Source organism: Kitasatospora sp. NPDC101176 (genome assembly GCF_044768035.1).
GTDB lineage: Bacteria > Actinomycetota > Actinomycetes > Streptomycetales > Streptomycetaceae > Kitasatospora.
Map to the genome: position 1 here is coordinate 279,066 of NZ_JBIWPA010000003.1, position 55,082 is coordinate 334,147.

Sequence of the window (55,082 nt, forward strand, 5' to 3'; positions counted from 1 at the left end):
CCGCACTCCTCGTCGAGTTCGGCCGCCAGCGCGACCGCGCTGCGGCCCGCCCGGCCGGGCCAGGGCGGCGGCGGCGCGTCGTGCAGCCGCCGGATGGCGGCGCCCGCCGCGGCCCACGCCGCCGGCGACCCGGTCGACGGCCCGCCGAGGCGCCCGAGCGTCGTCCCCGGGACCGCGGCGATCGCGAGGACGTGCGGCGCGCGCCACAGGACCCGCGGGGTCGGAACCGGCGCGAGGGACAACACCTCGACCTCGGTGTCGATGCGCGCCTGATCGGCGTCCACCTTCAGGAACACGTCGCCGACGCGCAGGGTCGCGCGCTCGGAATGGGCGACGACGACCTCGACCTCATCCATCCCCCGATCTTCGCAGGGAATCCCGGCCTTTAGGCCGGGCGGGAATGCGATCCTTGGCCCGGAGCCGCGAAGCGGCGGAGTTGGCTGCGGCTCCGGGGTGACGGTCAGACGGGCCGCTTCTGGCCTTCGATGTACTCCTTGACGATGCCCCAAGGATGGGGACGGCTGCCGGTGGGATTCCACCCCGCACGACCCGGTGACCCGCGTCCGCTTCCAGGGTGTGGGTCACGTCAAGGTCAACCAGCACCGGCCAGTGGCCGGCAAGGTCAAGACCGTCAGCGTCAAGCGCGAGGGCAAGCACTGGTATGTGGTGCTGACCGCCGAGCAGGCCCAGCCCGAACCGCTTCCCCTGACCCGTAGCGTGGTCGGCATCGACATGGGCATAGCGTCGTTCCTCACCACATCCAACGGTGACCACATCGAGAATCCACGCCACGGCCGGAAGGCCGCTGCGAAGCTCGAAGCCGCACAGCGTGCACTGTCGAAGTTCCCCCGCGTCCGTCGTGACCGGCGCACCGGGAACCACCAGAAGGCCGTTCACAGGGTCGCGGACCTTCACCGCAAGGTGCGCCGCCAACGCCTCGACCACGCCCACAAGACTGCACTCGGCCTCGTGCGTCAGCATGACTTCATCGCGCACGAAGACCTCAAGATCCGTACCATGCTGCGGTCCCCCGCACCGAAGCCCGACCCCGAGACGCCGGACACCTTCCTGCCCAACGGCACGGCGGCCAAGGCCGGCCTCAACCACTCGATCTCGGATGCCGGATGGGGGGTGTTCCTGACGATCCTGCACGCCAAGGCTGAAAGCGCCGGACGGGAAGTGATCGCCGTGGACCCTCGCAACACCTCCCGCACCTGCCCTCCCTGCGGGCACACCGCGAAGGAGAACCGGCCCACCCAGGAGACCTTCCACTGCGTCAGCTGCGGCCACCAGGCGCACGCCGACACAGTGGGAGCCATCAACGTTCTACGGGCCGGGCTGGTCCGTCGCGAAGCCGTATCGGCTTAACGAGAAGCCCCGGCGCTTACGCCGGGGAGGAGTCACGGGCGACCAGTATCCCGGCGACGGCCGCCGGCGTCGCCGTGTTTGTCACCTGTGATGACGCGCCCGACCGCCTCCCGCCGACCGGCGGCCTCTTCACGACGGCGGACCGGCCCCCGGGGGGCTCGGCCCCGAAAGCCCGCACGGCCGGGATCGACGGACTCCGCGGACCGGCCGGCCACGGGCGGAGAGCGCGCCACGACGCGCACCCGCAGCGCTGGTGCCGCATCAGGCGCCGTCCGCCCTGCGTGTACGGTTGGGCCATGAGCGCCGTTCCCCAGCCGGACCTCGACGAGATCGAAGACCGTTTCGTCGGACTCGTCGAGGGCCGCCGCACCCGGGACGAAGTCGACCGCTGGGCCGCGGAGTGGGTGAAGCGGGACGAGCTGGGGTGGGACGACCTTTCCTGGTGGGCGCTGAGCCTGCTGCACGGAATCGACCTTCCCGCGGGTGCGGGCCACGGCTGCTACCTCCACGACGACGCGCAGGTGCGGCTCTGGCTCGCCGAGTTGAGGGGACGGCGTCGGACGGCGCAGTGAGACCGGCCCGGAGGAGTCAGGCCGGGACGGAGGTCACGCCGACGGCTCGAACGCCGTCACCTCGAACGCCGGCGACTCGAACGCCGGCGACTCGTAGGACCCGTCCCCGGCACCGACGTTGACCACGGTGCGGGCCGTACCCAGGGGCCGCGGTGAGGGCCTGCTCGATCCGCGCGTCCGGGCGCCGGAGGTAGTCGGCGTAGCCGCCGCCGATCGTGCCGTGGTCCGCGTCCCCTGCACTGCCGTCAGCCTTGCGTCCGCTCAGGATCCGGACCCAGCCGCGCCGTCGACACCCGAACAGGTCGGGCAGCCGGCGGTGCACCGTGCCGCGGCGGCGACGGCCGACGGGCCGCCGCCGTGCAGGAGTTCACCGGTGTCGGAGTCGACCACCTCCCAGCCGAGGAGGTCGGCGACCCCCGCGGCCCGGGCGAGTGCGGCGTCGTGGCCGGGGCGGCCGTCGGCCGAGGAGCAGATCAGCTCGACCAGGTTGATCCGGTCGGCCACCCGGCCTTCGTGGACGGCGTGGTTCCCGGCGTCGTCGCAGGCGGCGAGGACCACGCTGAGCCAGTGGTGGCCGTCGGCGGCCAGGTAACAGGCCGCGTCGCTCCTGCGCAGGCCGGGCGCCGCGTCCAGGTGCTCCACCAGCACGCAGGCCGGCACGCCCGCGCGGTGGCGGGCGTCCGAGCGGACGCTCAGGTACCGGTACACCCCCGTATCCTCGCACCCGCCCGGCCCCCGCCCCGGCCCTGGGGGCGGGGCGGGGGCCGGGGCGGAAGGCTCAACTGCCGTCCGGGGACTTGCTGTAGCCCAGGCACTCGACGATCAGCCCGTCCCGGACCAGCGTGAGGTGGACGCGGCGCACCGTGTCGCCGGGGCCGTCGCCGTAGTGGTGGCGCCAGCGGACCGTCGCCCGTTCACCGGTGATCACCACCGCCTCCGGCTCGAACCGCCACGTGCGGTCCTCGGCGAGCGCCCGCCACAGCGCCAGGCACGCGGCGCGCCCCTCGTAGCGGGTCCCGTCGGGGGCGGGCCAGGTGGCCTCGGCCACGCAGTCCTCGGCGACCAGGTCGGCGAGCAGCGAGGCGTCGTGCTCGATGAAGGCCCGGTTGAAGCGGTGGACGACCTCGGACGTGGTGCGGAACGACATGCTGCGGCCCCCCTGGTCAGGCCCCGGTGCGGTCCGCCACCGGTCCGTCCGTCGCGGGCCCGTCCGCCACCGGTCCGTCCGCCGGTGCACGGTCCGCCGGTGCGGCGGTCCCCGGTGCGGCGGTCCCCGGTGCGGCGGTCGCCCGCTCCGCGGCGCGGCTGACCGGCTCCCACGCCGCCCAGGTCTCCATCCGGGTGCGGGCGATGTCGAACGCGAGGTCGTAGACCATGCTGCCGAGGAGCAGGCGCAGCGGCGGCCGGTCGCTGTCGACGAGTGCGAGCAGGGCGGTGGCGGCGAGCTCGGGGTCGCTGTCGACGGAGCCCTCGGCGAACTGCTTGGCGAGTTCCTCGCGCAGCGGGGCGTAGGCGTCGAGGGGGGTGGTGCTGTGCATGGCGGTGTAGAGGTCGGTCCAGTAGCCGCCGGGCTGGATGATGCTGACCTTGGCGCCGAAGGCGGCCGCCTCCGTGGCGAGGGCCTCGCTGAGGCCCTCGAGGGCGAACTTGCTGGCGCTGTAGAGGCCGGTGCTGGGGAAGCCGCCGAGGGCGGCGATGCTGGAGACCTGGACGAGGTGGCCGGCGCCCTGGCGGCGCAGGACGGGCATGACGGCCTGGCTGATCCACAGTGCGCCGAAGAAGTTGATGTCGAGTTGGGCCCGGGCCTCGGCCTCGGTGAACTCCTCGACCATGCCCATGGAGAGCATTCCGGCGTTGTTGACGGCGATGTCGAGCCGTCCGTAGTGGTCGGCGGCGGCGGTGACGGCGGCGAACGCCGCGGCGCGGTCGGTCAGGTCGGCCTGCAGGGGCAGGACGCGGCCGGGGTGGGCGGCGGCGAGCTCCTCGAGCGGGGCGAGGGTGCGGGCGACGAGGGCGACGCGGTCGCCGGCGGCGAGCGCGGCGCGGGCGAAGGCGTGGCCGAGGCCGCGGCTGGCGCCGGTGATGAGCCAGATGCGGCCGGTGGTGCCGGCGGGGGCCTCGGCGGCGGTGTCGGCGGTGTGCACGGGTGGTGCGCTCCTGTCCTGGGTCGGGCGGGCATGGGCGGGCGTGGGGCGGTGAAGTCCCGGCCCCGCGGCCGGGCTTGGTCCGCGGTCGCCGGGTGTCGGCCCTGCCGTCGATCTTCCGGCCACCCGCAGTGATCATCAAGGCCGAAGATCCGTAGGATCCCATCACTCAGGCTTATGACGGGAGGCCGCTGGCCCATGGAGATACGCGACATCGAGGTCTTTCTGACCCTGGCCGAGGAGCTGCACTTCGGCCGGGCCGCCGCCAGACTGCACCTCACCCAGGCGCGTGTCAGCCAGGTGATCGGCCGTCAGGAGAGACAGCTCGGCGGCCTGCTGTTCGACCGCTCCAACCGCCGCCAGGTCCGGTTGACGCCGCTGGGCCACCAGCTGCGCGCCGATCTGCAGCCGGTCTACGCGGATCTGCGTGCGAGCCTGGAGCGGGCCCGGCTGGCCGTGCGCGGCAAGACGGAGCGGCTGCGCGTGGGCATGCTGCCCTTCAACGTGCCCGACCTGCACGGCTACTGGCGGGCCTTCCGCTCCCGGCATCCGCAGTGGGAGCTGCAGCTGCGCCGGGCGCCGTTCATCGACCCGTTCGCCCGGCTGCGCGAGGGCGACATGGACGTGCTGGTCTCGTGGCTGCCGGTGGAGGAGTCCGATCTCACGGTCGGTCCGGTCCTGCTGCGCGACCGCCGCGTCCTGGCCGTCGCCGCCGACCACGAACTCGCCGGCCGCGACTGCGTCCCCTTCGAGGCGCTGGCCGACTTCGCCCACGCCACCGCCCCCGACATGCCCGACTACTGGGAGGACGGCTACCTGTCCTTCCACACGCCGCGGGGCCGGACGATCGAGCGCATCGAGCCGGTCACCGGCCCGGACGAGCTGATCCACCTGGTCGGCACCGGGGAGATCGTCCACCCTTTCCCGGCGCACGTCACCCGCCACTGGTCGATGTCCGACGTGCTCTGGCTGCCGCTGCCCGACATGGGGACGCTCTCGTACGCGCTGGTGTGGCGCAGCGACGCCGAGAACGACCTGGTCCGGGCGCTCGCCGGGACGGTGCGCGAGATCGGCGCGCTGGAGCTGTGACGGCGGTGTGCCCGGGTCGTCGTCTGCCGGGTTGACGCCGGGCGCCGGGCGGGCCGGCCCGCCCGGCGTCCGGACCGGTCAGTAGAACCAGACCGAGAGGCGGGCCGTGGTGGGGGCGACGTCGCAGAAGTAGCCGACGGCCTCCCCGCGGGTCACGTAGGCGCGGCCGGCGGCCTCGCAGGCGGCGCCGCTCGGGTACATGCCGATGTAGGTGTATCCGGTGGTCCTCGTGGTGGACGCCTGGGCGGCGGGGGCGGCCGTCAGGCCGCCGGCGACGGTGAGCAGGCCGGCCAGGGCCATGGTGGAAACCGCTTTGCGCAGTGCCATGTCGGTGTCTTCCTCCCTCTGACGGGAACGCCGGGGTCCGCTCCCGGCGTTGCGGCTGCGAGCCTTCCGGAATCCCGGATTCGAGGCAATGGTCGAGACCAATTTGGCAGGAAACAGTCGATCACCGGAGCCGGAGGCGGTCGGACGCTTCGCCACATCCACCGTCCACCAGGGGAGTTGAGAGCACCGACCCGGGCGCCCCTGGTGGTCTGGACCACCCGATTCGATGGCGTCAAGCGGCGTGGCCCACCCGCTTCGACGGACCGGGCGTTCACCTCCGCACCGGCCGCCGCCCGGCCGCGCCGGCCCGCCGGGCCGGGCCGGAATCGGCCGGACGATCACTTGCCAGCGCAGCCCGCGGGATGCAACCACCCGCCGGTCACCTCCGGACCGTCACCCGCCGTCCGCCGTCCCCCCGGCTCCCGGCCCGGTCGCGTACGCCAGCGGCGGCGCGATCGCCTGCGCGTCCGCCCCCTCGCCGACCCACAGCGCGATGAACAGCGCGGCCGTCGCCTCCAGGAGCGCCGCCCGTTCGAGGCCGCCGCCGGAGACGGGTTCGCAGCCCGCGTCCACGACCAGCCCGCGCACGCACGCCAGGGCCGCCCCGTCGTCCCCGCACAGCGGCACGGCCAGCCGCCGGCCGTCGAACACCGGCGGCCGCATCCGCCAGACGTCCTCGTGGCAGAGGTTGAAGGCCTTGACGACGCGGGCGTGCGGCGCCGCCGCGGCCAGGCGCTGCGCGGCCGAGGGGCCGCCCTGCGTCAGCAGGCGAAAGCCCGGCCCGACCGGGTTGGCGCAGTCGATCAGCACCCGGCCCGCCAGCTCCGGGCTCAGCTCCCGCACCACCTCGGCACCCGCCCCGAAGGGCAGTGCGGCCAGCACCGCCTCGCCGCAGGCCGCCGCCTCGCGCAGACCGGCCGCCCGCGCGCCGTGGCCGATGCGGGCGGCGAGCCTTTCGGCCCGCTGCGCGTCCCGCCCGCCGATGGTCACCCGGTGCCCGGCGCGCGCCCAGTGGGTGGCGAGCGCGTCGGCCATGCTGCCGGTGCCCAGTACGCCGATCTCCATCGCGTGTGTCCTCTTCTCCCGTGCCGGCCGGGGCCGTTGGCCCGGTCCGGCGCCGACCGTCCGTTCCACGCTAGGAGGCCGGTCGGGCACCATCTGGTACGTGACCGATGCCTTCCTCGCCGACTGCCGCGCCCGCCTCGCCTTCGACCTGCTCTCCAACACCTGGAACGCCGTACTGCTGTGGGCGCTGCGCGACGGCCCGGCCCGCCCGGTCGAGCTGCGGGCGCGGATCGGGGGGATCAGTTCCAAGGTCCTCACCGAGACCCTGCGGCGGCTGGAGTTCAACGGGCTGGTCGAGCGGCGCCCGCACCCGGGCGGGCCGCCCCGGGTCGAGTACGGGCTCACCGGGCTGGGGCGCACGCTGCTGGCCCCGATCGACGCGTTCGGCGCCTGGGCCTTCGAGCACGGCGACGAGGTGATGGCCGCCCAGGAGGCCGCCCGCAGCCCGCGGTCCGCTCCCCCGGCCCCGGCCCCGGCCGGCTGACCCGCGCCCGGTCGCGGCGCCATGGGGGCCGCCCCCGGCCACCTGCCCCGGTGCGGGTGATACCGGGCCTCCTGAGGGGCGCGCTGTGCCATCATCAACCCATGCGTGAGACGGTGGAGTTGAAGCTCGCTGACGGTACCGGCGTGGTGGTGGAGCTCTCCCCCGCCCCGGCCGCGTACGGCGTGGAGCTCCCGCCGGGCGCGGCCGACCTGCCGCCCGGCAGCGGACCGGTCGTCCCGGTCGGGCGGGCCCGGCGGGCGGCGGAGACCGCCGGACGCACCCTCGCCGACGTGCTGAGCCCGCTGGGCGGGGTGCTGGACTCGGTGCACTCCGCCGTCCGTGCAGCGGTGCGCCCGCCCGACGAGGTCGAGGTGGAGCTCGGGGTGAAGCTCACCCACGACCTCAAGCTGGGCATCGCCGGGGCCGGCGGCGAGGCCACCGTCACCGTGCGGGCCACCTGGAAACCCCGGGGCGCCACGACTCCTGCCGCCCCCGCCGCCCAGGAGGGCGCCCGGCCGGCGTCCCCGGCCGCCGTGCCCGGGCCCGCCGACCCGCCGCGCGGGTAGGCGGGATGGGCCCGGACGACCCCGACCGCCCCGTCAAGCTCGCGCACGCCGCCCTGCACCGTGCGGGCGAACCGCTCGCCTTCGGCGGCGGCGTGCTGCTCGCCCCGGGTACCGTCCTGACCTGTGCACATGTGGTCAACCAGGTGCTGGACCGGCCGGACTTCGCCCAGGAGCGCCCCGAGACGCTGGACCTCCTCGCGGTCTCCTTCCCCGCGACGGGCCGCCGCCGCCTCCGGGCCGCCCTCGCGGCCTGGCTGCCCGCCCGCCGCGCCGACGGGTCTCCCGCCGCACAGGGCGACGTCGAGTGGTCCGGGGACCTGGCGCTGCTGCGCCTGCTGGACGCCCCCGATCCCCCCGCACTGCCGGTGGCGACCGGGCGCTGCCACCCCGGCCGCCCCGCGTACGCCTGGTTCGGCAGCGGGGCGCCGAGCAGCATCGCGGCCGTCCTGGTGCAGGGCGTCACCGAACGCTGGATCGTGCTCGACTCCACCGCCTCCGCCCAACCCGTCGTCAACGGCTACAGCGGCTCGCCCCTGTGGGACCGGGCGCAGCGGCGCGTGGTGGGTCTGGTGGTGAGCCGCAGCGGGCTGCGGGCGTTCGCGGTGCCCGCGGCGGGCCTGTACGGGCTGTTCCGGGAGGCGGGCGAGGAGGTGCCCGGCCCGCCGGGCAGCGGCGGGGACGGCGTGGACGGCGCGGCGGACGACCCGGTGGCCCTGGTGGCCCGTCAGCTGCTGGGGCCGCTGCGGGTCGTGCTCGCCACCCCGGAGGCGCTGGCCGCCGTGGCCGGGCGGTTCCTGGCGGAGCTGGAACCGGAGTGGGGTGCGGAGGCGGGTGCGGACCCGGGGGCCGCCCACGACCCCTTCGCCCCAGACCCCTTGGCTCCCGATCCCTTGGCTCCCGAGGACGGCACCGCCGACGACGCCCGCGACGGCGGCACGGACGGCGGCGGCCGCGTGAGCGCGGAGCGGCTGGCCCGGTTGGCCGCCGCGCTGCCGCACGGCGCGCCGACGCTGCTGGCGCTGCTGGCGGGGTCCGCGCGCACGCAGGAGCAACGCAGTTGGGTCGCCACCACCGCCCTGCGGGCCTGCCCGGAGCAGTTCCTCACCGCCGCCGAGCACCGCGAGCTGCTCGCGCTGCTCGCGGACGGCTCCGTGCCCGATCCGCGCGGCTGCGCGGCCGAGGCCCTGCCGCTGGGGCCGGACCTGGAGCCCGCAGACTGGCCGGGGGCGGTGGCGGAGCTGGAGCGCTACCGGCCGCGCTACGGGCGCTTCCCCCAGCTGCTGCGCACGGTGGAGTTCGCGGCGGCGGCGGCCGGCGCGGGCGCCGCGCGAGGTCTGGGCGCGTGGAGCGAGGCGGTGGCGCAGCGGCTCGATCTGGCCGAAATCCTGCTCGAACACCGGGCGCAGGCACGGGAGTCGGCGGAGCGTGCACGGGAGCGGGGGCCGCGGCGCGGCGCCTCGGCTCCGGTGGTGCAGGTGCAGCTGTGGCGGGCGACCGGCACGGAGTGCTTCACCTACGCCCTGCACGCCGCGGACGCCCGGGGGCGGGTGCTGCACCGTTCGGTGCGGGACACCCCGGTGCCGCGCGCGCGGCTGCTGGCCGAACTCGCGGTGCTGCTGGAGGACGTGACCAGTGGGGCGGAACCGGGTTCGGTGCCGGTGGTGGAGTGGTTCGTCGCCGGGGAGGAGCTCGATCTGGCGGTCGACCAGTGGGTGTACCGGCCGGACGAGCTGTTCCCGGGCGTGCTGGGGCAGGACTTCCTGTGCGTGATGCGCAGCCCGGAGCTGCGCAGGGCGGCGTTCCGGCCCGAACACCGGTACCGGTGGCAGGCCTTGCGTTCGGGGCGCCTGGCGCTGGTGGAGCGGCACGACCCGGTGGTGCAGCAGCGCGGTGCGCCGGTGCCGGTGTGCGGTGTGGCACTGTGCTGCCCGGCCGAGGAGGTGCCGCGGCTGCGGGCGATCGCGCTGGCCGTGGGGGTGCCGGGGGTGCTGTGGCTGCGCCCGGGCGAGCACGGCACGCCGCCGGGGCGGGTGCGGGAGCTGGTGCGGGGAGCTGCGCCGCACCAACTGCCGCGGCTGGTGTACGAGACGCGCCTGACGGAGTCCCCGGACGGCCTGCACCGCAATCTGGCGCTGGTCTGGGATTCTCCTGACGGGCATCCGCAGGCCCTCGGGCTGGGCGACCCGCGGGATTGACCCGGCGGCGAGGACGAGACACGGACCGGCACGGCCGGGGCACGGGCCGGACGAGGACGAGACGCGCCGGGGTACGGGCCGGGCGTGACCCGGCGGCGCGGACGAGGAGAGGGAGCGGCGATGAGCGAGGCAGCGGGAGCGGAGCGGGCCACCGCGGCGCGGGACGAGGGCCAGGACCCCGGCGGCCAGGACGGCTGGCGGATCTACCGGGGCGACGACACGGTGGTGCGCGACCTGCCGCTGCCCGCCGCCCCGCCGTGGCGCCGCTTCGGTGCCCTGCCCGGCCCCCGGCCCGCCCCGGCGTACCGGATCGGCCCGCAGGAGGCGGACGTGGTCAACGCCGCGCTGCACCTGCGCCGCCCGCTGCTGGTGACCGGGCGTCCTGGGACCGGGAAGTCCTCGCTGGCGGCCTCGGTGGCCCGCGAGCTCGGGCTCGGCCCGGTGCTGCGCTGGCCGGTGAACAGCCGCACCACCCTGCAGGACGGCCTCTACCGCTACGACGCCGTGGGGCGGCTGCGCGACAGCGGCCGCTCGCGCGAACTGGGCGCCCCGGAGCCGGACATGGGCAGCTACCTGCGGCTCGGCCCGCTGGGCACCGCGCTGGCCACCGGGCGTGCCGGCCGGCCGCGGGTGCTGCTGGTCGACGAGCTGGACAAGGGCGACCTGGACCTGCCCAACGACCTGCTGGTGGTCTTCGAGGAGGGTGAGTTCGAGATCCCCGAGCTGAGCCGGCTGCCCGACGACCACCCGGACGTGCGGGTGATGCTGACCGGCACCCGGGAGCGCCACCTGGTGCACCGCGGCGTGATCGGCTGCCAGGAGTTCCCCGTCACCGTCCTGACCAGCAACGGCGAGCGGGACTTCCCGCCGGCGTTCCTGCGCCGGTGCGTCCGACTGGACCTGCCCGAGCCGGACGAGGCACGGCTGCGCGAGATCGTGCGGGCCCACCTGGGCGAGGAGGGGCTGCGGGCCGGGGAGGACCTGATCGAGGCCTTCCTGCACCGGCGCGACCACGACCGCGGCGCGTTGGCCACCGACCAGCTGCTCAACGCCGTCCACCTGCGGCTGGGCGGTGCGGAGCTGGGCCGTGAGGGGCTGCTCGGCACGGTGCTGCGCCCGCTGGAGGAGCCGGAGCCCGGGCTCGGATGATCGAGCGACTGCGGGCGGCGCTGGGGCCCGCCGCCACCGACCTCACCCCGACCGAGCTGGCGGAGATCCTCTGGCTGGCCCGGCGCATCCCGCCCGGTGGCCTGGCCGGGGCGCCCGGCGCCCCGACCGCCGCGCAGCGCGCCGGGCAGGGCCCGCCGCGCTCCGGCGGCGGGGCCGGCGGGACACTGCCGGACGCGCCCGGACCCACCGCCCCCGCCGGGCTGTACGCCCACGCCGGGGCCGCCTCCCCCGGCACCGCGGCCCGGCCGGTCCTGGTGCCCTCCGGGCGGGCGCTGCCGGGCGCGCTGCCGATCGGCCGGGCCCTGCGCCCGCTGCGGCGCGCCACCGCGTCCGTGCACCGGCAGCGGCTGGACGAGGCGGCCACCGCCGACCTGATCGCCGAGACCGGGGTACTGGACGTGGTGCTGCGCCCGGGCCGGGAGCGCTGGCTGAGCGCCGCGCTGGTGGTCGACGACGGCCTGTCGATGGAGCTGTGGCAGGAGACGGCCGCCGCCGTCCGGGAGGTGCTGGAGGGCGTCGGCCACTTCCGCACCGTGCGCTGCTACGGGCTGGACAGCCGTACCGAGGGGCCACCGGTACTGCGGGCCCGACCGTTCAGCCGCAGTGCGCCGGTGGTCGCGGCGGGGTCGCTGTGCCCGGCCGACGGGCGCGGCGCCGTGCTGGTGCTCTCCGACGCGATCGGCTCGGGCTGGCACCAGGGGCGGGTCGCGCCGCTGCTCGCGCACTGGGCCCGGCGCTGCCCGACCGCCATCGTCCAGCCGTTGCCGCAGCGGCTGTGGGCGGGCAGTGCGCTGGCGGTGGAGCGGCTGCTGCTGCGCGGCCACCGGCCCGGGGCGGCCAACGCCGAGCTGGCCGTCACCGATCCGGTGCTGCCCGAACTCCCCGTCCGGGGCACGCCGGTGCCGGTGCTGGACCTGCAGCCGGGGGCGTTCGCCGGCTGGGCCGCGCTGGTGGCCGCGGGCCGCCCGGTGGTGCTGCCCGCGGTGGCCCTGGCCGCGCCGGGGGCCGCCGACACCCTCCTGTCGGACGGCCCAGGGCGCGACGGCGCGCCCGCCCACCTGACCGGCCGCCTGGCGCACTTCCGCCGGGCCGCCTCCCCGGAGGCGTACCGGCTGGCCGGCCACCTGGCCGCGGTGCGGCCGCTGACCGTGGCACTGATGCGCCTGGTGCAGCGCGCGGTGCACGGCCGGGTCGACCCGGCCCCGCTCGCCGAGGTCCTGCTCGGCGGGCTGCTGCGGCGCCAGCCCGGCCCGGGCAGCCGGGGCTCGGCGGTGTACGACTTCCGCCCCGGGCTGCGCGACCTGCTGCTGGAGACCGTGCCGGTCGGCGACCTGCTCGCCACCACCGACCTGGTCGGCGCGGTGCTGCGCTCCCCCGGCCCGGGCTCAGGCCGCGCGCCCGCCCTGCGGGCCGACCTCACCGGACGCAGCGCGCTGGCCCCGGGGGCGAGCGCCTTCGCCGTCTCCTCCGAGCCGCTGCTGCGCCACTTCACCGACCCGGCCCCACGGACCGTTCCCGGCCCGGGCACCCCGGACGGCTTCGACCCGCTGGCCGGGCAGGACCGACGGCTGGCCGCACTGGTCGAGGCCGGGCACTGGCGGGAGGCGGTGGAGCGCGGCGAGGAGGTGCTGGAACGGCTGGTCCGGCAGCACGGCCCGGACAGCCTGCGGGTGCTGGCCGGGCGCCGGGACCTCGCCGAGTGGATCGGGCAGGCCGGCGCCCCGCAGACCGCGCACCGGCTGGCCCACGAGCTGCACCTTGAGCTGGTGCGGCTGCTAGGTGCCGGGGACGAACGCACCCTGGCCGCCGCGGCCACCGCCGCCGAGTGGGCCGGGCGCTCGGGCCACCCGGCCGAGGCGGTCGAGCGCCTGCGCTCGGTGCTGGAGCACCGGGAGGACCGGCTCGGCCCTGAGCACCCCGACACGGTGGCCGCCTTCGGCCGGTTCGCCTACTGGACCGGGGAGCTGGGCGATCCGGAGCGCGCCGTGCGGCACTACGGCGAACTCCTCGACCGACAGCGGCGGCTGCTCGGCGAGGACCACCTCGCGGTGCTCAACACCCGGGCGAACCTCGTCTCCTGGCACGGCCAGGCGGGCCGGACCGCCCTGGCCCTGGAACTGTGCGGGGAGCTGCTGCGCGACGTCGAGCGGCACGCCCCCGACGGCCACCCGCTGCGCCCGATCACCGAGGCCGAGCACGCCCACTGGAAGGGCGCCGCGGGGGCCCCGGCCGAGGCCGCGGCGGCCCTGCTGCTGGTCCTGCCGCGGGTGACCGCCGCGCTCGGCCCCGCGCACTCCTACCCGTTCGCGGTGCGGTGGCGGATCGCCCACTGGACCGGTGAGGCGGGCCGCCCCGCGCAGGCCCTGGAACTGATGCGCGCCCTGCTGACGGACGTCAGCTCGGTGCTGGTCCCCGAGCACGTGACCTTCCTGACCTGTCGGGTGGAGTACGCCCACTGGACGCTGGCGACGGGCGCGGCGGAGCGGGCCAGGGCCCTGCTGACCGAACTGGCTCCCGAGGTGGAGGCGGTGCTGGGGCCCGGGCACCCGGAGGCCGTGCGGGCCCGGGAGCTGCTGGCCGCCCTGCCCGACCCCGCTGCGGGGCGTGAGCGGTGAGCGGGCGTGAGCGGTGAGCGGGCGTGAGCGGTGAGCGGGCGTGAGCGGTGAGCGGGCGTGAGCGGTGAGCGGGCGTGAGCGGTGAGCGGGCGCAGCCCGCAGCGGGACGCCGGCCGGGTGCGGGGCTGGGCCGGGGCGCTGGGCACCCGCGGGCTGCCCCCGGCGTTCTGGTGGCTGTGGGCCAGCACCCTGGTGAACCGCCTGGGCACCTTCGCCGTCCCGTTCCTGACGCTCTACCTGACCGTGGAACGCGGCCGCTCGGCGGCCTTCGCCGGGCTGGTCGCGGCGGCTTTCGCCGTCGGCGGCACGGGCGGCGCGCTGGCCGGCGGCGCGGCGGCGGACCGGTTCGGCTGCCGCCGGGCCCTGGTCGGCGCCCACCTGGGCACCGCCGCGGCGACGGCCGCACTCGGTCTGAGCACCGGCCCGGAGGCGCTGTTCGCGGCGGCGTTCGCCCTGGGCTGCACCACCGGCGCGGCCCGCCCGGCCACCGCCGCCCTGATGTCCGCACTGCTCGGCCCCGGGGACCGGGTGCGCGCCTTCTCCCTCGACTACTGGGCGATGAACCTGGGCTTCTCCGTCTCGGTGCTCCTGGCCGGCCTGGCCGCCCGCACCGGCTACCCGGTGCTCTTCCTGGCCGACGCGGCGGCCACCCTGCTCTGTGCGCTGGTGGTGCTCCTGCGTGTCCCGTCCCCACCGTCGCCTCCCCCGTGTGACTCCGGCACCGACGCCGCCGGAGGTCCGGCCCCGCGGCGGGCCCCCTCGCCCGGGCACCGGGCGCTGCTCGCCGACCGGCCGTTCCTGTGCTGCGTGCTGCTCTTCGTCCTGGTCGCCGCGGTGCTCCAGCAGATGACCACCATGCTGCCGGTCGCCATGGCCGCCGACGGGCTGAGCCCGGCGGCCTGCGGCACCGTCATCGCCCTGAACGGCGTCCTGGTCTGCCTGGCCCAGCTCCCGGCCGGACGCCTGTTCGACGGCCGTTCCCCGTTCCGCCTGCTGGCCCTGGCCGCGGCGCTGTGCGGCACCGGCTTCGGGCTCACCGCCTTCGCCGGCTCGGCTCCCGCCTACGCGCTGACGGTGGCGGTCTGGACGGCCGGCGAGGTGATCAGCGGCCCGGTCAGCCTGGAGCTGACCGCCCGTTTCGCCAGGGCCCGCGCCGCCGGCCGCTACCAGGGGGCGAGTGCCTTCGCCTGGTCGGCCGGGGGCGTCCTGGCCGCCGCCGCGGGCGGCTGGACGTACGACCGGCTGGGCCCCGCCGTCCTGTGGAGCGCGTGCGCCCTGGCCGGTCTGACCGCCGCCGCCGGCTTCCTCGCCCTCGCCCGCCACGCCCCGGCCCCAGTCCCATCCGACGGGCCCTCAGGCCCCGTCGGGGACCACCGGGTCAGGGAGTGATGCGGGAGGACGGCTCACTCAGCGGAGCCCGGCGGGCCGCACCAGGCGACCACGGTGACGGTGACCTCGCCTTCGCCCCTGGCCGTCCCGTGCCATCCGTGGGCGTCGCGGTCCTGCCCGCTGCTCCAGACGTCCGCATCGACTCCCGTGGCTTCGACAGCATGATCGACCACGTCGGGACGGTCCGAGCCGGGGCAACGGGCATCAGCAGTCGCTTCACCGATCCCGGTGGACACCGCTTGCACTCTTTCGGCGTCGGCTGCGCGAGCCGGTCCGACCGCCCCGAGCAGGGAACCCGCCACGGTGACCAGCACCACGACTCCCGACGCGATCATCCGCCTCAACTCGCTGCCCTCCCGCCATCCACGCGACTACCAGCACTCCCAGTTGTATGCGGCCACGTGCCAAGCCGATCGCCCGACCGCCCTCGCGGATCGCGTGTCGCGGAAGAGGTAGATCGGATGGGCGATTCCCCCGACGTCTTGGCGGGGTCCTTACCGTCATGTCCGACCGCCGAGGCGCGAAGGGCGGAGGCCGGCGAAGCGGCTCTCGGGCATCGTGTCGCCGGCGGGCGGGGCGGGCCGGACGCGAGAGCACTAGTGCACCGGCCTGCCACGCCGCCCCGGGACCGCCCGCACCACCGACCTGCGGGAAGGCGGCGCGCCGGGCCCGCACGCCGGGCCGAGGGCCCGCCGGGGGCTCCCCCGGGCGGCCGTCCAACCGCCCTAGTGCACTAGTGCATCAATTCCAAAAACCCGCACTACAGGGCTTGTTGAGCCCGACGCGTACGCCGTACATTTCGAGGCATGGAGAACACCGACATCCTCATCTCCGGCGCCGGCATCGCCGGCCCCGCCCTCGCCTACTGGCTGCGCCGCCACGGCTTCACCCCCACCGTCGTCGAGCGCGCCCCTACCCCCCGCCCCGGCGGGCAGGCCGTCGACCTGCGCGGCGCCGGGCGCACCGTCGTCGAACGGATGGGCCTGCTGGACCAGGCCCGCGCCCTGAGCGTCGACCAGCGCGGCCTCGGCCTGGTCGACCGCCGCGGCCGGCTCACCGCCCGCATGCCCGTCGAACTCTTCGGGGGCGAGGGCATCGTCTCCGAGATCGAGATCCTGCGCGGCGACCTCGCCGACCTCCTGCACCGGGCCACCGCCGACGACGTCGAGTACCGCTACGACGACACCGTCACCGCGCTCGCCGAGGACGCCGACGGCGTCACCGTCACCTTCGAGAACGCCCCCGCCCGCCGCTTCTCCCTCGTCATCGGCGCCGACGGCCTGCACTCCGTCGTGCGCCGCCTCGCCTTCGGCCCCGGGGGCGACCACTACCGCCCGCTCGGCGGCTACCACGCCTGGTTCACCGTCCGGGACCCGCGGATCGACCTCGACGGCTGGTTCCTGATGTACAACGCCCCCGGCGGCCTCGTCGCCGGCGCCCGCCCCGGCCGGCTGCCCGGCGAGGTCAAGGCCTCCCTCGGCTTCCGTTCCGCGCCCCTGGCCCACGACCGCCACGACACCGCCGCCCAGCAGCGACTGCTCACCGAACGCTTCGCCGGCGCCGGCTGGGAGGTCGACCGCCTGCTCGCCGGAATGCGCGAGGCCGACGACTTCGCCTTCGACTCCTTCGGCCAGATCCACCTCGACCACTACAGCCGCGGCCGCGTCGCCCTGCTCGGCGACGCCGGCTACAGCCCCAGCCCCCTCACCGGCCTCGGCACCAGCCTCGGCCTCGTCGGCGCCTACCTGCTCGCCGGCGAACTCGCCGCCGCCCGCGGCGACCACCGCACCGCCTACGCCCGCTACGAGGACCTGATGCGCCCCTACGTCACCCGCGCCCAGGAACTGCCGCCCGGCGGCCTCCACGGCTACGCACCCGACAGCGCCCTGATGATCCGCCTGCGCGCCGCCTCCATGCGCTGGATGGGCCGCTGGCCGCTGCGCGCGATCATGGCCGCCCAGTTCGCCAAGGCCGGCGACATCGACCTGCCCGACTACACCCCCGCCCACGCCTGAACCCCCGGCCGTGTCCGGAGCGCCCGGCCGTGTCCGGAGCTCCCCGCACCCCGCCGACTTGCACCTCACGCGACGTCAGGAGGAATCCTCGTGCCATGCCCACCGAACAGACCTGGAAGGTCGGCCCGCTCGCCGAGGCGAGCGGCCTGACCGTACGCACCCTGCACCACTGGGACCAGATCGGCCTGCTCCAGCCGTCCCGCCGCACCTCCTCCGGGCACCGCTCCTACACCGAGCAGGACGTCGTCCGCCTGTACCAGATCCTCGCCCTGCGCCGCCTGGGCTTGGGCCTGGACACCATCGGCACCTGCCTGGACGCCGGCGTCGACCCCGTGCGGCTGGTGCGCGAACACCTCACCGCCACCGAGACCGCCCTCGCCCACCTGCAGGACCTGCACGAGCGCCTCGCCCACCTGCACACCGAACTCACCGCCGAGCGCCGCCCCGACACCGCCGCCCTGCTGCGCCTGCTCCAGGCCATCGGCGCCACCGGCCCCTCCACCGCCCCCGGCGCCGAACAGGCCCTGCGCCGCCACCTCGACGACGACCAGCTGCAGGCCCTGCGGGACCACGCCGCCGCACTCGGCCCGGCCACCCACTACCTGCTGGAGGTCGAGTGGCCCCAGCTCTACCGGCGCGCCGAAGCCCTGCGCACCGCCGGGGCCCCGCCCACCGACCCGCGGGTGCGGCGCATCGCCGACCGCCTCGACGAACTCGGCCGCCTCTTCAGCGGCGGCGACGCCACCCTGTCCGCCGGGGTGCGCACCGCCTGGTGCGAGGACCCGGCCGCCCTCTCCGGCACCCCCGACGCCCCCGCCGACGAGTGGGCGCAGCTGGGCGAGTTCCTCGACCAGGCCCGCAGGGCCCGATGAGCGCCGCACCGCGGCCGTCGGCCGCCGCACCCGACCGTCTCCCGCCCCGCGGCGTCACCTCCCACGGCGTCATGCCGAGCGGTGTGCGCCTGCGCGTCGCCCTGCTGTCCGCCCTGCCCGTACTCGGGCTGTGCGCGCTGGTCCTGACCCCGCTGGCGTGGGCCGGCCTGCTGCCGTGGGCGGTGCCGCCCTCGGTGCTGGTGGCCGCGGGGGTGCAGGCCTGCGTCGTCCACCTGCGTCTGGGCCGGCGCGCCCCGGGGGCCTGAGCGCCCTGAGCGCCGTGAGCACTCCGGGAGCCTGGACACCGCCGCGCGGCCCGTACGGGGGGCGGGCCGCGCGGCGGTGCACCCGGACCCGCCCCGGGCCCCGCCCGGCCCCGGGGCCGCGCTCGCCCGGACAGGCGGGTTCCGTTGGCGGCCCGCCGGGGCCGCCGGTATGCCTGGGGGATGGTGCGGCGGCGAGAGGGCGGCGGGGTGGGCGGTAGCGCGGACGGGTACGGCGCCGAGGCCGAGGCACGGGCGCCGGGCAACCGGACGGTGGTGCTGGGGGTGCTGGCCTCCACCGCCGTGGTGCTGCTGGCGCAGGCCGCGACCGGGACCAGCGCCCGGCTGGTGCTGCTGCTGGTGTTCCTGCCCGCGCTGCTGGCCGGCCTGGGCACCCTCGCGCAGACGATCGCCGTGTCCGTGTGGGTGGCCGTCGTGGTGGCCGTCAGCACGGTGCTGTTCCCGCCGACCTCGCTGGAGGCCCGGGCCGGGACGCTGGTGGCGGTGCTGGGCGCCGAGGCCGCGCTGGTGGCCCTGTGCGCACGGCGGATGGGGCGCGAGCGGCAGCTGTTCCGGATGCGCCAGAGCGCCGTCGCCCTGCAGCGCCAGCTGCTGCGCCCGCTGCCGGTGCTCACCCCGGACGTCCAGGTGTTCGGGCTGTACCGGCCGGTGGAGGAGGACGCCATGGTCGGCGGCGACCTGTACGACGTCGCCGACACCCCGTACGGCACACGGGTGCTGGTGGGCGACGTCCAGGGCAAGGGCCTGCCCGCGATCGGGGCGGGCTTCGCGGTGCTGAGCGCCTTCCGCGAGGCGGCGTTCCGCGAGGCCGCGCTGACCGCCGTCGCCGACTCCCTGGAGGCCGCCGTGCAACGGCACAACGCCTACGCGGCGCAGGCCGGGGAGAACGAACGGTTCGTCACCGCGACCGTGCTCGGCCTGGAGCGCGGCCCCGAGGTGCAGGCCGTCAACTGCGGCCACCTGGCCCCCTACCTGCTGCACCGGGGCCGGGTGGAGACGGTGGACCTGGCCGCCGGGGTGCCGCTGGGGCTGGCCGAACTGGCCGGGGAGGTGCGCACCGTGCAGTGGTTCGCGCTGCCCGAGGACGGCGTGCTGGTGCTGCTGACCGACGGGATCACCGAGGCCCAGGACCGCGACGGCGAGTTCTACCCCGTCGAGGAGGGCCTGACCGCCCTGGGCACGACCGCGGCCTCCCTGCTGCCGCAGGCCCTGGACGGCGCCGCCCGGCACTGGAGCGGGGGCCGGCGCCGCGACGACGTCACGGTGCTGTCCCTGCGCCGGACGACGCCGTAACGGGGACGCGGGGCGGCCGTCGCGCCTATGTTCTCCTCATGGACCCGCTCACGCTCGACTACGACAACCTCCACCTGCGCGTGGACCGCGGGGTGTTCGAGCTGTTCCGCCTGGACTCGGCCGAGGCCGGCTTCCGGGTCCCGCTGCGCTGGCTCGGGGCGCTGGTGCACTACCGGAAGCCGGGCAAGCCCGGCGAGCTGTTCGTCGGCGTCGTGCACGATCCGGACGCCGCCCTCTACGGCACCGACCGGCAGGCCTTCCGGGTCTCCCGCTGCCCGTCCTCCCGGATCCCGCCCGGCGACGAGGCGCTCCTGCGCGCGTACTTCACCCGGGTCGCCGCCCTCGCCGACCGGCGGGTGGACTGACCCTGTGCCAGGTGCCCGACGCCCGGGAGACCGGGGGGCCGGGGGCCGGGGGCCGGGGAGCGGCCTCAGCGCCGGGTGACGCCGGCCTCCCGGGAGAGTTCCGGGTCGTCCGGCCCGCCGAGGAAGAGGACCCTGAAGGCCGTGCCGACGTAGACGACCAGGAGACGGGCGAGGCTGCGGGTGGCGGTGTGCACGGTGGGTACCTGCTTCCTGCTTCGGGCCGGGTGCTGCGGGCTGTCGGGTCGCCGGGGCTCCTCGGGCTGCCGCCGGTCCTCGGGCTGCCGTCTGGGCGGGCTGCCGTCGGGCCCGGGTGGTGGCCGTGTCACCAGGAGACGGCGTCGTCCATCGACTGCTGCCAGTAGGTGACCTTGAGGGAGTCGTCCACGTAGCTGCCGCCCGCGGGCAGCGCCGGGTGGGCGGCCGCGCCGACGCTCTCGTTGCCGGACGGGCCGTGGAAGGAGACCGCCAGGGACGTCACGGTGTGGCCGTGCGCGCCGTTGCCGCCGTCGGTGGAGGACAGGTTGACGGAGGCGTAGCCGGACTCGCCGGGCTTGAGCGTGACGACGGCCTGCGGCTTGGAGTCCTCGATGACCGGGGGCACGGCCTGCGCCTCGCCGAAGCGCACCGCCGGGTAGCCGTAGAGGTAACAGGTGCCGGAGCCCGTGTTGGTGACGGTGAGCAGCATGTGGTTCACGGGGCGGTTCAGCGGGGCGGCGACGGTCTTGGTGGTGGAGCCCTCGCAGATGCCCGGCTTCCCGGCGGCGGGGGCGGGGCTCTTCGGCACGGCCGGGGGCGCGGCGGCGGTGGTGGCGGGCGCGGCGGTGGCGGGGGCGGGCTTCGGGGCGGCGGACGGGGGCACGGGGGCCGGGGTCCCGCCCGCGGGGGCGGGGGCCGGGGCACCGGCGGTGGTCCCGGTCCCGGCGGCCGTGGGCGAGGCGGCGGCCTTCAGCGTCGGGCCGGTCGCCGTCGCGATGTCCCCGCTGTCGTCGCACGCGCTCATCGAGAGGGCGGCGAGCGCGACGCCCGCGGCGGCGGTGATCAGACGGGTGCGTGAGGTGCGGACGGACACGGTCCGGCCCCTTTCGGTGGGCGTTCGGTGGGATGGCCGAAGCTTGCGCGGTGATCCGTCCCGGCCGCTACGCCTGACGCCATGATGAGTAGGGTGGAACGGCGAACAGGGCTCTGACCAGCGGGAGTGGAACCGGCCTGGAACGCCGGAACGGGACGCCCGGGAGGCGCCGGGGAACGAAGGGGGCAGGTCGTGGAGGGCACGGGGGCCGCGGAGACGGCGGAGTTCGCGCGGCTGCTGAGCGAACTGAAGGCCCGTTCGGGGCTGAGCTACGGGACGCTGGCCAAGCGGCTGCACACGAGCACGTCCACGCTGCACCGCTACTGCAACGGCACGGCGCTGCCCAACGAGTACGTGTCGGCGGAGCGCTTCGCACGGGTGTGCCGGGCGACCCCGGACGAGCTGGTGGAACTGCACCGGAGCTGGATCCTGGCGGACGCGGCCCGATCACGCCGCACGGACCGGGCCCCGGAACCGACGCCGGACGCCCCGGGCCCCGTGGAAGCACCAGCACCGCCCGCACCGTCCGTGCCGTTCACGGACGGCGAGCCGGTCACCGCGACGGCGGCGGACCCGGCACCGCCTGCACCGCCCGCACCGGTACGGCGCCGCCGTGGCGCCCTGATCGCCTCCGCCGCGGCCGTCGTCCTGCTGACCACCGCGGTGATCGTCGCGCGCCCCGCCCTCCGCGGCGACGCCGACGGTGCGACCGACCGTCGGACCACCGCCGCCACGCCGGCGACGACGGCCGCGCCGGCCCCACCCGAGACACCCCTCCCCGTCTCCCCCGCCCCCGCGGCACCCGTCACCCCGACGACCACCCCGACCGCCACCCCGACCACCGACGCGCCCGCGCCCCTCACCGTCGGCGTCCGCCCCTACGTCTACGACGACCCGTGCAGCCAGCACTTCCTCGTCGACAGCACCCCCGCCCACGTCGGCCCGCCCGCGCCCGAGCGCGACGCCCCGCGCTGGGCCGCCGCCTACGGCGCGGTCTCCTCCGGCGAACAGGAGATCGCCCTCACCGTCCAGGGCACCGGAGCGGACACCGTCGTCCTGGAGGCCCTGCACGTGCGCGTCACGGCCAAGGGCGCCCCGCTCGCCTGGAACGACTACGCGATGGGCGTCGGCTGCGGCGGCGTGGTCGACACCAAGTCCTTCGACATCGACCTCGACCGGGGAAGCCCCGTGATCACCGTCAAGGGCGGCCAGCGCGACTTCCCCTACAAGGTCAGCAAGTCCGACCCCGAGGTCTTCTACGTGACCGCCCACACCAAGGCGCACGACGTCCGGTGGGACCTCACCCTCGACTGGTCCAGCGGCACCCGCCGCGGCACCACCCACATCGACAACCGCGGCACCCCCTTCCGCACCAGCGCCGACGTCAACCGCCCCGGCTACGACTACCCCCCGGGCACCACCGAGTGGACCAGACGCACGGACGGCTGACGAGTCGGTGCGTCATGGCGGGCGGTGCCCGACCCGGCTGCCCGTGCGATGCCGGGCGCCTGCCACCGGTTCACCGTGCGGCCCGAGCGGCGCAGCCCCGGCGTGGAAGTGGTCAGGCGCCGGGCGCCCGGAAGTCGACCGTCCGCCGGGCCGCCGTGTCGATCTGCTCCGGGGTGAGCAGCTGGACCACGCTGGACTGCAGGGCGCCGCTGGCCCGGACCGTCATCGAGACGGCCGCCATCGACTCCTCGTCCGGCAGCTCGATCACGCAGTACAGGTCCGTCTCGCCGAAGGCGAAAGCCAGCCACTCCAGCGTGCCCCCGCAGGAGGCGACGACCCTGCGGACTGCCTCCACCCGGCCCGTACCGCCGTCGGAGAGCAACCCCGCGGCGCCCTGAGCGGTGTAGCCGGCCCGGACCAGGTACTTCGGCATCTCGGTCTCCCGTCCTGCGAAGGCGCCGCGGGCACGACGCCATCCCCACGATCGGGCAGCGCACACCGCGCGGGCCACCGGGAGACCCCCGAACGGCGCAGACCTGCGCGCGGTGAGGCGGTAGTCGGCGTCGGATCCCAGGGCGTTGCGGCCGGGTCCGGGCCACCGCCTTCCGGGCCCGGGAACTCGCCCGCCACGACGCCTGGACCGAGGAGGAGGTCACGTGGGGCCCGAGAACACGGCGGCCGCCATCGCCGCGCGCCACCGGCAGACCGCTGGCGCGCTGGTGCGGCCACCGGGGCTCGGGCTCCCTACGTCGACGTGTCAGCCGAGCCCGGGTTCACAGCCACCGCTTGGCCGCTTCGAAGCTGTCGCCTCCGCTGGTGTTGAAGGCGATCGCGGCCTTCGGCGCATGCCGCCGGACCAGATTCACGGCCTGCTCGAACAGCGGCAGAAGTGGTTCCGGCTTGCGGATTCCGCCGCCGATGACGACGACGTCCCACTCGCGCTCGGACAGTGCGGTGACCATCGTGGACTCGGCCGACTCGTCCAACGCGATGAGCGCCATGGACGCGTCGATGGCGTGGCCGCCGAACCGTGTCAGCTCCTGGTCGAGGGCCGCACGGATGACGGCCCCGTCCATGCCGGGCACCGCGTGCGGGTCGATTCCGAGAATGAGAACTGACGGCATGCCATCAGGGACGATCAAGCGACGGTGCTGGTTCCCGGGACCGGACTACGTGACGTTTGCCCTGGGCTCCGGTCCGCGGTCCGCGGCGCGCAGCTGTGGCGAGCAGCAGTTCGCCGAGGGGTTCGCGGAACCCGGTCCTGCGGGCGGCGGCGATGAGCCGGGCCGCGGTCCTGCGCTCACGCCAGCCGCCTTCGAGCAGGACGGCCAGTTCATTCGGCGTGATGTCCGCGGCGGCCTCGCCGAGCTGGCGTGCGGCGTCCGCGCGTTCGTGCCCGGTCATGCGCAGGAGGCTGCCGTCGAGTCTGGGGTAGCGCCGGTCGGGCGTGACGTAGCGGCGGACGAGAGCCTGCAGCTCGGGGTCCTCGTGGGCGTGGCGCATGGTCGCGTCCTGCCTTGCGCGGAGCCCGTCCGACCAGGGCATTGATGACCGGCAGCCGGCCGGGGCGGCCGGGGCTCAGGCGGTTTCGTGCATGCGGGCGGTGAGGGCGTCGGGGGGCAGCAGGGGGGCCGGGTAGTCGGCGGGGCGGTGGGCGAGGTCCCAGGGGCGGTGGACGGCGCGGCCGGGGACGTCGGCGAGTTCGGGCAGCCAGCGGCGCACGTAGGTGCCGTCGGGGTCGTAGCGGTCGGCCTGGCGCAGCGGGTTGAGGACGCGGTTGGGGCGGGTGTCGGTGCCGGTGCCGGCGGCCCACTGCCAGTTGAGCTGGTTGTTGGCGACGTCGCCGTCGACGAGCAGGGAGAGGAAGTGGTCGGCGCCGGGGCGCCAGTCGTGGCGCAGGGTCTTGGTGAGGAAGGAGGCGGTGAGCAGGCGGGCGCGGTTGTGCATCCAGCCCTCGTGGGCGAGTTGGCGCATGGCGGCGTCGATGATCGGGTAGCCGGTGCGGCCCTCGCGCCAGGCCCGCAGTTCGTGTTCGTCGTCGTACCAGGCGTAGGGGCGGGGGCGGTAGTCGTGGTGGGCGGTGTCGGGGCGGGCGGCGAGGACCTGGTGGTGGAAGTCGCGCCAGGCGAGTTGGCGGATCAGGGCGGCGGCGCCGGGGGTGTCGGAGCGGGCGGCGTGGTGCAGGACCTCGGTGGCGGACAGGCAGCCGAAGTGCAGGTAGGGCGAGAGGCGGGAGGTGGCGTCGGCGGCGAGGTCGTCGTGCAGGTCGGCGTAGGGGGTCGGGTCCCAGGTGCGCAGGCGGCGGCGGGCGGCGCTCTCGCCGCCGGGGGGCAGGCCGGGTGAGGTGCCGGCGGGGGCGGTGGGCAGCGGGTCGCCGGCCGGGCCGTCGGGGGTGGTGAGGGTGCGCGGGGCGGGCAGGACGGTGCGCCGGACGGCCTGCTGCCAGGCGCGGTGGTAGGGGGTGAAGACGGCGTAGTGGTCGCGGCCGGCGGGGGTGACGCGGCCGGGCGGGACGACGGTGAGCGCGCCGTCGTGCAGGTGGAGGCGTTCGCCGAGGGCGCGGCGCAGGGCGTGTTCGCGGCGGGTGGCGAAGGCGGAGACGCCGGCGTTGGCGTGGACGGTGTCGGCGCCGCATTCGGTGGCCAGGCGGGCGGTCTGTTCGGCGGGGTCGCCGTGGCGCAGGACGAGGCGGGAGCCGGCGGCGCGCAGGGCGCGGTCGAGGTCGGCGAGGGCGTCGGCGAGGAAGGCCTGGCGGTTGGGGGCGGCGAAGCCGGCCCGGTCGACGGCGGGGTCGCGCACGAACAGCGGGACGACCTGGTCGGCGCGGGTGCGGGCGGCGTGCAGGGCGGGGTTGTCGTGCAGGCGCAGGTCCTGGGTGAACAGGACGACGGCGGTGCTCATCGGGGCCTCGTGCGGTCGGGTCGGGGGCGCGGCGGGGTGCGGGCGGGGGTGCGCGCGGGTGCGGCCGGCGGCGGGGGTCCGCCGGCCGCACCGGATCTTCGGAGCCGCGGGGCGCGATGGATTGGATGCCCGGTCCAGGCCCCCGGTCCAGGCCCCCGACCGGGCCCGGACCAGGCCGTACGCCCGGTTCAGGCGGTGCGCGGGGGCCGGTAGACGGTGAGCGCGGCGCGGGCCTTGGACAGCCGCAGCGCGCCCTTGGCGGGCACGCTCTCGCCGTCGACGGCGATGCGGTCGGCGTCGCCGAGGGAGTCGAGGTCCAGGGCGCCGAGGCGGACGGACTGGTAGACGCGGGAGCGGTGCAGGGTGCCCGTGAGGAAGGCGGCGGCCAGGCGGGTGCGGGCGAAGGGGTGGCCGGCGTCGACGACCCGGATGTCGAGGTGGCCGTCGGCGAGGGCGGCGCGGTGGGTGGGGGCGAAGCCGGGCGGGTCGTAGGCGCCGTTGCCGGCGAACAGCAGCCACAGCCGGCGGGGCCGGCCGCCGGCGTGGACGGTGACGGGTTCGGCGCTCGGCAGCAGGCTCGCGACGGCCGCCGCCAGGGCCGGCCACTTGCCGATGCGTCCCTCCAACTTCTCGCGCCGGCGGACGAGTTCGGGGTAGATGCCGAGGCTGAAGGTGTTCACGAAGACCCGCACCTCGGTGTCGTCGGCGGCCAGGCCGAGGTCGACGGCGACGGCGTGGCCGGCCTGGACGGCGTCCGCGGTGTCCCGGTGGGTGGTGGCGCCCAGGTCGAGGGCGAAGTGGTTGAGGGTGCCGCCGGGGAAGACCGCCAGCGGCAGGCCCCGTTCGACGGCGAGGGCGGCGGCCAGGTTGACGCTGCCGTCGCCGCCGCACACCCCGAGCGCGCCGCCGGCCTCGGCGGCGCGCTCGGCGGCCCCGGCGAGCATCGCCGCCAGGTCGTCGTCGGGCCCGCACAGCCGCACGTCCGCCTCGGGCAGCAGGGCGCGCAGCCGGGCGGCCTCCTCCTCGGGGTCGGTGCCGAGCGGGGAGCCGTTGCCGGAGCCGGCGTTGACCACCACCGCCAGGCCGCGCCCGCCCGGCAGGGCCGGGGCCGGGCGCCGGGCCGGGGCGGCGGGCGGCGGCACGTCCACCGAGCGCGGCCACCAGCGCAGGGTCAGGACGGCGGCGGCGGTGCCGAGCGCGACCCCGGCCAGGACGTCGCCGGGGTAGTGCACGCCGGTGTAGACGCGCGAGAGTGCGACCGCGGCGGCGACCGGGGCGACGGCGGCCCCCAGCAGCGGGGACTCGATGGCCACCGCGGTGGCGAAGGCGGCGGCCGAGGCGGAGTGGCCGGAGGGGAAGGAGGTGGTGACGGGCTGGCGCACCAGGCGGCGCACCGCGGGCACCTGGTCCAGCAGCGGGCGGGGCCGGCGGGTGGCGTGCTTGGCGACGGTGTTGGCGGTCAGCGAGGCCAGGGCGAGCGCGCCCAGGCCCCGCAGGGCGGCCCGGCGTCCGCTGCGCCCCCCGGTCGCGCCGAGGACGGCGGCGGTGCCCGTCCACAGCACCCCGTGGTCGGCGGCCCGGCTCAGGGCGCGCAGCCAGGGGCGGGCCCCGTGCAGGGGGGCGGCGGCGAGGCGGTCGAACAGGGCCCGGTCGATGGCGTCCAGTCGTGTCATCCGCAGCTTCATTGGGTGAGCCTAGGCACGGGATGGGGTGCGGGGCCACGGGGCGGGTGGGCCCGGGCGTGTCGGGGGCGGCGCGGGGACGGGATGACGGTGCGTCAGATGTTCGGGGTGTCAGTCGGGTTGGCCGGCGCGGGCGGTGATGTTGCGGGCCATGGCGCCGAACACCAGGGTGTGCAGGGGGGCGATCGACCACCAGTAGAGGTGGCCGGCCAGTCCGTGCGGGTGGAACAGCGCCCGTTGCTGGTAGAGCGCGCCGCCGTCGCCGTCGGGGGTGACCCGCAGTTCGAGCCAGGCCAGGCCGGGCAGGCGCATCTCGGCGCGCAGCCGCAGCAGGCGGCCGGGTTCGATCTCCTCGACGCGCCAGAAGTCGAGCGCGTCGCCGACCCGCAGCCGGTGGCGGTCGCGGCGGCCGCGGCGCAGGCCGACGCCGCCGGCCAGGCGGTCCAGGAGCCCGCGCAGCGTCCAGGCGACGGGCAGCGAGTACCAGCCGTTCTCGCCGCCGACGCCTTCCACCACCCGCCACAGGGCGGCGGGGTCGGCGGCCACCCGGCGCCGGCGCAGGTCCTGGTAGAGGCTGCCGCCGGCCCAGTCGGGGTCGGTGGGCAGCGGGTCGCTGGGGGCGCCGGGCGGGGAGGCGGAGGACCAGCGGGTGGCGACCTGGGCGTCCTGGATGCGTCGCAGGGCCAGTTCGACGGCCCGGTCGAAGCCGGTCAGGCCGCCGGGCGGGTCGGGCACCCAGCGGACGATGTCGTGCTCGCGGCACACCACCTCGTGGCGCAGCGACTCCACCAGCGGGCGGGCGAGCGAGCCCGGGACGGGGGTGACCAGGCCGACCCAGTGGCTGGACAGGGCCGGGGTGAGCACCGGCACCGGCACGATCAGCCGTGGGGGCAGGCCGGCGACCTCGGCGTAGTGGCGCATCATCAGGCGGTAGGTGAGGACATCGGGGCCGCCGATGTCGAAGGGGCGGTCGACGTCGGGGGGCAGGGTGGCGGCGCCCACCAGGTAGTGCAGGACGTCGCGGACGGCGATCGGCTGGATGCGGGTGTCGACCCAGCGGGGGGTGACCATCGCCGGGAGGCGTTCGGTGAGGTGGCGCAGCATCTCGAAGGAGGCGGAGCCGGAGCCGATGATCACCGCGGCCCGCAGTTCGGCGGTGGGGACGCCGCCGGCCCGCAGCAGGCGGCCCACCTCGGCGCGCGAGCGCAGGTGGGCGGAGAGGTCCCGTTCGGCGACGCCGGCGGGCAGCAGGCCGCTGAGGTAGACGATGCGGTGGGTGCCGGCGGTGCGGGCGGCCGCGGCGAAGGCCTGGGCGGCGTGCCGGTCAAGGGTTTCGAAGCCCGGTCCGGTGCCCAGGGAGTGGATCAGGTAGTAGGCGACGTCGATGTCGTCGAAGGCGCCGTGCAGGGTGTCGGGGCGGGTGACGTCGCCGGCGACGGCCTCCACCTCGGACCGCCAGGGCTGGTCGCGCAGCCGTCCGGGGTCGCGGGCCAGGCAGCGCACGCGGTGGCCGGCGGCGAGCAGTTCGGGCACCAGGCGTCCGCCGATGTAGCCGGTGGCGCCGGTGACCAGGCAGCGCAGCGGTCGCGTCGGGGTCGGCTCGTCCACCTGCGGCTCCTCTCGTGCGGCCCCCCGGGGACGGCGTGTCCCCGGGCCCCGCCAGGCCCGGGGGCGCCGCCCGGGTATTCGGAGCGGCCGGGGCCGGGGATTGGGCGGGGGTCGGGGGTCGGGGGTCGGGGGCTGAAGGGCTGGAATCGGCCCCAGGGACGGGTCCGGGCTCCTAGGGTCGGCGTCATGTCGAGTCCCGAGCTGGAGCGGATCAACGCCTTCCTGTCCACCTTCGCCCGGCGCCAGGCCCGCCGCACCGTCGACGTGCCCGGCGGGTTCGCCGTCTTCGACGACGACTTCGCGCTCTCCTACGCGAACAACCGGCTGGTCGTCGACGGGACGCTGCGGACGGTCGCCCCCGGGGCGCTGCCCGCCCTGGCGGACGAGGTGCTGGGCGGGCTGCCCTACCGGGTGGTCTCCGTCCTGGACGACGAGGTCGCGCGGGCGTGCGCGCAGCCGCTGGCCGGGGCCGGGTACTCGCACTCCCGGTACCTCGTCATGCTGCACACGGGGCCGGTGCCGCGGGCCGTCCGGTCCGCGCGGGAGGTGGGCCTCGGGGAGCTGTGGGAGCCCGTCGGGCGCAGCTGGGGCCGGTTCCTGCCCGACGCGGACGGCGAGCTGCTGCGCCAGTTGGTCGAGCGGCGTGCGGCGCGTCCGCGGGGCGCGGCCGTCGTCCGTTTCCTCGCCTCTCTCGCGGACGACGGCGAGGTCGCGTCCTGGGCCGACCTCTACCTGGACCCGGCGGCGGGCGTCGCCCAGGTCGAGGACCTCGTCACCGCCGGGGCCCACCTGCGGCGCGGCCACGCCGACGCGGTCCTGGCCACCGCCCTGCGGATGGCCGCGGACGCCGGCTGCACCACCCGCTTCCTCACCGCGGACGCGCAGGACTGGCCGCGCGGGTGGTACGGGCGCCGCGGTTTCACCCCGATCGGCCACCACCACGCCTTCCAGCGCACCTGACCCCGTCGGCCGGCCGCGGCGGGGGCGGGGCGCCGGGGCCGGTCACGGCGGGGCGGGGTGCCGGGCGGCCCGGTGGCGCAGGGCCAACAGCGTGGCGAGGGCCAGGACGGCGGCGGCCTGGGCCCAGGCGGTGAGGGTCTTGTCGGTGAACCAGACGGGTTCGTACATGTTCGGCAGCGGGCCGAGCTCCCCGACGTCCACGTAGCGGTAGAGCAGGAGGGCGGCCAGGCCGGCCGCGGCGACCACCAGGGCGTAGAGGTCTCCGGCCCGGTGGCGCCAGAGCAGGACGAGGAGGACGGCGAGCGCGGCGGCGCCGGCCTCGATGCGGAACAGGGTGCCCTGGCTGATGCTCGCGGAGACGGCGTCGTACTGGTCGGCGAGGCGGGCGTGCACGGCGGCGTCGACGGCGAGTCCGGCGGCCGCGACCAGACGCAGGAGCAGCGGCAGGAGCCTGGGGGGCGGGGTGGGGGTGGCCACGGTGGCGGCGGGTTCCTTCCGGGTGGCCGGGGTCAGGAGACGGTGAGGGTGCCGTGCATGAACGGGTGGATGGTGCAGATGTAGGGGTGTGCGCCGCTCTGCTGCGGTGCGGTGAGGGTGGCGGTGGCGCCGGGGGCGATGGTGCCGGAGTCGAAGCTCTTGTCGTCGGCGGTGAGGGTGTGGGCGGTGCTGTCCTGGTTGGTGACGGTGAAGGTCGTGCCGGGGGCCAGGGTGAGGGCGGCGGGTTCGAACTGGAAGTTCCTGATGGCGACGTGGGTGACGCCGTTGGCCTGGCTGGGCGAGACGCTCGGGGAGGCAGCCGTGGTGGTCGGGGACGGCGTCCCGGCGCTCGGGCTGCCCGTCGCCGCGCTCGGGGAGGCGGCCGCGGTGGTCGGCTGGGCGGGCTTCGTCGAGGAGCTGGAGCAGGCGGCGAGGACGCCGGCCAGCAGCAGCGTGCCGGCGGCGCGGGACAGGCGGGGGACGGTCACGGCGGTGCTCCGTTCGCGGGGGTGCGGGGTGTCGGGCGGTCGGGCGGTGGTGGTCGGGCGGTGGTGGTCGGGTCGCACGGGCCGTCTGCTGTCCGGTGGTTCCTTCCGTCCCCGTCCCGGTCCGGCCGCCCCGTCGCGTTCCTTCGATACCGTCGGACAGCCGCCCGCCCGCCGGACCCTGACGGGCGGTGAATTCACCGGCACGGGTGAACGCGCCGGGGCGACCCGGCCCCGTCCGGCACCTCCGGGCGGCCGAACCGCCGCGTCGTCGGCTGCCGGCCCGCCTCACCCGATCGGGGGTCTTCCGGAGGTCGCACCCGTCCGGGGGCGGGCGGCGGCCGAATGCGGAGTGTGAGCGATGCGGCGGGCGGCCCCCGTGGCCGGTACGGGCCCGGCCGCCGAGGCGCTCACCGGCACGGCGCCGTCCCGCTCCCGCCCCCTCCGCCCCGCGGACGGGGCGCGCGCCGGCCCCGGACCGCGGTCCCCGACGATCAACCCCCGGTAGTCGGGGACCGCACCCCGCTCCCTCACCCCCGGGCGGCCGGAAACGCCTGTGCCCCGCCGGGGGCCACCCGGCGGGGCACAGGCACCGACACCCGCGATCCGACACCACAGGGCCGTTCTCCGGCCCGGGAGGGCGACCGCCGCGTCGCACCGGCAGCGGCCCGGCCGCCCGCACCCAGCAGCGGACGGCCGGTCCCCGGAGCCTCACGGGGGCGGCGGACCGTCTCGTCCGGGGAACGGTCCGGAGCCCGCACGGCGCCGGGGCGCCTTCCTGCTCCCTGATTCGTCGCCGGGGCCGGAGCGGATTGCCCCCGCCCGTCGGATTTCGCGGGTCATCGCCCGCGGTCCGGGCGCCTTCGTCCACCGGGCCCCGACGGACGGCTCCGCGCGACGCCGGGGCGTCGGAGTGCCGCGGTGCCCGGATCGCGGCGCGGGCGACCCTCGGCGTCAGGGAGCATCGGCCTCGAAGCCCGGCGGGCCCGGACCGGGCACCCCGGGGACCGGATCGGCCGCCAAGGCTCCCCCTGCCGCCGTCAGCCCCGGCCGCCGCCGGCCTTCAGCACCTGGGCGGCGGCGACGCCCGCCGCGCTGTTGCCGTGGCCGCCGCCCTCGACCTCGGCGGCCACCGCCAGGTCGCCGCGGTAGGCGATGAACCAGCTGTTGGTGTCCTTGCCCGGGCCGGCCTCGACGGTGCCGGTCTTGGCGCCGATCTGGCCGGTCAGTCCGGACATCGGGGCCCGGGCGGTGCCCTGGGTGGCGGTCTTGGCCATCATCGCCCGCAGGCCCTGGGCGACGCCCTCGGGCAGCCGGCCGGGGGCCGTCACGCGCTTGGCGTCCGTGCGCAGCACGGGCTGGCGGAACGTCCCGCTCTGCACGGTGGCCGCCACCGACGCCATCGCCAGCGAGTTGACCTGGATCCGGCCCTGGCCGATGTAGGTGGCGGCCGCCTCGTCCCCGTTCCTGGGCACCGGGATGGTGGCGTCCCGGCTGGGGATGCCGATGTGCCACTCCAGGCCGAGGCCGAACTGGTCGCGGGCGACGCTGGGCACCGTGCCGAGCTGCAGCTTCTCCAGGCCCTTGTCGATGAAGCCGGTGTTGCAGGAGCGGGTGAAGTCGTCGGTGAGCGTGTAGCCGGGGAAGTCCCCGGGCTCGTCGTTGTGCCAGAGCTTCGGGGAGGCGGTGGTCTCCTTGCACGGTGCCGCGCTGTCCGGGCTCAGCCCGGCCTCCAGCAGGGCGGCGGAGGTGATCACCTTCATCGTCGAACCGGGTGCCTGCCCGCCGCCGACGGCGCGGTTGAAGCCGTCCTGCGAGGAGTAGGCGATCGCCAGGATGTTGCCGGTGCTCGGCTGGACGGCCACCAGCGAGGCCGGCTTGCCGCCGGCGGCCTGCTGCTTCACCGCCTCCTCGGCGGCCTGCTGGAGACCGGCGTCCAGGGTGAGCCTGATCTCGGGGGCGCTCGGCGGGGTCAGCACGAACAGCTGCTCGGGCTGCCGCGCGCCCGCGGCGTCCGCGATCACCACGGCCTGCCCGGTGACGGCGGACGCCCCGTCGGCCGGCGTGATCTGCGGCAGCACCGTGCGCAGCGAGGGGAAGGCCTCCAGGGACTTGCCGTTGCGGTCGACCGGCTTCACCACCGGGGTGGGCAGCGGGCGCAGGGCGATCGTCTCCCCCGGGTCCAGGTGCGGGTGGAGCACGTTCGGCGCCCACCGCACGACGACCCGCCCGTCCGCCGCCCGCACCACGCTCAGCGCACCGTCGTACTCCCAGGCGCCGGCCGTGCCGTCGAACTCCGCCTTCGCCCGGAAGGCGAGCGCCGGCTCGCTGGGCGTGCCGGCGGGCGCCGGGCCCGTCCCGGTCAGGGTGAAGGTGCGGGCCTTGACCGTCTCGCGGAAGGACGCCAGTGCGGAGCGCGCGGCCTCCTGGCGGTCGGTCAGGGCGGCCGCGGCCGCGACGTCGCCGCGGCTCCAGGCGGCCAGGAACTCCTTCGCCACGGCCGCGGCCTGCTCACCGGTGGGCGGCGGCTGCGCGGAGCGGACCGCGGCGGTGGGCTCCTGCTGCCGGGAGTCGCCCGCGGCGGTCCCGCCGGTCACGGCGCTCACCAGGTTGTACGCGCCGATGCCCCCGGCCGCCAGCAGCCCGGCGAACGCCCCGCCGAGCGCGACCATCCACACCCGGCGCCCCGCCGAGCGGCGCGGCGCCGGCCCGTCCCCGGTCCCGCCCCCGACGGGGGTGACGTCCTCGGCCTGGTCCGCGTACCCGGGGTGGGCGTGCGCTCCGTAGGCGTGACCGCCGTAACCCTGGTCCCCGTGCCCGTGGGCCGCGTAGCCCTGGTCCCCGTACCCGTGGGCGCCGTACCCGGCGTCCGTCCGGTCCTCGGCCATGCTCCTGCCCCCCGTGAAGTTCCCTCGTCGTCAGCCCGAGCCGGCTTCCCCGCCCCGCCGATCGAACACCCGGCCGACGGTCCGGGGATCGTTCGGACCCGTCCCAGCGTAATAGGGCCCACCCACAGGCCACCCCGCACCCCCACAACTCCCACACACCATGTAGACCGGTCTGCATATTTCCCCGGCCGCACCGCCGCCCGGCGGCCCTCGGGGCGAACGCCCGTGCCATCCTGTGGCGGTGCTGCTTGCGAGTCATCAGTCCGCCGTCGAGCTGCGGCCCTTGCGCTACCAGTTCTCCGCGACGAGCGGCGATCCCTACGACGACAACTGGCTCGTCATCCAGGGCCAGGTGGCGACGCCGACCGGCCGGTGGTCGTTCCAGGACCCGTCCCTGCTGACCGACGAGTGCCGCGGCCTGTCGCGCTGGCTGCGCGCCGTCGCCGCGGGCAGGGTGGCCGTGACCGTGCCCGACCCGGACGGCGAACCGTCGCCGAGCCTGACCTTCCTGGAGCCGAACCTCGCCTTCAGCCTGGCCGGGCGTTCCGGCGGCCGGTCGCTGCTGCACGTCCACCTGTCGCTGGAGGCCGCACCTCCGTGGCAGTGCCAGGACGGGGACGGGAGCGACGACGAGGACGAGGGCTTCGACCTCTACCGGTTCGCCGTCGAGCTGGACTGCGGCGACGACGCACTGCTGCGGGCGGCCGACGCATGGGACCGGGACCTGTCCCCGTTCCCGTCGCGCTGAGACGCCCCTCGCGCCGGTGCGCGGGAAGTCGACCCGGCCGACTTCCTGCGCACCGAAGCCCCCGTCCGCCGCCGGAAACTCGCTGCAGGACCGGTGGACTTCGCCGCTACCCTCCCACTGGTGGACTCCCTTCTCGATTCGATGATCTCCTTCGCGGCCACGGGTGAGATCGGCCCGTTCAGGCTCGGCATGCCCGGCAGGGAGGCGGACCTCCTGCTGGGCGGCGGCACCGCCCTGGGCGCCCCGGCGGCGGTGCGGACCGCCGAGGACGGGGACGCCGGCGTCAAGGACGGCAGCCTGGAGGTGTGGGCCGGTCCCGACGGGCTGGTGCACCTGCTCGGCTTCGACGCGGTGGACACCGCGGGCAGGTTCGCAGCCCCCTCCCGCGCCGGCACGGCGGGCCGCGGGGCCACCGGGTCGACCGAAGCGACCGAGGTGATCGAGGCCCCGACCCGCGAGGCGGTGCTCGACGGGCTCCGGCGGACCGGCTGCCGATGGCGGGACGACGACGCCCTGACCTTCGACGACCAGCTCGCCGTCCGGACGCAGGCCGGGGTCTCCGCGGTGTTCAGCCGCCCCCGGCCGCCGGCCGACGGGTGGGTGCTCGCGAGCCTCTACCGGTCCGCCGACCGCCGGTGACCCCCCGCGGCCTCCACCCGGCCCGCCTCGCCCACCTCGCCTGCCTCACTCACCTGGTGAACGTGATCACCAGCGGGTCCGAGTCCGACGCGATGTAGTCGTACGTCTGGTACTCGACGTGGCAGTGGGCGGTGGCGTCCGCCTCGGCGGCGAAGTCCTCGATGTTCTCGGCGAGCAGGTCGAGGGCCTCCCGCCCTCCCCGGATCCACAGGACCGGGCCCTCCGTGACGATCGAGGCGCCCTCGCGCTCCGGATCCTCCCGGAACGCGATCTGCGACAGCGACCTCTCGTAGGGAGAGGGGTTCCCGCTCTCCGCGAGGTCGCAGGTCCCCGCCGCCCCCCGCAGCTGCCGCCCGAGCGCCAGGAGCGCCGGGCGCGTCCCGGAGAGTTCGGTCTCCCCGCACTTCCCGTCGTACAGAACCTGCAGCACCACAGCTCCCCCGTCGTCGACGGCCCGCACCACGCGGCACCGGAAATCCACGGACCGGCCACCGCCCGTCCGGCGGGGCCTCGGCCCGAAACGCGCGAGAAGTCGACGGAGCCGACTTCTCGCGCCGCCTTCCCGCACCGCCTTCTCACACCGCCTTCCCACACCGACAGCTCAACGCGGGCGCAGCCCGTCGAAGACCACCTCGAAGATCCGCTCGCGGGCCTCCCGGTCCGGGCCGAGCTGCTCCATCGTCGCGCCGACGCCCACCAGCAGGGCGATCAGCTCCGGCAGGCCCAGCTCCGGGCGGACCGCCCCGGCCCGCTGCGCCCCGGCCAGCAGTTCGGCGAGCTGCGCCCGGATCGCCCCGCTCGACTCCCGCAGGGAGGCGTGCGCGTCCACCCCGGCCGCGGCGAGCGCCTGGGTGAACTCGTCCTTGCCCGCGGACTGGTCGATCACCAGGCGGAAGCCGTCGAAGAAGGCCTCGGCGGGCTCGGCACCGGCGGTCAGTTCCGCGGTGCGGGCGGCGATGGTCTCGAGCCGGCGGACCATCACCGCCTCCAGCAGGGCCTCCTTGGTCGGGAAGTGCCGGAAGAGCGTGCCGACGCCGACCCCGGCGGCCCGGGCGATCTCCTCGGTCGGCGTGGCGACGCCACGGGTGGTGAACACCTCCGTGGCGACGTCCAGCAACCTGGCGCGGTTACGGGCCGCGTCCGCCCGCAGCGGGCGCTCCTGAGCGCCGGTCATGCCGTCCACCCTCTTCCACAGATCGCGACGGTCCGGCGACGCCACCCCTGGACAAGCGGAGTCGCCAGTCCGTATCGTCGAAACGGAGTTGCTAGTCCGATTCCAGCGACGGATCGTACCGGAGGTTGATCATGTCTGAAACGCGGTCACCGCGCGAGGCCTTCCACGCCCTGCTCGACGGCATCACCGCAGGACGGCTCACGGAACTGGGCGAGCTCTACGCCGAGGACACCGTGGTGGAGACCGCCCTCGCCCCCGTCGGGCCACGCCGGTTCGAGGGGCGGGCCACGCTCGAGGCGCGGTTCGCGGAGGTCGCCGCACACTCACCGCTGCAGCTGACCCCGAAGAACGTGCTGGTCCGCGAGACGGACGATCCGGAGGTGGTCGTCGCCGAGTGGGACTACGAGGTGCACAACCGGGTGAGCGGGCAACGCTTCGAGGCCGCCAACGTCCAGGTGCTGCGGGTGCGCGACGGACTGATCGTCCACAGCCGCGACTACCACGACCACCTCACCCTCGCCCTCGCCACGGGCACCCTCCCGGACCTGGTGGCAGCCCTGGAGGCCGTGCCGCACCCGGCGGCAGGCGAGTGACGACCGGCCCCACTCCCCCCTCGGCGCCGAATATGTAGACCGATCGACATATTCCTCCCGGGCTCCCAGGGGGACGAGGGGCCCCAGGGGGCGAGGGCCCGCCAGGAGGGCGGCGCAGGAAGTCGGCCGGTCCGACGTCCTGCGCGCCAGCGGACGCGGTGTCAGCCGAGCTGCCCGGTCGGCCGGATGGTGATGTGGTTGATGTCGACGCCCGCGGGCTGGTCGAGGGCGAAGGCGATCGTGTTCGCGATCTGCTCGGGGGTCATCGCCGGCGAGGCGTCGGGGGTGCCGCCGCGCTCGTCCCAGAACGGGGTGTCCACCACCCCGGGGGCGACGACGGTCACGCCGACTCCGTCCTTGCCGACCAGCAGCCGGGTGTTCTCGGCCAGCGCGTGCGCGGCCCACTTGGTGACCGAGTACAGGTTGCCGGGCGTGTTGCGCACCCCGGCGACCGAACCGATGATCACGATCCGGCCCTTGGACTCCCTGAGGTGCGGCAGGGTCTCCCGCACCAGCAGGGCCGGGCCCAGGACGTTGGTGAGGACCATCGCGCGCATGTCCTCGGGCGCGTGGCTCTCCAGGTTGCCGGGTAGCGAGAAACCGGCGTTGGCGATGACGTTGTCCAGCCGGCCCCACGCGTCCACCACGCGGCGCACGGCGGAGGCGACGTCGTGCTCGTCGCCGGCGTCGCCGGTGATCGTCAGCAGCCGCTCGCCCGCTCCGGCCGAGGCGGCGAAGGCGGCCAGCTTGTCCGTGTCACGTCCGGTGACGGCCACGCGGTGGCCCTGCCCGAGCAGGACGCGGGCGGTGGCGGCGCCGATTCCGGTCGAACCACCGGTGATCAGCGTGACGGGTTCCATGGGGCGGCCTCCTCGGCGATACGGGTCATCGGGGCTCCCGCAGCGTCCTGGCTGTCCGCGACCGTGAGGTGGCGCGCCACGTCGACGGACTCCCGCCGTCGGCCCCCCGAAACGCCTGCACTATACCCAGCGATCTTCCCGCCGTTCCCGTGAACGGCGGGTCGCCCGGCTACGGCCACGGGTAGCCCAGCCGCCCTCGCCGGGCGGTGGGCAGACGATGGTCAGACGGAGCAGGTCCGGTTCCGTGGCCATCGGCAAAGGATCACCGAGCCGGCCGCAGCTGTCATGTGAGTTCGCGCGGCCTCCACTCCGACGATCCCGGGGCGAACCGTCACTCCTGAGCCGGATATCCGACCGGATATCCGATCTGGGCGACGTCCTCCGCCAGGTGGGTAGTGTCCGGTTCCGGGTTCAGCAAGGACACGACGCGCCGGGTGAGAGGGCGCAGGGCGTAGACGTGCCGGACGGCCGCGATGTCGACCGCCACCTCGTAGTACTCCTCAGCGAACCGCTGATACGCCTCGGGACGGCCGTCCAGCAGCACGTCGAACAACCACTCGGCGCTGCCGTCGTCCTCCACGCCCTCCGGTAGGGGCTCGACGGCCCCCGCCCTCCACGCACCGTCGGATCGTTCGCGCCAGAAGCACACCGTCGCCCGGGGTGTCCCGTGGTCGCTGAAGGCGGGCTCCGCGACGTGCGCGCGGAGTGCCTCCGGCACCCCGTCGAACAGGCCCGGCCACGGCGCCGGAGGCGTCACCCGATACGGGGTCATCGGCGACTCGTGATCGAAACCGCGGGCATAGGCGCCTGCCGGTGAGAAGACGATCGAGTACTCGTTGCCGGAGCCGTCGCGCATCGAGGCCATCTCCTCCGTCGGCGACCAACGGGAGTCGAACGAGAAGTACCGGTCCCCCCACTCCGGGCTCAGAATGGCGTCCAGCATCGCCATGGCACGCGAACGGTCCCGGACGAGGGAGATCTCGGGCAACTGGCGGATCAGGTCAGAAACAGGCACAGCCACATCAAAGCCGATCCCCCTGACACCGCCCGCACCGCCCGCACCGCCCGCACCGCCCAAGAGTGCACGCCGGTTCGCCGGCCCCACGGCCCGGGCGCCGAGGCTCACCGGCTCCGCTTCGACACGTCAGGAGCCGTCCGGGGCCTGCGGCGGCAGGGGTCAGCGGAGCAGGTTCTGCAGCTGGTCGAGGGCGGTGGGCAGGTCCCGGGGGTGCAGGGCGCCCGGGGGGCGGCGGGGGGCGGTCCAGCCGGGGCCGGCGATGAGGAGGGCGGGGTGTATCCGGGCGCCGTGCGGGCCCCAGCTGGTCTGGGCGACGCGACGGGCCAGCGCCCGGTCGGCGGTGCGGGCGACCTGGGACCACAGCAGCACGGCCGGCGGCCCGGTGCGCCGCACCGCCTCCAGCAGTGCCTCGGGCGGCAGCGCCGGGCCGAACATCCGGAACGGCAGCCCCCGTTCAGCCAGCCCGGCGGCCAGCGCCTCCAGCGGCAGGGCGTGCAGTTCGGTGGGCATGCCGGCGAGCAGGACGGCCGGCCCCTGCGGCGGCTCGGCCCGGTCGGCGGCGCGGCGCAGCGCGGCGGCGACGTGCCAGGACAGCAGGTGCTCGACCTCGACGTAGCGTTCGCCCTCGGTGGCCCACTTGCGGCCGGCGGCGCGCAGCGCGGGCATCATCACGTCCGTCCAGGCGGTGACGGCGCCGAACTCCTCGATGCTGCGGCGCAGGATCCGGGCGAGTTCGGGTGCGTCGAGGCGGACGGCGGCGCGGGCCAGGCCCCGGCACTCGGGTCGTACGGTGCCGACGGGCAGGGTGTGGCCGCCGGGCGCCGTCCCGGTGGCGGGCCTGGGCGCGGCGGACGTGGACGTGGCGGACGTGGACGTGGCGGACGTGGACGTGGGCGTGGCGGACGGTGTCGGCCCGGCGGACGGGGCCGCGACGGCGGGCGGTGCGGGCCGGTCGACGTCGGCGCCGGTATCGACGGCGAGGGCGAGGCGGGCGGCCTCGGCCGGGGTGACGCCACGGGCCGTCAGGCGGCACATCTCCTCCAGCACGGCGACGTCCCGCGGGCTCCACTGCCGGTGGCGCCCGGGGTCCCGGTGGGCCGGGCCGATGCCGTAACGGCGTTCCCAGGAACGGACGGTGGTCGGTGAGACGCCGAGCCGGCGGGCGAGGGCACCGGTGGTCAGGCTGGCCTCGGCCGACGGCCGGCCGACGGAGGCGGAGGCGGGGGCGGACACGTGCGCGAGCCTACGCCGGACGGGCCGGGCCGGTGCCGGGGCGACGCCCCGGGCAGCGGACCAGAACCGGGGAGGCGGCCTGCCGACGCGCCGGGCCGCCGACGGCCGGCCCGGAGTCGGCCGTCACCCGCCCGACCGACCCGCGGACGGGCCCCCGCCCCGGGCCCGGCCATGCGTACACCCGCACGGGACGGAGGGAGTGAGCCGGCCGCCGCAGGGGGCCTGCCGACCCGGGGTGCCCGACGGAGACCCGGCACGGCTCGGGCTCTCTGCCCGGACGGCCGAGGACGTCGGCGGGGCGAAGGCGAGGACCCGGACGCGCCGGCCGGTGCACGACGCTCGCCGGGCGGGCCGGGGTGGGGGCGGCGGTGGGGTGGGCACGGGCAGTCGCCGGCTGTCCGTGGCACCGGTGACGGACGGGGCTGGGGCCGGGGGCGGGGGTGGGCACGGGCCTACGCCTGGTGGGCGGGCGTGTCGGCGGCGAGTTGGGCGCGCAGGCGCAGCAGGGCGTCGCGGATGCGGGTCTTGACGGTGCCGAGGGGGGCGCCGAGGTCCTGGGCGGCCTGGGCCTGGGTGCGGCCGCCGAAGTAGACCAGCAGCAGGCACTCGCGCTGGACGTCGGTGAGGGTGGCCAGGGCGCGGCGCAGGCGTTCCCGTTCCCGGTCGCGTTCGAGGTCGCGTTCGACCTGGTCGGCGACCTCGTCGAAGACGGGGGTGTAGGCGCGCAGGGCGGCGGTGCGGTCGCGGTCGGCGGCGGCCTGGGCGGAGCGGACCCGGTCGACGGCGCGCCGGTGGGCGAGGGTCAGCACCCAGGGCAGGACCTCGCCGCGTTCGGGGCGGTAGCGGGCGGCTTCCCGCCACACCTGCCAGAAGACCTCCTGGGTGACCTCCTCGGCCTGGGCGCGGTCGCGCAGGACCCGCAGGACGAGTCCGAGCACGGCGCCGGCGGTGGCGCCGTACAGCTCCTCGAAGGCCCGTTCGTCGCCGTGGGCGACGCGTGCGGCCAGGGTGCGCAGGGCGGCCCGCCCGCCGTCGGCGGGGGCCTGGTCCGCGGGCGGCCGGGTGGCCGGGCGGTCGATCAGTGCTGTCACGGTGCCGGTTCCTCCACAGTGCGACCGTCGCGTAGTGGAGGTCCGGAGGGCTACTCGCATCGTTTGCGCAGCGTTGTGGCGGGACGCACGATGAGGGGCCGCGGCACCCGGCGGGCCGACGGCCCCGCGGGGTCACCGCCCCACGGGGTCGCCCGCCGCCGGGTCACCGGCCGCGAGGGCCTGCGGCAGGCGCAGGGCGACCTCGTCGGCGAGGCGCTCGAAGGCGGGGCGCAGGAAGGGTCCGGCGAGGCGGGCGAGGCCGTTCAGGCGCAGGTCGGCGCGGTAGTGGACGACGGTGGACCCGCCGGCGGGCAGGACGGTGATGTCGTCGATGGCGGTGACGGTGGTGTTGCGGCCGATGAACACCAGGCGGTCGGGGTCGCGGCGGGCGAGGCGGTAGTCGAGCCAGGTGGCGCGGCCGCGGAAGCGGGAGACGTTGGTCCAGCGCGATCCGACCGCGATCGGCCCGTCGTCCTGGCGGGTGCAGGAGAGCGTGCCCGGGTCCCACTGCTCGGTGTGGCCGAAGTCGGCGAGGTAGTCGAGGACGTCGGCGGGCCGGCGGTGGACGGTGATGCGGCGTTCGACGGTGGGCATGGCGGGCCTCCCGATGGTGTCCGGCGGACGGTGTCCGGCGCAGCAGGACGGTGCCTGGTGGTTCGGTGCCTGATGTTCGGTGCCGCCGCCGGAACGGATGGGAGGGCGCCCCGGGCCGGCCCGGCGAGGAGGGGCGGGACCCGGGCGGGGCGGGGCGGGGCGGGTCCAATCCACGGCGCCGGGCGGATCCGAAGCACGTTTCGACCGGTGCACGACGCGGTGCGCGTCCCGGCGGACCGTAGAAGGAACCGTAGAAGGAACCGCAGCAGGACCCCGGAAGGACCGCAGCAGGACCGCGGACGCGCAGCGCGGCCCGCAGGAGGAACGAGAGGACGGCCCGCCATGGGAACGGGACGGGAGACCGCCGCCGAGGTGATCGTCGTGGGGGCGGGCCCGGCCGGGCTGGCCTGCGCGCTGGACCTGACCGCGGCCGGGCGGGACGTGCTGGTGCTGGAGGCCGGGGACGAGGTCGGCGGCCGGATGCGCACCGACGTGGTGCAGGGGTTCCGGCTCGACCGGGGGTTCCAGGTGTTCAACACCGCCTATCCGCAGGTGCGCCGGCGCGTCGACCTGAAGGCGTTGCGGCTGCACCCGTTCACGCCCGGTTTCCTGCTGGCCGGCGGGCGCGGCCGGTTCCCCGTGGTGGATCCGACCCGGCGCCCGGGCCTGGCGCTGGAGCTGCTGCGCCCGGGCGGGGCGGTGCCGCTGCGTGACGTGCCGGCGTTGGGGCTGCTGGGGCTGCGGGACGCGGTGCTGCCCGCCGGGGTGCTGAAGCGGGCGCCGGACGTGAGCACCGCGCGGGCGCTGCGGGCGGCCGGGGTGTCGCGGCGCACCGTCGAGGGGGTGCTGGGGCCGTTCCTGGCCGGGGTGTTCCTGGAGGAGGGGCTGGAGACGTCGAGCCGGCTGTTCCACCTGGTGTGGCGCAGCATGCTGCGCGGGAGCCTGTGCCTGCCGCAGGAGGGGATCGGTGCGGTGCCGCGGCAGTTGGCGCGGGGGCTGGCGGCGGGGCGGGTGGTGTGTGGGGCGCGGGTGGAGCGGGTGGGGCGGCAGGAGGTGCTGCTGGCGGACGGGTCGGTGCTGCGGGCGGGCGGCGCGGTGGTGGTGGCGACCGGGATGGCGCAGGCGGCGCGGCTGCTGCCGGGGCTGCCGGTGCCGGCGGGGCGGGCGGTGACGACGTTCTACCACGTGGCGCCGGTGAGTCCGTTGCGCGAGCCGACGCTGGTGGTGGACGCGGATCGGCGGGTGCTGAACACGGTGGTGCTGTCGGAGGTGGTGCCGCGGTGTTCGCCGGACGGGCGGGCGCTGGTGTCGACCTCGGTGCTGGGGCTGGACGCGGACGAGGGGGCGGCCCGGTTGCGGGCCGGTGAGCTGTACGGGGTGGACACCTCGCGGTGGCGGACGCTGACGGACTACCGGATCGCCGATGCGCTGCCGGCCGGGCCGGCGCCGCTGCCGCTCAGCCGGAGCGCGCGCTGGGCGCCGGGGCAGTACGTGTGCGGGGACCACCGGGCCACCGCCTCGGTCCAGGGGGCGCTGGCCTCGGGCGCGCGGGCGGCCCGGGAGGTGCTCGCGGACCTGGCGGAGCGGGCGCCGGGACCGGCGCGTGCACCGGTCCCGGTGCCGGCACCGGAACGGCGCCCCGGCCCCGGGCGGGACGCGCGGTGACCGACCAGCCCCAGCTGCCCGGCATGCCGGGCCTGCCGGGTGTGTCGGCCGCGCCCGGAACCCCTGACCCCGGTGCCCCGACCCCCCGGCCCGCCACCGCCGCGGCCACCACCGCCGCCGCGCTGCTGGACATCCGCGAGATCCACGCCGAGCCGGCGGCCCTGGCCTCGCCGCGCGGACGGCAGGTGCTGGCGCGCTTCCCCGGGGCGCGGGTCGTCGAGGTGCCCTCGCACTGGGCGATCCCGCAGCTGCACGGCAACGCGGGCAACGTGCGGCGCTGGGCGCGGATCAAGCGCGAGGTGCTGGTCCTGGGCGTGAAGAAGTCGCTGACGGCCCGGCCCAACGGCCGCTCGGCGGACTGGATCGCGCCGAGCTCGGCCAACGGCTGCGCGCTGGCCTGCGCCTACTGCTACGTGCCCCGGCGCAAGGGCTACGCCAACCCGATCACGGTGTTCACCAACATCGACCGGATCATCGGCTACCTGGGCGGGCACGTCGCCCGCCAGGGCCGCAAGAGCGTGCCCGACCAGCGCGACCCGCTGGCGTGGGTGTACGACATCGGGGAGAACAACGACTGCTCGGTGGACGCCCTGGTGTGCGACAACACCGCCGACCTGGTCGCCGCGTTCCGGCAGTGGCCCACCGCCAAGGCGTCCTTCGCGACCAAGTGGGTCAACCGGGACCTGCTGGAACTGGACCCGCGCGGGCGCACCCGGATCCGCTTCTCCGTCATGCCGCCGGCCGACGCCCGGCTGCTGGACGTCCGCACCAGCCCGGTGCCCGAGCGGGTGCGCGCCGCCGACGACTTCCTGGCCGCCGGGTACGAGGTGCACTTCAACCTCTCCCCCGTCGTGCTGCGCCCCGGCTGGCAGGCCGACTGGGCCGAGCTCCTGCGGCGGATGGACGACGTGCTGGGGCCCGCGGTCAAGGCGCAGGCGGCCGCCGAGGTGATCATGCTGACCCACAACCAGGACCTGCACGAGGTCAACCTCGGCTGGCATCCCAAGGCGGAGCAGGTGCTGTGGCGTCCGGCGCTGCAGGAGCCCAAGCTCTCCGGCAACGGCGCCTGGAACGTGCGCTACCGGGCCCGGACCAAGGCCGCCGCGCTGGCCGAGCTCGGGGTGCTGATCGAGCGCCACGCCCCCTGGCTGCGGGTGCGCTACGCCTTCTGAGCCCGCGCCCAGCCCCCGGGGCCGCGGACGACATCGGCCATCGGACACCGGACGGCATCGGACACCGGACGGCAGCGGACGAACGCCGGACGGACCCCCCTGGTGCGATCCCCACCAGCGCCGATCTAGGGTGCTGGCATGATCTCCTCACCGATATCCGGCCCCGACCAGGCGCTGCGGGTCCTGCTGGAGGGCAACGCCCGGTTCGTCGCGGGCAGCCCGGAGCACCCCAACCAGGACGCCGGGCGCAGGGCCGCCCTCGCTCCGGCACAGCGGCCCTTCGCCGTGCTGTTCGGCTGTTCCGACTCGCGTCTGGCGGCCGAGATCATCTTCGACCGGGGGCTGGGCGACCTGTTCGTGGTCCGTACCGCCGGGCACGTCACCGGGGCGGAGGCGCTGGGCAGCATCGAGTACGGCGTGAGCGTGCTGGAGTGCCCGCTGGTGGTCGTGCTGGGGCACGACTCCTGCGGTGCGGTGGCCGCGGCGCGGGACTCGCTCGACCAGGGGCGCCTGCCGGGCGGCTTCGTGCGCGACGTGGTGGAGCGGGTGACCCCGAGCGTGCTGGCGGCCAGGGCGGCGGGCATCGAGGACCCGGACGCGATCGTGGACGAGCACATCCGCCAGACCGTGGACCTGCTGCTGGAGCGCTCCCAGGTGCTCGCCTCCAAGGTGGCGGCGGGCGAGGCGGCCGTGGTGGGGCTGTCCTACCGGCTGCACGACGGCCAGGCCCGTACGGTGGCCGCCCGCGGCCCGGTCGGCGACCCCGACTGATCACCCACCCGACCGACCCGACCGTCCACCACGACCCGACCGGACCCGGACCCGGACCGGGCCCGGACCCGACCCCCTGCCGCCGCCCGGGCGGTGGGGGGTCAGTCGGGTCAGTCCTGGCGCAGGTCGCGCACCAGCCGGCTGACCGCCTCGCTGAGCGTGAGCGGGTTGGCGGCCGTGGAGAAGTCGGGGATGTGGTAGGCCCGGATGGTGCGGGCGAGGTCGTGTCCGGCGTCGGCGTCGAAGAGTTCCCAGTCGAGCAGGCGCTCGTGCGCGACGATGCGGATCGGGAAGAGCTTGCGGGTGCCGCTCTCGCGTTCCGCACGCACCGCGCGGCCGATCTCGGTGGCCACCCAGTTGCTGGCCATGCTCGCCTCGGACAGCACGAGGATCATCCGGCCGCGCCGCTGGATCTCCTCGGTGATCTGTTCCAGGACGGTGCGCCCGCCGCGGATGTCGTGCGGGGCGAACCAGGTGTCCACCCCGTTGGCCTCCAGCATCCGGTGCAGCTGGGCGGCGAACGCCTCGTCCCGTGACGAGTAGCTGATGAAGGCGCTCGGCCGGTCGGGCCCGGCCAGCTCGGGCACGCTGTCGCGGTGGGCGCGGACCATGTCCGGGTCGGCGCCCACCGCGGTGAAGAAGCGGTCCAGGCCGGCGAGGTCGGTGCGCAGCTCCCGCACGGCCTCCTGGTCGCCGAGCTGTTCCCGCGCCAGCTCCAGCGCCTGGTGGTTGAGTTGGAAGGAGTCGGCGACGGTGCGTTCGTCGACCCGGCAGAGACCGTTGACCACCACCGGGTCGAGCGTGGAGGCGAGGAACTTCGAGCCGGCGAAGACCCCGAGGCCGAAGTGGGCGCCCTCGAAGGTCGCGCCGACGAAGGTGACGCGGTGGAAGGTGGCCTGGAGGAAGAACGCGTCGTGGTAGTTGCCCTCGAACGTCCCGCCGTCGAAGACCGCGCGGAAGAAGTCGGCGGTGCCGAACGCGGCCTTCTTCAGGTCGCAGTCGAGGAACCGCGCCTCGATGAACCGGGCGTACAGGGCGTTGATCCGGCGGAAGCGGCAGCGCCGGAAGATGCACCGGGAGAGGTCGCCGAAGGCGAGGACGCAGTTGTCGAACGCGCAGTCGACGAAGACGGCGTCGGAGAGGTCCTCGCGGCCGAGCCGCAGGCCGGTGAACTCGCGGCCGGTGAACTCGCGGACGCCGGAGGCGTATTCGTCGAGGAAGGCGCGCGTGGCCGCCGTCTCGGCGGCGGACGGCTGGTCGGTGTGGGTCATGGTCACGGCCCCGGTCGGTGCGGCGGCTGGTCGGGCTGTCTGACGGGCCGAACATAGCACCGCCGCAGGGCCGTTCAGGCCGGTACGGCGAACCCCGCACCCCGTCGGACGCACCTGCGGACCCGGCCCGGGGCCCCGGCCCGAACGCCGCCGCCCGAACGCCGTCACCCGAGCCCCGTGGCCCGAACGCCGTGTCCGATCTCCGCCAGCGCCGCGCGGCGCGGGCGGGCAGAGTCGGGACCGGTCAACGTTCCACGACGACGGGCAAGGACGGCATCACGTGCACAAGGTCACCGACCTCAAGGTCCTCTACTTCGGCACCCCGGTGGTGCTGATCGGTTCGCGCAACGAGGACGGGAGCGCCAACCTGGCGCCGATGTCCTCGGCGTGGTGGCTCGGGCAGTCCTGCGTCCTGGGCCTGGGCAACAGCTCGCAGACCTCGCAGAACCTGCGGCGCGAGGGCGAGTGCGTGCTCAACCTGCCCTCCTCCGTACTGGTCGACGCGGTGGACCGGCTCGCGCTGCTAACCGCCAACCCGCACATCACCGAGTACCGGCAGCGCCAGGGCTACCGCCACGAGCGGCGCAAGTTCGCCGCCGCCGGGCTCACCGAGCAGGCGTCCGAGCTGGTGCGCGCGCCGCGCGTGGCCGAGTGCCCCGTCCAGCTGGAGTGCCGGCTGGAGGCGGCCGTCCCGTTGGCCGGCAACCCGGGGTGCACCGCCTTCGAGGTGACCGTCGTGCGGGCACACGTCGAGGAGTCCCTGATCGTCCCCGGCACCGACCACTACGTCGACCCGCTGGGCTGGGACCCGCTGATCATGAAGTTCTGCGAGTTCTTCGGCGAGGGGCAGCGCCTGTCCCCGTCCCGCCTGGCCGAGGGCTGGCGGATGCCCGGCCGTCTGCCCGCACACGTGTGAGAACGGGACCGCCCGCCGGGACTGCCCGCCGGGACGGCCCCCGTCAGGCGCGTTCCCCGCAGGAGTCGCAGATGCGGGTGGCGGGCAGCTCCAGGAAGCAGGAGGGGCAGATCGCCGGCGGCCGCGGCGGGGCGGCGGCGGCCGCCTTGCGCTCCACGGACGCCTTCAGGCGCGGGGCCAGCGCGGGCGTGCCGCCGTCGGCGGGCAGCGTCGCGCCGAAGTGCCGGTAGCAGGCGAGCCGGGCGGCGGCGGCGTGGTACTCGCGGTCCAGTTCCCCGGCCACCGGGGGCTCCCCCGCGACGGCCAGCACCTCCTGGTAGCCGGCCCCGACCATGCCGTCGGTGGAGTGCACCACCAGCGCCGTCAGCGGCGGGTCGCCGCGCCGGTGCGCCTCGCGCACCACCAGGGCCAGCACCTTGCCGATCCAGTTGCGCTGGTGGACCCGGGTGCGGACCCCGGCGGCCTGCTGCACCTCCTCGGCGAGCTCGGCGTAGGTGATCACCGCGTGGTAGCGGCCCGCCACGTCCACCAGGGCCGGGTAGGCGGCCCTGGTCCAGGCCACCTGTGCCTGGGTGGCGCTGACCGCCGCCCCGTCCGCGACCCGCCAGTAGCCGCGCTGCTGCTCGTCCATCCCCGCCCCTGAAAGCTCGTCCGCCGCCCCCACCGGGAGCGAGGCTACCCCGCCCCGGACGGCCCCGGGCGCGCGGGGCGGGACCGGGCATCCGGGGCGCGACCGGGCTTCCGCGACGAGCGACGGCCGGGCGTCCGGGAGTGGCGACGGCCGGGGCTTGACCTCAAGCCCGGTTGACGTCGTCGAATGGGTCCCGACCGCGCCGTACGGGCACCGCGGTCGATGCCCCGCCCGTACGGACCCGTCCGGTCCCGGGGCCGCCTGGATTCCGATCGTGCCGCAGGCGGCCCCGGGCCGGCAGGGCCCGCCGGAGCCCCGAACGCGACCGCGGGGCCCCGCGCGCGGCGTCAGCCCGATTCCGGCCGCAGGGCGGCCAGTTCGGCCGCCGACAGGGTGAGGGCGGCCGCCGCGGCCGAGTCGCGCACGGAGGCTGGCCGGCGTGCGCCCGGGATCGGGACGACGACGGGCGACTGCGCCAGGTGCCAGGCCAGGCAGACCTGTTGCGGGCTGACGCCGCGCTCGCGCGCCAGGGCGTGGAAGGGCGTGTCGGGTGCCGGCGCGGGGCCGCCGGGGTCGTCGACGGCGCTGGGCGAGATCCCGCCGAGCGGGCTCCACGGCAGGAAGGCCAGGCCGAGCCCGGTGCACAGGTCGAGGGTGTCCCGGGTGGCGGAGTGGGCCGGGGAGAAACGGTTCTGCACCGAGACCAGGCGCGGGCCGAGGATCTCCCGGGCGGTACGGATCTGCTCGGTGTCCACGTTGGAGAGGCCGACCATCCGGATCGTGCCGGCGTCGGCGAGGTCGCGCAGCGCGCCGACCGAGTCGGCGAACGGGACGGCCGGGTCGGGCTTGTGCAGCTGGTAGAGGCCGATGGCGGCCACGCCGAGCCGGGTGGCCGAGGCCTCGGCGGCGCGGCGCAGGTGGCGCGGGTCGCCGTCGACCGTCCAGGTGCCGTCGCCGGGGCGGCCCCGGCCGCCCTTGGTCGCGACGAGGACCTCGTCGGCGCCGCGGGTGCCGCCGTAGGAGGCCAGGGCCCGGGCGATCAGCCGTTCGTTGTGGCCGAGTTCGCCGGCGTGCCAGTGGTAGGAGTCGGCGGTGTCGATCAGCCGCACACCCGCGTCGAGGGCGGTGTGGACGACGGCGACGGCCTGCTCCTCGTCCGGGCGGCCCTCGACGGACAGCGGCATCGCGCCGAGGCCGATGGCGCCCACCGCGACTGCCCCGATGCTCCGCACCGCCGGACCGGCGGGACCGGCAGGAACGACGGGACCGGCAGGAACGGCGGGACCGGCAGGAACGGCGGGAGCGCCGGGACCGGCGCAGCCGGCGGGAACCGCGGGGGCGTCAGGGGTGCGCGTCATGCCCGGGCCTCCCGGACGGCCTGGGGCAGCCAGTCGGCGACCGGGGAGAAGCGGAAGCCCAGGCCGGCGGCGCGGGTGGTGTCCATGGCGTAGCAGCGGTCGAAGGAGAACGGCGAGAACAGTGCGCCCGTCTCCGCGTCCACGCTCACCGTCACGTCCGCGGCGGCGACCGGCTCGGTGCGGGTGCCGAGTTCGCGGGCGATGGCGGCGGACAACTCGTGGGCGTCGAGCGGGCCGTGGGAGGCGGCGTTGACCGGGCCGGTGAAGTCGGCGGTCGCGGTGAAGGCCAGGAAGCGGGCGATCTCGGGGGCGTGGACGAAGGAGGCGGGCTGGGGTGCGGGGTGGACGGCCACCGGCAGGCCGGCTTCGATGCGCCGGACGTAGTGGGCGAGGCGGCCGGTGAAGTCGGCGCCGCCGAGGACGTGCGCGGTGCGGACGAGGGCGGTGTCGAAGGGGGCCTGCCGGGTGAGCAGGGCTTCGGCCTGGCGTTTGCCCTCGCCGTAGTGGTCGGCGATGAACTGCTGATCGTGCCAGGGCAGTTCGAGGTCGATCGGGTGGGTGGCGGGGTCGACGGCCGATTCGGTCAGGGCCGGGCCGCCGGGCCGGCCGGTCTCGGCGTAGACCTCGACGGTGGAGGTGAGGACGTAGCGGCGGGTGCGGTCGGCGAAGACCCGGGTGGCGATGGCGGCCTGGCGGGGCGTGTAGCAGACCTGGTCGACGACGGTGTCGAAGTGCCGGTCGGCGAGGGCGGTGTGCAGGGCCTGTTCGTCGTCGCGGTCGGCGAGCAGGTGGGTCACGCCGGGGGGCGGGGGTGTGGAGCCCCGGTTGACGACGGTCACCGTGGCGCCGCCGTCGCGTAGTTCCTCGATCAGTCGGCGTCCGAAGTGGCGGCTTCCGCCGATCACGCACACGTCCATTTGCGGTGGCCCCTTTCGGCCCGTCCTGTGGTGTCGGTGTTCAGCCTGCTGGACGGCGGTCACCAGCGGTAGTATCGATCGGATTGGCTCGTCGTTAGGGAAACTGTTGATCGATGTCCAGCGGTTGGCCGTGCTGCGCGAGGTGGCCCGGCACGGGAGTTTCAACCGGGCGGCGGTGGCGCTGCGGTGTACGGCCTCGGCGGTCTCGCAGCAGGTCGCGGCGTTGGAGCGCGGTCTGGGCGCGGCGGTGGTGGTGCGCTCCACGCGCGGGGTGGTGCTGACGGAGTCGGGGCGGCTGCTGGTGGAGGCGGCGGAGGCGATCGCCGCCGAACTGGCCGACACCCGGCAGCGGTTGGACCGGCTGGCGGCCGGTCAGGCGGTGCTGACGGTGGCCACGTTCGCCAGTGCGGGGCGACGGCTGCTGCCGGCGGCGCTGGCCGGTTTCGTCGCCGACCATCCGCAGGTGGAGGTGACGGTGCTGGAGGAGGAGCCGGAGGAGAGCCTGCCGGGGGTGCGCGAGGGGCGTGCCGACCTCGCGTTGGCCTATCACTTCGACGACGCCCCGGCGCCGGGGCGGCCCGGGGACCGTTCGGGGCTGGAGTGGACGCCGCTGGGCGAGGACCCGCTGCGGGTGGTGCTGCCGCGCCGCCATCCGGTGGCGGTGCGCTACCGGGCGCGGCCCGAGCCGCTGCGGCTGGCCGAACTCGCCGATCAGCGCTGGATCCTGGGGTGCCGCAAGTCCGCGGTGCAGCTGGCGCGGTACGCCGAGTCGGCGGGTGTGGGGCTGCGGATCTCGTGCACGGCGACGGACTACGGGTTCGCGCAGGCGCTGGTGCACGCCGGGGTGGGCATCGCGCTGATCCCGGAGATCGGTCTGAGCGGGGACGGGGAGCTGGTCGCGCTGCCGCTGGCCCCGCCGGGCCCGTGCCGTCACCTGGGGCTGGTGCTGTCGCGCCGGCGGCGGGGCCCGTCGGCGGTGCTGGCCGAGGAGTTGGCGGTGCGGCTGACCGGCGGCGTGCCGGTGGGCGGCGGCCCGGTGCGGTAGCGTGTGGGGCGAACGGAAGGGCCCCCGACCACTGCGACTGGTCGGGGGCCCTTCGTGTGCGGGCGGGTGGGCGGACCGGGCCCTGCGCGCCCGGCACTCCCCTGTGCGGGGCCCGCCCGGCGGTTCACCGGGGCCCTGCCGGGCCCTACTTCACCGCCGCCACCACCACTGCGGCCACGGTCGCCAGCGCCGTGATGACCCCGGCGTTGCGCCGCAGCCACCGTCCGATCGGCTCCGACCTCCGTGTCCGGAGCGGCTCGTCGCCTTCCACCCGGTCTCCTCCCGTCTCCGTACGACGCCCGGGCCGGTCGGCCCGGGCCGGGGTTCAGAGGAGGGGGAGGAACACCGCACCCGTGGGGGGCGACGGACAGAAACCTACGCGGCGCCGGTGGCGAAACTGCCATCCGACTGCGGGAAAGGAACGGCCGACTGGCGATCCGCCCAGGTGACTTGGCCGACGGCCTCGGAAGGTTCACCCGTTCGTCGGTCGCGCACACCGGACCGGCGCTGGTGCGTCAGTACTGCCGCAGCTGCGGCCACAGGTCGTTCCAGGGCCGCGGGGCCGGGTCACACAGGACGACGGCGGCGTGCTGCTCCAGGTTGTCGACGCCGTGCCCGTTGTCGACCCTGGCGACGGTGCGGCAGCCGGTGAACGGGGCCTCCAGCGCGGGATGCCCGGCGGGGTGGACGAGCAGGACGGGGCCGGTGGCGTCCGCCGGCGGCGGGCCCCAGTCGGCGAGGCTCATGTGGCCGGAGTAGGGGGTGGGCAGGCCGAGGGCGGGGCCGTAGTGGGCGAGGGCGCCGGCCTCGCCGTAGTTGGAGGTGAGCAGGACGGCGTGGGCGCGCCGGTCGGGTGGCAGGTCGTGCCAGGCAGTGGCGGTGGCGGCGGTGAGTTCGGGCCAGCCGACCTGTTCGCCCTGGTCGGGGTCGACGGCGTTGGGCAGGGCGAGGGCGCCGGCGGGCAGCAGGGGCAGGGTGGCGAGGGCGCTGACGGCGGCGGCCGCGGCCAGGGTGCGGGCCAGTGCGCGGGCGCTGCGGCGGGTGCGGGCGAGGACGGGTTCGCAGCCGGCGACGGTGAGGACGAGCAGCAGCGGCAGCGGGTAGTACGGCTTGCCGCCGCCGACGATGACCATCGCGCACAGCACCGGGTAGGCGGTGGCCAGCGGGCGGGCGTGGTGCAGCGTGTCGTCGTGGCGCAGGGCGCGCCAGCCGGCGAGGGCGACGGGTAGCAGGAACGGGGAGAACTGGAGGGCCTGGAGGGGCAGGAGCCATCGGCCGGCCCAGCCGTTCTGTGCGGCTAGTTCGTGGGCGACCTTCAGTTCGGGGAGGCCGTGGGTGGCCTGCCACCACAGGGTGGGGGCGGCGATGAGCAGGGCCCAGGCGGTGCCGAGCAGGGCCCAGGCGGCGCCGGGCGGGGTCCGGGTCGTGGGGGTGGGGGCGTGGGGCGGGGTGGGGTGACGGTGGCGGCGCTGAGCAGGGCGGAGGGGGTGCGCAGGGCGGTGGGGCCGTCGCCGAGGAGGGCGGTGGCGCGGGCGAGGATCGGGGTGAGGGGTGGTTGGTCGGTGTAGCCCCAGGCCGGGTGGTGGCCGGCGAGGAGGAAGTAGAGCTCGTCGCGGTGGAAGCCGTAGCGTCCGGAGAGGGCGGTGAGCAGCGCGGCGAGCGCGCCGGCGATCGCGAGGACGGGCCGAACCGCGAACGGCGGCAGGCCGGTTGGCGTTCCACTCCCCCGTGTGGTGTCCATCCGGGCAGTGTGGCACCGGTGGGGTGCGGTGGCGGTGGCGCGGGCGGGGTTTCCGGGGGAGGTCGGGGCGGGCCGGCCCGGGGGCGGGGGATCTTCGTATCAGAGGGTGGCGGGGCGGCGGCGTCGGCGGCCGGGGGGCGGGGTGGGGTCGGTGTTCCAGGCGGCGACGGGGTTGCCGAGCCAGCGGGTGGCGCCGGGGACGTTCTCGCCGCGCATGACCAGGGAGGCGGGGCCGACGGTGGAGTCGGCGCCGAGGGTGGAGTTGAGCAGGACGACGGAGTGCGGGCCGGTGGTGGAGCCGGGGCCGAGGTGGACGGGGCCCAGGCGCATGACGCGGTCGTGGAAGAGGTGGGTCTGCAGGACGGTGCCGCGGTTGACGCTGGCGCCGGCTCCGACGGTGACGAGGTCGGTCTCGGGCAGCCAGTGGGTCTCGCACCAGACGCCGCGGCCGATGCGGGCGCCGAGGGTGCGCAGCCAGGCGTTGAGGTAGGGGGTGCCGGTGAGGCTGTGGCCGCCGAAGGGCATGGCGAGTTCCTCGACGAAGGTGTCGTAGAGCTCGTTGCGCCACACGAAGGGGGACCACAGGGGGTGTTCGGCGGTGCGGAAGCGTCCGACGAGCAGCCATTTGGCGGCGGTGGTGAGCAGGCAGGCGGTGAGGGCGGCGGCGGCCAGGACGAGGCCGCCGGTGGCGAGGGCCAGGGGCAGGCCGTAGGCGTCGCGCAGTTCCTGGAGGGTGGCGAGGACGAGGTCGCCGAGGAGGGCGGCGAGGATGACGGGCAGCAGGCGGCAGAGTTCGACGCCGGCGCGGGCGGCGATGAGGCGGCGGGAGGGGTCGTAGGTGCGGGTGTCGGTGCCGGTGTCGGCGACGCGGGGCAGGGCGAAGGCGGGGCGGCCGAGCCAGGAGGAGCCTTCGGGGGCGTGGGCGGGGGTGTCGGACAGGACGCCGACGAGGGAGTTGTCGGGCAGGGTGCGGCCGGGGGCGACGATGCCGGAGTTGCCGACGAAGGAGCGGCGTCCGATGTGGGAGGGGCCCAGGTGCAGCCAGCCGGCGCGTAGTTCGTAGGGGGCGACGAGGGTGTCGTCGGCGAGGAAGGCGCCGTCGTCGACGCGCATCAGGGCGGGCAGGGCCAGGACGGTGGAGGCCTCGACGCGTCGGCCGACCTTGGCGCCGAGCAGGCGCAGCCAGGTGGGGGTGAGGAGGCTGGCGTAGAGGGGGAAGAGGGTGCGGCGGGCGGTGTCGCCGAGGCGGGTGACGGCCCAGGCGCAGTAGGCGGTGCGGCCGTGGGCGGGGTGGAAGCCGGGGCGCAGCGGGCGGGAGTGGAGGCGGACGAGCAGGGCGGTCAGGACGGCGTGGCAGAGCAGGGTGAGGGCGGCCAGGGGAATAGTGGCGGGCAGGAGGTGGAGGAGGGCGTCGGAGAGGGTGCGCTCGGTGTCGATCATGGGGTAGACGACGGCGAGGGCGGGCAGGGCGGCGAGGAGGGGGAGCAGGCCGAAGAGGGTGAGGCCGAGGGTGTGGGCGAGGTTCCAGGTGCGGGAGCGGGTGGTGGTGGGGGCGGGCCAGGGGGTGGCGGTGTGGGGGGCGGGGCGGGCCGGGGAGCCGTGCCAGTGTTCGCCGGCGGGGACGGTGGCGGTGACGCAGGAGCCGGCGGCGATGTCGGCGTGGGCTCCGACGCGGGCGCCGGGCATGAGGGTGGCGCGGTGGCCGATGCGGGCGCCTTCGCCGATGTCGACGCGGCCGAGGTGGAGGGTGTCGCCGTCGAGCCACCAGCCGGCGAGGTCGGCTTCGGGTTCGATGGTGGCGCCGGCGCCCAGGCGGGCGAGGCCGGTGACGGGGGGCAGGGTGTGCAGCAGGACGCCGGGGCCGACGCGGCAGCCGAGGGCGCGGGCGTAGCGGGGGGCCCAGGGGGTGCCTGTGAGGGCGGCGACGCCGAGCAGGGTGGTGACGCGTTCGGCGGCCCACAGGCGTAGGTGGGTGGGGCCGCCGCGGGGGTGGCTGCCGGGGCGTAGGCCGGCGGTGAGCAGGCGGGCGGCGCCGGCGGCGAGGAGGGTGCGGCCGGGGGCGCTGTAGAAGAGGAGGAGGCCGGCGGCGACGGGCCACCAGGAGCTGTGGGGGGCCCAGGCGAGGTGGTTGCCGGTGAGGTTGTCGAGGGCGACGAGGACGAGGGTCCAGCGCAGGCCGGCGAGGGTGAAGACGCCGAGCAGGACGAGGGTCTGCCACAGGCCCGCGCTGGTGGGGGTGCGGCGTACCGGGCGGGCGGGGCCGGGGGCGGCGGCGGTGGGGCCGGGGGTGGGGTCGGGGTCGCCGGTGAGGGT

55 protein-coding genes and 1 pseudogene (2 of these 56 cut by a window edge) are annotated in these 55,082 nt (G+C 76.1%); 24 read left to right on the forward strand and 32 right to left on the reverse strand.

The window, feature by feature from the left end:
* Nucleotides 1-356, reverse strand: the beginning of a protein-coding gene (locus ACIRS1_RS06535; protein ID WP_402837358.1) for a phosphotransferase family protein. It extends 391 nt beyond the left edge of the window; 356 of the gene's 747 nt are visible here — the first part of the coding sequence; the start codon lies at nt 354-356; its stop codon lies beyond the left edge, outside the window.
* 148 nt (nt 357-504) lie between these two features.
* Between ACIRS1_RS06535 and ACIRS1_RS06540 the strand changes: the two are divergent.
* Both ACIRS1_RS06540 and ACIRS1_RS06545 read left to right on the forward strand, forming a co-directional pair.
* Nucleotides 505-1,368: pseudogene (locus tag ACIRS1_RS06540) on the forward strand (RNA-guided endonuclease InsQ/TnpB family protein); the annotation flags it as partial.
* A 296-nt stretch (nt 1,369-1,664) separates the two neighbouring features.
* A complete protein-coding gene (locus ACIRS1_RS06545; RefSeq protein ID WP_402837360.1) occupies nt 1,665-1,940 on the forward strand; it encodes a hypothetical protein in 276 nt (91 codons plus the stop codon).
* A gap of 261 nt (nt 1,941-2,201) precedes the next feature.
* Here ACIRS1_RS06545 and ACIRS1_RS06550 read toward each other — a convergent pair whose 3' ends face one another.
* The 3 genes from ACIRS1_RS06550 to ACIRS1_RS06560 form a co-directional block, all read right to left on the reverse strand.
* The gene (locus tag ACIRS1_RS06550) at nt 2,202-2,648 is read right to left on the reverse strand and encodes a hypothetical protein (RefSeq protein ID WP_402837362.1); all 447 of its coding nucleotides are present in this window, start codon (nt 2,646-2,648) and stop codon (nt 2,202-2,204) included.
* Nucleotides 2,649-2,718: 70 nt separating this feature from the next.
* A complete protein-coding gene (locus ACIRS1_RS06555; protein WP_387902750.1) occupies nt 2,719-3,087 on the reverse strand; it encodes a nuclear transport factor 2 family protein in 369 nt (122 codons plus the stop codon).
* Between the two features lie 16 nt (nt 3,088-3,103).
* Complete coding sequence (locus ACIRS1_RS06560; RefSeq protein ID WP_402837364.1) at nt 3,104-4,084, reverse strand: SDR family NAD(P)-dependent oxidoreductase; 981 nt, start codon at nt 4,082-4,084, stop codon at nt 3,104-3,106.
* Between the two features lie 198 nt (nt 4,085-4,282).
* Here ACIRS1_RS06560 and ACIRS1_RS06565 point away from each other — a divergent pair, with 198 nt between their 5' ends.
* Nucleotides 4,283-5,173, forward strand: a complete 891-nt coding sequence (locus ACIRS1_RS06565; RefSeq protein ID WP_402837366.1) for a LysR family transcriptional regulator — start codon at nt 4,283-4,285, stop codon at nt 5,171-5,173.
* A 78-nt stretch (nt 5,174-5,251) separates the two neighbouring features.
* Here the strand turns inward: ACIRS1_RS06565 and ACIRS1_RS06570 are convergent, their stop codons facing one another.
* Together ACIRS1_RS06570 and ACIRS1_RS06575 are read right to left on the reverse strand one after the other, a co-directional pair.
* A complete protein-coding gene (locus ACIRS1_RS06570; protein ID WP_402837368.1) occupies nt 5,252-5,500 on the reverse strand; it encodes a hypothetical protein in 249 nt (82 codons plus the stop codon).
* Nucleotides 5,501-5,893: 393 nt separating this feature from the next.
* A complete protein-coding gene (locus ACIRS1_RS06575; protein WP_402837370.1) occupies nt 5,894-6,565 on the reverse strand; it encodes an NADPH-dependent F420 reductase in 672 nt (223 codons plus the stop codon).
* Between the two features lie 100 nt (nt 6,566-6,665).
* On the opposite strand from ACIRS1_RS06575, the gene ACIRS1_RS06580 reads away from it, so the two are divergent.
* The 11 genes from ACIRS1_RS06580 to ACIRS1_RS06630 all read left to right on the forward strand — a co-directional run bounded on the left by ACIRS1_RS06580 (nt 6,666) and on the right by ACIRS1_RS06630 (nt 19,813).
* A complete protein-coding gene (locus ACIRS1_RS06580; protein ID WP_402837372.1) occupies nt 6,666-7,049 on the forward strand; it encodes a winged helix-turn-helix transcriptional regulator in 384 nt (127 codons plus the stop codon).
* 101 nt (nt 7,050-7,150) lie between these two features.
* On the forward strand, nt 7,151-7,615 hold the full coding sequence (locus ACIRS1_RS06585; RefSeq protein ID WP_402837373.1) for a CU044_2847 family protein: 465 nt from the start codon (nt 7,151-7,153) through the stop codon (nt 7,613-7,615).
* A gap of 5 nt (nt 7,616-7,620) precedes the next feature.
* The gene (locus ACIRS1_RS06590; protein ID WP_402837375.1) at nt 7,621-9,810 is read left to right on the forward strand and encodes a trypsin-like peptidase domain-containing protein; all 2,190 of its coding nucleotides are present in this window, start codon (nt 7,621-7,623) and stop codon (nt 9,808-9,810) included.
* A 120-nt stretch (nt 9,811-9,930) separates the two neighbouring features.
* The gene (locus tag ACIRS1_RS06595) at nt 9,931-10,959 is read left to right on the forward strand and encodes an AAA family ATPase (protein WP_402837377.1); all 1,029 of its coding nucleotides are present in this window, start codon (nt 9,931-9,933) and stop codon (nt 10,957-10,959) included.
* Nucleotides 10,956-13,595: an SAV_2336 N-terminal domain-related protein gene (locus ACIRS1_RS06600; RefSeq protein WP_402837378.1), complete on the forward strand. Its 2,640-nt coding sequence runs from the start codon at nt 10,956-10,958 to the stop codon at nt 13,593-13,595. The genes ACIRS1_RS06595 and ACIRS1_RS06600 overlap by 4 nt, the downstream gene beginning before the upstream one ends.
* An 81-nt stretch (nt 13,596-13,676) precedes the next feature.
* On the forward strand, nt 13,677-14,984 hold the full coding sequence (locus ACIRS1_RS06605) for an MFS transporter (RefSeq protein WP_402837380.1): 1,308 nt from the start codon (nt 13,677-13,679) through the stop codon (nt 14,982-14,984).
* A gap of 806 nt (nt 14,985-15,790) precedes the next feature.
* Nucleotides 15,791-16,999: an FAD-dependent monooxygenase gene (locus ACIRS1_RS06610; protein WP_402837382.1), complete on the forward strand. Its 1,209-nt coding sequence runs from the start codon at nt 15,791-15,793 to the stop codon at nt 16,997-16,999.
* Nucleotides 17,000-17,094: 95 nt separating this feature from the next.
* Nucleotides 17,095-17,871, forward strand: coding sequence for a MerR family transcriptional regulator (locus ACIRS1_RS06615; RefSeq protein WP_402837384.1), 777 nt, complete (start codon nt 17,095-17,097; stop codon nt 17,869-17,871).
* A complete protein-coding gene (locus ACIRS1_RS06620; protein ID WP_402837386.1) occupies nt 17,868-18,137 on the forward strand; it encodes a hypothetical protein in 270 nt (89 codons plus the stop codon). The genes ACIRS1_RS06615 and ACIRS1_RS06620 overlap by 4 nt, the downstream gene beginning before the upstream one ends.
* 180 nt (nt 18,138-18,317) lie before the next feature.
* A complete protein-coding gene (locus ACIRS1_RS06625; protein ID WP_402837388.1) occupies nt 18,318-19,448 on the forward strand; it encodes a PP2C family protein-serine/threonine phosphatase in 1,131 nt (376 codons plus the stop codon).
* 38 nt (nt 19,449-19,486) lie between these two features.
* Nucleotides 19,487-19,813, forward strand: a complete 327-nt coding sequence (locus ACIRS1_RS06630) for a hypothetical protein (RefSeq protein ID WP_360207017.1) — start codon at nt 19,487-19,489, stop codon at nt 19,811-19,813.
* Between the two features lie 65 nt (nt 19,814-19,878).
* Here ACIRS1_RS06630 and ACIRS1_RS06635 read toward each other — a convergent pair whose 3' ends face one another.
* Both ACIRS1_RS06635 and ACIRS1_RS06640 read right to left on the reverse strand, forming a co-directional pair.
* Nucleotides 19,879-20,007, reverse strand: coding sequence for a hypothetical protein (locus ACIRS1_RS06635; RefSeq protein ID WP_387902769.1), 129 nt, complete (start codon nt 20,005-20,007; stop codon nt 19,879-19,881).
* Between the two features lie 128 nt (nt 20,008-20,135).
* Nucleotides 20,136-20,882: a DUF4232 domain-containing protein gene (locus ACIRS1_RS06640; protein WP_402837390.1), complete on the reverse strand. Its 747-nt coding sequence runs from the start codon at nt 20,880-20,882 to the stop codon at nt 20,136-20,138.
* Nucleotides 20,883-21,074: 192 nt separating this feature from the next.
* On the opposite strand from ACIRS1_RS06640, the gene ACIRS1_RS06645 reads away from it, so the two are divergent.
* Nucleotides 21,075-22,331 carry a helix-turn-helix domain-containing protein gene (locus ACIRS1_RS06645; RefSeq protein WP_402837392.1) on the forward strand — a complete coding sequence of 419 codons (1,257 nt, stop codon included), beginning with the start codon at nt 21,075-21,077 and terminating at the stop codon, nt 22,329-22,331.
* 112 nt (nt 22,332-22,443) lie between these two features.
* On the opposite strand, the gene ACIRS1_RS06650 is transcribed toward ACIRS1_RS06645, so the two are convergent.
* The 6 genes from ACIRS1_RS06650 to ACIRS1_RS06675 all read right to left on the reverse strand — a co-directional run bounded on the left by ACIRS1_RS06650 (nt 22,444) and on the right by ACIRS1_RS06675 (nt 28,522).
* Nucleotides 22,444-22,764, reverse strand: coding sequence for a GYD domain-containing protein (locus ACIRS1_RS06650; RefSeq protein WP_402837394.1), 321 nt, complete (start codon nt 22,762-22,764; stop codon nt 22,444-22,446).
* A 340-nt stretch (nt 22,765-23,104) separates the two neighbouring features.
* The gene (locus tag ACIRS1_RS06655) at nt 23,105-23,455 is read right to left on the reverse strand and encodes a hypothetical protein (RefSeq protein WP_402837748.1); all 351 of its coding nucleotides are present in this window, start codon (nt 23,453-23,455) and stop codon (nt 23,105-23,107) included.
* A 4-nt stretch (nt 23,456-23,459) separates the two neighbouring features.
* On the reverse strand, nt 23,460-23,834 hold the full coding sequence (locus tag ACIRS1_RS06660; RefSeq protein ID WP_402837396.1) for a DUF6000 family protein: 375 nt from the start codon (nt 23,832-23,834) through the stop codon (nt 23,460-23,462).
* A gap of 75 nt (nt 23,835-23,909) precedes the next feature.
* Nucleotides 23,910-25,232: a cryptochrome/photolyase family protein gene (locus tag ACIRS1_RS06665; RefSeq protein WP_402837398.1), complete on the reverse strand. Its 1,323-nt coding sequence runs from the start codon at nt 25,230-25,232 to the stop codon at nt 23,910-23,912.
* 188 nt (nt 25,233-25,420) lie between these two features.
* On the reverse strand, nt 25,421-26,917 hold the full coding sequence (locus tag ACIRS1_RS06670) for a bifunctional phosphatase PAP2/diacylglycerol kinase family protein (RefSeq protein ID WP_402837400.1): 1,497 nt from the start codon (nt 26,915-26,917) through the stop codon (nt 25,421-25,423).
* A 108-nt stretch (nt 26,918-27,025) separates the two neighbouring features.
* Nucleotides 27,026-28,522, reverse strand: a complete 1,497-nt coding sequence (locus ACIRS1_RS06675) for an SDR family oxidoreductase (RefSeq protein WP_402837402.1) — start codon at nt 28,520-28,522, stop codon at nt 27,026-27,028.
* A gap of 186 nt (nt 28,523-28,708) precedes the next feature.
* Here ACIRS1_RS06675 and ACIRS1_RS06680 point away from each other — a divergent pair, with 186 nt between their 5' ends.
* Nucleotides 28,709-29,482 carry a GNAT family N-acetyltransferase gene (locus ACIRS1_RS06680; RefSeq protein ID WP_402837403.1) on the forward strand — a complete coding sequence of 258 codons (774 nt, stop codon included), beginning with the start codon at nt 28,709-28,711 and terminating at the stop codon, nt 29,480-29,482.
* Between the two features lie 42 nt (nt 29,483-29,524).
* Here ACIRS1_RS06680 and ACIRS1_RS06685 read toward each other — a convergent pair whose 3' ends face one another.
* The 3 genes from ACIRS1_RS06685 to ACIRS1_RS06695 form a co-directional block, all read right to left on the reverse strand.
* Nucleotides 29,525-29,959, reverse strand: coding sequence for a hypothetical protein (locus ACIRS1_RS06685; protein WP_402837405.1), 435 nt, complete (start codon nt 29,957-29,959; stop codon nt 29,525-29,527).
* Nucleotides 29,960-29,991: 32 nt separating this feature from the next.
* Nucleotides 29,992-30,447, reverse strand: coding sequence for a cupredoxin domain-containing protein (locus ACIRS1_RS06690; protein ID WP_402837407.1), 456 nt, complete (start codon nt 30,445-30,447; stop codon nt 29,992-29,994).
* Between the two features lie 1,037 nt (nt 30,448-31,484).
* Nucleotides 31,485-33,332, reverse strand: coding sequence for a penicillin-binding transpeptidase domain-containing protein (locus tag ACIRS1_RS06695; protein WP_402837409.1), 1,848 nt, complete (start codon nt 33,330-33,332; stop codon nt 31,485-31,487).
* Nucleotides 33,333-33,573: 241 nt separating this feature from the next.
* Between ACIRS1_RS06695 and ACIRS1_RS06700 the strand changes: the two genes are divergently transcribed.
* Nucleotides 33,574-34,080 carry a hypothetical protein gene (locus ACIRS1_RS06700; RefSeq protein WP_402837411.1) on the forward strand — a complete coding sequence of 169 codons (507 nt, stop codon included), beginning with the start codon at nt 33,574-33,576 and terminating at the stop codon, nt 34,078-34,080.
* A gap of 120 nt (nt 34,081-34,200) precedes the next feature.
* Nucleotides 34,201-34,719: a hypothetical protein gene (locus ACIRS1_RS06705; protein WP_402837413.1), complete on the forward strand. Its 519-nt coding sequence runs from the start codon at nt 34,201-34,203 to the stop codon at nt 34,717-34,719.
* A 49-nt stretch (nt 34,720-34,768) separates the two neighbouring features.
* Here ACIRS1_RS06705 and ACIRS1_RS06710 read toward each other — a convergent pair whose 3' ends face one another.
* Nucleotides 34,769-35,149, reverse strand: coding sequence for a hypothetical protein (locus tag ACIRS1_RS06710; protein WP_402837415.1), 381 nt, complete (start codon nt 35,147-35,149; stop codon nt 34,769-34,771).
* Nucleotides 35,150-35,320: 171 nt separating this feature from the next.
* Complete coding sequence (locus tag ACIRS1_RS06715) at nt 35,321-35,893, reverse strand: helix-turn-helix domain-containing protein (RefSeq protein ID WP_360206981.1); 573 nt, start codon at nt 35,891-35,893, stop codon at nt 35,321-35,323.
* Between the two features lie 131 nt (nt 35,894-36,024).
* On the opposite strand from ACIRS1_RS06715, the gene ACIRS1_RS06720 reads away from it, so the two are divergent.
* Nucleotides 36,025-36,486: a nuclear transport factor 2 family protein gene (locus ACIRS1_RS06720; protein ID WP_402837417.1), complete on the forward strand. Its 462-nt coding sequence runs from the start codon at nt 36,025-36,027 to the stop codon at nt 36,484-36,486.
* A 161-nt stretch (nt 36,487-36,647) separates the two neighbouring features.
* Here the strand turns inward: ACIRS1_RS06720 and ACIRS1_RS06725 are convergent, their stop codons facing one another.
* From ACIRS1_RS06725 to ACIRS1_RS06745, 5 genes are all read right to left on the reverse strand, one after another.
* A complete protein-coding gene (locus ACIRS1_RS06725) occupies nt 36,648-37,346 on the reverse strand; it encodes an SDR family oxidoreductase (RefSeq protein WP_402837419.1) in 699 nt (232 codons plus the stop codon).
* 331 nt (nt 37,347-37,677) lie between these two features.
* Entirely contained in the window at nt 37,678-38,361 is a 684-nt protein-coding gene (locus tag ACIRS1_RS06730) for a hypothetical protein (protein WP_402837421.1), read from the reverse strand.
* A gap of 162 nt (nt 38,362-38,523) precedes the next feature.
* Nucleotides 38,524-39,597: a MerR family transcriptional regulator gene (locus ACIRS1_RS06735; RefSeq protein ID WP_402837423.1), complete on the reverse strand. Its 1,074-nt coding sequence runs from the start codon at nt 39,595-39,597 to the stop codon at nt 38,524-38,526.
* Nucleotides 39,598-40,049: 452 nt separating this feature from the next.
* Nucleotides 40,050-40,688, reverse strand: a complete 639-nt coding sequence (gene sigK, locus ACIRS1_RS06740) for an ECF RNA polymerase sigma factor SigK (RefSeq protein WP_402837425.1) — start codon at nt 40,686-40,688, stop codon at nt 40,050-40,052.
* Nucleotides 40,689-40,820: 132 nt separating this feature from the next.
* Entirely contained in the window at nt 40,821-41,282 is a 462-nt protein-coding gene (locus ACIRS1_RS06745; RefSeq protein WP_402837427.1) for an SRPBCC family protein, read from the reverse strand.
* Between the two features lie 342 nt (nt 41,283-41,624).
* Between ACIRS1_RS06745 and ACIRS1_RS06750 the strand changes: the two genes are divergently transcribed.
* The 3 genes from ACIRS1_RS06750 (at nt 41,625) to ACIRS1_RS06760 (ending at nt 44,890) form a co-directional block, all read left to right on the forward strand.
* Nucleotides 41,625-42,947, forward strand: coding sequence for an NAD(P)/FAD-dependent oxidoreductase (locus ACIRS1_RS06750; protein ID WP_402837429.1), 1,323 nt, complete (start codon nt 41,625-41,627; stop codon nt 42,945-42,947).
* 23 nt (nt 42,948-42,970) lie between these two features.
* The gene (locus tag ACIRS1_RS06755; protein WP_402837750.1) at nt 42,971-44,119 is read left to right on the forward strand and encodes a spore photoproduct lyase family protein; all 1,149 of its coding nucleotides are present in this window, start codon (nt 42,971-42,973) and stop codon (nt 44,117-44,119) included.
* A 138-nt stretch (nt 44,120-44,257) separates the two neighbouring features.
* Complete coding sequence (locus ACIRS1_RS06760) at nt 44,258-44,890, forward strand: carbonic anhydrase (protein ID WP_360206960.1); 633 nt, start codon at nt 44,258-44,260, stop codon at nt 44,888-44,890.
* Nucleotides 44,891-45,000: 110 nt separating this feature from the next.
* On the opposite strand, the gene ACIRS1_RS06765 is transcribed toward ACIRS1_RS06760, so the two are convergent.
* A complete protein-coding gene (locus ACIRS1_RS06765; RefSeq protein ID WP_402837752.1) occupies nt 45,001-46,161 on the reverse strand; it encodes a toll/interleukin-1 receptor domain-containing protein in 1,161 nt (386 codons plus the stop codon).
* Nucleotides 46,162-46,441: 280 nt separating this feature from the next.
* Between ACIRS1_RS06765 and ACIRS1_RS06770 the strand changes: the two genes are divergently transcribed.
* Nucleotides 46,442-47,077 carry a flavin reductase family protein gene (locus tag ACIRS1_RS06770; protein ID WP_402837431.1) on the forward strand — a complete coding sequence of 212 codons (636 nt, stop codon included), beginning with the start codon at nt 46,442-46,444 and terminating at the stop codon, nt 47,075-47,077.
* 43 nt (nt 47,078-47,120) lie between these two features.
* Here ACIRS1_RS06770 and ACIRS1_RS06775 read toward each other — a convergent pair whose 3' ends face one another.
* The 3 genes from ACIRS1_RS06775 to ACIRS1_RS06785 all read right to left on the reverse strand — a co-directional run bounded on the left by ACIRS1_RS06775 (nt 47,121) and on the right by ACIRS1_RS06785 (nt 49,983).
* Entirely contained in the window at nt 47,121-47,708 is a 588-nt protein-coding gene (locus ACIRS1_RS06775; protein WP_360206955.1) for a hypothetical protein, read from the reverse strand.
* A 347-nt stretch (nt 47,709-48,055) separates the two neighbouring features.
* A complete protein-coding gene (locus ACIRS1_RS06780) occupies nt 48,056-48,916 on the reverse strand; it encodes an aldo/keto reductase (protein ID WP_402837434.1) in 861 nt (286 codons plus the stop codon).
* A 146-nt stretch (nt 48,917-49,062) separates the two neighbouring features.
* Complete coding sequence (locus ACIRS1_RS06785) at nt 49,063-49,983, reverse strand: NAD-dependent epimerase/dehydratase family protein (protein ID WP_402837436.1); 921 nt, start codon at nt 49,981-49,983, stop codon at nt 49,063-49,065.
* A gap of 106 nt (nt 49,984-50,089) precedes the next feature.
* Between ACIRS1_RS06785 and ACIRS1_RS06790 the strand changes: the two genes are divergently transcribed.
* Nucleotides 50,090-51,028, forward strand: coding sequence for a LysR family transcriptional regulator (locus ACIRS1_RS06790; protein WP_402837438.1), 939 nt, complete (start codon nt 50,090-50,092; stop codon nt 51,026-51,028).
* A 145-nt stretch (nt 51,029-51,173) separates the two neighbouring features.
* Here the strand turns inward: ACIRS1_RS06790 and ACIRS1_RS06795 are convergent, their stop codons facing one another.
* From ACIRS1_RS06795 to ACIRS1_RS06810, 4 genes are all read right to left on the reverse strand, one after another.
* Nucleotides 51,174-51,299: a hypothetical protein gene (locus ACIRS1_RS06795; RefSeq protein WP_402837440.1), complete on the reverse strand. Its 126-nt coding sequence runs from the start codon at nt 51,297-51,299 to the stop codon at nt 51,174-51,176.
* Nucleotides 51,300-51,543: 244 nt separating this feature from the next.
* On the reverse strand, nt 51,544-52,173 hold the full coding sequence (locus ACIRS1_RS06800; protein WP_402837442.1) for a hypothetical protein: 630 nt from the start codon (nt 52,171-52,173) through the stop codon (nt 51,544-51,546).
* A 170-nt stretch (nt 52,174-52,343) separates the two neighbouring features.
* On the reverse strand, nt 52,344-52,769 hold the full coding sequence (locus ACIRS1_RS06805; RefSeq protein ID WP_402837444.1) for a hypothetical protein: 426 nt from the start codon (nt 52,767-52,769) through the stop codon (nt 52,344-52,346).
* Nucleotides 52,770-52,868: 99 nt separating this feature from the next.
* Nucleotides 52,869-55,082 carry the 3' portion of a Pls/PosA family non-ribosomal peptide synthetase gene (locus tag ACIRS1_RS06810; protein ID WP_402837446.1) on the reverse strand. Its footprint extends 1,779 nt past the window's final position, so only the last 2,214 of its 3,993 coding nucleotides appear in the window; its start codon lies off the right edge, out of view — the gene reads right to left on this strand; the stop codon is at nt 52,869-52,871.

Excerpts from the sequence above, each read along its gene's own strand:
- ACIRS1_RS06545 (WP_402837360.1), top strand. The coding sequence starts at position 1,665 with ATGAGCGCCGTTCCCCAGCCGGACCTCGACGAGATCGAAGACCGTTTC.
- ACIRS1_RS06555 (WP_387902750.1), bottom strand. The coding sequence starts at position 3,087 with ATGTCGTTCCGCACCACGTCCGAGGTCGTCCACCGCTTCAACCGGGCC.
- ACIRS1_RS06565 (WP_402837366.1), top strand. The coding sequence starts at position 4,283 with ATGGAGATACGCGACATCGAGGTCTTTCTGACCCTGGCCGAGGAGCTG.
- ACIRS1_RS06570 (WP_402837368.1), bottom strand. The coding sequence starts at position 5,500 with ATGGCACTGCGCAAAGCGGTTTCCACCATGGCCCTGGCCGGCCTGCTC.
- ACIRS1_RS06575 (WP_402837370.1), bottom strand. The coding sequence starts at position 6,565 with ATGGAGATCGGCGTACTGGGCACCGGCAGCATGGCCGACGCGCTCGCC.
- ACIRS1_RS06585 (WP_402837373.1), top strand. The coding sequence starts at position 7,151 with ATGCGTGAGACGGTGGAGTTGAAGCTCGCTGACGGTACCGGCGTGGTG.
- ACIRS1_RS06590 (WP_402837375.1), top strand. The coding sequence starts at position 7,621 with ATGGGCCCGGACGACCCCGACCGCCCCGTCAAGCTCGCGCACGCCGCC.
- ACIRS1_RS06595 (WP_402837377.1), top strand. The coding sequence starts at position 9,931 with ATGAGCGAGGCAGCGGGAGCGGAGCGGGCCACCGCGGCGCGGGACGAG.
- ACIRS1_RS06600 (WP_402837378.1), top strand. The coding sequence starts at position 10,956 with ATGATCGAGCGACTGCGGGCGGCGCTGGGGCCCGCCGCCACCGACCTC.
- ACIRS1_RS06610 (WP_402837382.1), top strand. The coding sequence starts at position 15,791 with ATGGAGAACACCGACATCCTCATCTCCGGCGCCGGCATCGCCGGCCCC.
- ACIRS1_RS06615 (WP_402837384.1), top strand. The coding sequence starts at position 17,095 with ATGCCCACCGAACAGACCTGGAAGGTCGGCCCGCTCGCCGAGGCGAGC.
- ACIRS1_RS06620 (WP_402837386.1), top strand. The coding sequence starts at position 17,868 with ATGAGCGCCGCACCGCGGCCGTCGGCCGCCGCACCCGACCGTCTCCCG.
- ACIRS1_RS06625 (WP_402837388.1), top strand. The coding sequence starts at position 18,318 with ATGGTGCGGCGGCGAGAGGGCGGCGGGGTGGGCGGTAGCGCGGACGGG.
- ACIRS1_RS06630 (WP_360207017.1), top strand. The coding sequence starts at position 19,487 with ATGGACCCGCTCACGCTCGACTACGACAACCTCCACCTGCGCGTGGAC.
- ACIRS1_RS06650 (WP_402837394.1), bottom strand. The coding sequence starts at position 22,764 with ATGCCGAAGTACCTGGTCCGGGCCGGCTACACCGCTCAGGGCGCCGCG.
- ACIRS1_RS06655 (WP_402837748.1), bottom strand. The coding sequence starts at position 23,455 with ATGCCGTCAGTTCTCATTCTCGGAATCGACCCGCACGCGGTGCCCGGC.
- ACIRS1_RS06660 (WP_402837396.1), bottom strand. The coding sequence starts at position 23,834 with ATGCGCCACGCCCACGAGGACCCCGAGCTGCAGGCTCTCGTCCGCCGC.
- ACIRS1_RS06665 (WP_402837398.1), bottom strand. The coding sequence starts at position 25,232 with ATGAGCACCGCCGTCGTCCTGTTCACCCAGGACCTGCGCCTGCACGAC.
- ACIRS1_RS06670 (WP_402837400.1), bottom strand. The coding sequence starts at position 26,917 with ATGAAGCTGCGGATGACACGACTGGACGCCATCGACCGGGCCCTGTTC.
- ACIRS1_RS06680 (WP_402837403.1), top strand. The coding sequence starts at position 28,709 with ATGTCGAGTCCCGAGCTGGAGCGGATCAACGCCTTCCTGTCCACCTTC.
- ACIRS1_RS06695 (WP_402837409.1), bottom strand. The coding sequence starts at position 33,332 with ATGGCCGAGGACCGGACGGACGCCGGGTACGGCGCCCACGGGTACGGG.
- ACIRS1_RS06715 (WP_360206981.1), bottom strand. The coding sequence starts at position 35,893 with ATGACCGGCGCTCAGGAGCGCCCGCTGCGGGCGGACGCGGCCCGTAAC.
- ACIRS1_RS06720 (WP_402837417.1), top strand. The coding sequence starts at position 36,025 with ATGTCTGAAACGCGGTCACCGCGCGAGGCCTTCCACGCCCTGCTCGAC.
- ACIRS1_RS06725 (WP_402837419.1), bottom strand. The coding sequence starts at position 37,346 with ATGGAACCCGTCACGCTGATCACCGGTGGTTCGACCGGAATCGGCGCC.
- ACIRS1_RS06745 (WP_402837427.1), bottom strand. The coding sequence starts at position 41,282 with ATGCCCACCGTCGAACGCCGCATCACCGTCCACCGCCGGCCCGCCGAC.
- ACIRS1_RS06750 (WP_402837429.1), top strand. The coding sequence starts at position 41,625 with ATGGGAACGGGACGGGAGACCGCCGCCGAGGTGATCGTCGTGGGGGCG.
- ACIRS1_RS06755 (WP_402837750.1), top strand. The coding sequence starts at position 42,971 with ATGCCGGGCCTGCCGGGTGTGTCGGCCGCGCCCGGAACCCCTGACCCC.
- ACIRS1_RS06760 (WP_360206960.1), top strand. The coding sequence starts at position 44,258 with ATGATCTCCTCACCGATATCCGGCCCCGACCAGGCGCTGCGGGTCCTG.
- ACIRS1_RS06765 (WP_402837752.1), bottom strand. The coding sequence starts at position 46,161 with ATGACCCACACCGACCAGCCGTCCGCCGCCGAGACGGCGGCCACGCGC.
- ACIRS1_RS06775 (WP_360206955.1), bottom strand. The coding sequence starts at position 47,708 with ATGGACGAGCAGCAGCGCGGCTACTGGCGGGTCGCGGACGGGGCGGCG.
- ACIRS1_RS06785 (WP_402837436.1), bottom strand. The coding sequence starts at position 49,983 with ATGGACGTGTGCGTGATCGGCGGAAGCCGCCACTTCGGACGCCGACTG.
- ACIRS1_RS06805 (WP_402837444.1), bottom strand. The coding sequence starts at position 52,769 with ATGGACACCACACGGGGGAGTGGAACGCCAACCGGCCTGCCGCCGTTC.